Origin of the sequence: Nonomuraea sp. WAC 01424, assembly GCF_003947315.1 — a bacterium.
Taxonomy (GTDB): Bacteria; Actinomycetota; Actinomycetes; order Streptosporangiales; family Streptosporangiaceae; genus Nonomuraea; species Nonomuraea spiralis.
In genome coordinates, this window is record NZ_QHHZ01000009.1 from 278,089 (window position 1) to 335,759 (window position 57,671).

Annotated in this window: 47 protein-coding genes (2 of these 47 only partly in view); 25 read left to right on the top strand and 22 right to left on the bottom strand. The window is 72.9% G+C overall.

Features of this window, described 5'->3' with window-relative positions; all coding sequences use genetic code 11:
- Nucleotides 1-745 carry the beginning of a serine/threonine-protein kinase gene (locus DMB42_RS25665; RefSeq protein WP_125637557.1) on the bottom strand. It extends 959 nt beyond the left edge of the window, so the window shows 745 of its 1,704 coding nt (coding positions 1-745); its start codon is at nt 743-745; the stop codon falls past the left edge of the window.
- Nucleotides 746-881: 136 nt separating this feature from the next.
- Here DMB42_RS25665 and DMB42_RS25670 point away from each other — a divergent pair, with 136 nt between their 5' ends.
- Complete coding sequence (locus tag DMB42_RS25670; RefSeq protein ID WP_125637558.1) at nt 882-1,520, top strand: GNAT family N-acetyltransferase; 639 nt, start codon at nt 882-884, stop codon at nt 1,518-1,520.
- Nucleotides 1,521-1,550: 30 nt separating this feature from the next.
- On the opposite strand, the gene DMB42_RS25675 is transcribed toward DMB42_RS25670, so the two are convergent.
- The 4 genes from DMB42_RS25675 to DMB42_RS25690 are packed head-to-tail and all read right to left on the bottom strand — an operon-like array spanning nt 1,551 to nt 4,914.
- Complete coding sequence (locus DMB42_RS25675) at nt 1,551-2,615, bottom strand: NAD(P)-binding domain-containing protein (protein ID WP_125637559.1); 1,065 nt, start codon at nt 2,613-2,615, stop codon at nt 1,551-1,553.
- A 26-nt stretch (nt 2,616-2,641) separates the two neighbouring features.
- Nucleotides 2,642-3,475, bottom strand: a complete 834-nt coding sequence (locus DMB42_RS25680; protein ID WP_260477933.1) for a phosphotransferase enzyme family protein — start codon at nt 3,473-3,475, stop codon at nt 2,642-2,644.
- A gap of 18 nt (nt 3,476-3,493) precedes the next feature.
- A complete protein-coding gene (locus DMB42_RS25685) occupies nt 3,494-4,144 on the bottom strand; it encodes a hypothetical protein (RefSeq protein WP_125637561.1) in 651 nt (216 codons plus the stop codon).
- Between the two features lie 2 nt (nt 4,145-4,146).
- Nucleotides 4,147-4,914, bottom strand: coding sequence for a DUF4239 domain-containing protein (locus DMB42_RS25690; protein ID WP_125637562.1), 768 nt, complete (start codon nt 4,912-4,914; stop codon nt 4,147-4,149).
- A 664-nt stretch (nt 4,915-5,578) separates the two neighbouring features.
- Between DMB42_RS25690 and DMB42_RS25695 the strand changes: the two genes are divergently transcribed.
- A complete protein-coding gene (locus tag DMB42_RS25695) occupies nt 5,579-5,920 on the top strand; it encodes a hypothetical protein (protein ID WP_260477934.1) in 342 nt (113 codons plus the stop codon).
- Between the two features lie 84 nt (nt 5,921-6,004).
- Here DMB42_RS25695 and DMB42_RS25700 read toward each other — a convergent pair whose 3' ends face one another.
- Nucleotides 6,005-6,556 (bottom strand): Lrp/AsnC family transcriptional regulator, encoded by a 552-nt coding sequence (locus DMB42_RS25700; RefSeq protein ID WP_229823053.1) that lies wholly within the window; start codon nt 6,554-6,556, stop codon nt 6,005-6,007.
- On the opposite strand from DMB42_RS25700, the gene DMB42_RS55160 reads away from it, so the two are divergent.
- The 11 genes from DMB42_RS55160 to tuf all read left to right on the top strand — a co-directional run bounded on the left by DMB42_RS55160 (nt 6,557) and on the right by tuf (nt 17,866).
- Nucleotides 6,557-6,685 carry a hypothetical protein gene (locus DMB42_RS55160; RefSeq protein WP_260477935.1) on the top strand — a complete coding sequence of 43 codons (129 nt, stop codon included), beginning with the start codon at nt 6,557-6,559 and terminating at the stop codon, nt 6,683-6,685.
- A 63-nt stretch (nt 6,686-6,748) separates the two neighbouring features.
- Nucleotides 6,749-8,329 (top strand): ABC transporter substrate-binding protein, encoded by a 1,581-nt coding sequence (locus DMB42_RS25705; RefSeq protein ID WP_125637564.1) that lies wholly within the window; start codon nt 6,749-6,751, stop codon nt 8,327-8,329.
- Nucleotides 8,330-8,341: 12 nt separating this feature from the next.
- On the top strand, nt 8,342-9,457 hold the full coding sequence (locus tag DMB42_RS25710; RefSeq protein WP_260477936.1) for an ABC transporter permease: 1,116 nt from the start codon (nt 8,342-8,344) through the stop codon (nt 9,455-9,457).
- The gene (locus DMB42_RS25715) at nt 9,454-10,314 is read left to right on the top strand and encodes an ABC transporter permease (protein ID WP_125637565.1); all 861 of its coding nucleotides are present in this window, start codon (nt 9,454-9,456) and stop codon (nt 10,312-10,314) included. The genes DMB42_RS25710 and DMB42_RS25715 overlap by 4 nt, the downstream gene beginning before the upstream one ends.
- Complete coding sequence (locus DMB42_RS25720; RefSeq protein ID WP_125637566.1) at nt 10,311-11,093, top strand: ABC transporter ATP-binding protein; 783 nt, start codon at nt 10,311-10,313, stop codon at nt 11,091-11,093. Before DMB42_RS25715 ends, DMB42_RS25720 begins: the two co-directional genes overlap by 4 nt.
- A complete protein-coding gene (locus DMB42_RS25725; RefSeq protein WP_125637567.1) occupies nt 11,093-11,995 on the top strand; it encodes an ABC transporter ATP-binding protein in 903 nt (300 codons plus the stop codon). The genes DMB42_RS25720 and DMB42_RS25725 overlap by 1 nt, the downstream gene beginning before the upstream one ends.
- On the top strand, nt 11,992-12,996 hold the full coding sequence (locus DMB42_RS25730) for a Xaa-Pro peptidase family protein (protein ID WP_260477937.1): 1,005 nt from the start codon (nt 11,992-11,994) through the stop codon (nt 12,994-12,996). The genes DMB42_RS25725 and DMB42_RS25730 overlap by 4 nt, the downstream gene beginning before the upstream one ends.
- 46 nt (nt 12,997-13,042) lie before the next feature.
- On the top strand, nt 13,043-14,620 hold the full coding sequence (locus tag DMB42_RS25735; protein WP_125637568.1) for a Na+/H+ antiporter: 1,578 nt from the start codon (nt 13,043-13,045) through the stop codon (nt 14,618-14,620).
- 80 nt (nt 14,621-14,700) lie between these two features.
- The gene (locus tag DMB42_RS25740) at nt 14,701-15,255 is read left to right on the top strand and encodes an acyclic terpene utilization AtuA family protein (RefSeq protein WP_125637569.1); all 555 of its coding nucleotides are present in this window, start codon (nt 14,701-14,703) and stop codon (nt 15,253-15,255) included.
- Nucleotides 15,256-15,366: 111 nt separating this feature from the next.
- Complete coding sequence (gene menC / locus DMB42_RS25745) at nt 15,367-16,467, top strand: o-succinylbenzoate synthase (protein WP_185844862.1); 1,101 nt, start codon at nt 15,367-15,369, stop codon at nt 16,465-16,467.
- A gap of 232 nt (nt 16,468-16,699) precedes the next feature.
- Nucleotides 16,700-17,866, top strand: a complete 1,167-nt coding sequence (gene tuf, locus DMB42_RS25750; protein ID WP_125637570.1) for an elongation factor Tu — start codon at nt 16,700-16,702, stop codon at nt 17,864-17,866.
- A 59-nt stretch (nt 17,867-17,925) separates the two neighbouring features.
- On the opposite strand, the gene DMB42_RS25755 is transcribed toward tuf, so the two are convergent.
- The 4 genes from DMB42_RS25755 to DMB42_RS25770 form a co-directional block, all read right to left on the bottom strand.
- Nucleotides 17,926-20,742, bottom strand: a complete 2,817-nt coding sequence (locus DMB42_RS25755) for a glycoside hydrolase family 2 TIM barrel-domain containing protein (protein WP_125637571.1) — start codon at nt 20,740-20,742, stop codon at nt 17,926-17,928.
- An 11-nt stretch (nt 20,743-20,753) separates the two neighbouring features.
- Nucleotides 20,754-22,064, bottom strand: coding sequence for a M20 family metallopeptidase (locus DMB42_RS25760; protein WP_260477938.1), 1,311 nt, complete (start codon nt 22,062-22,064; stop codon nt 20,754-20,756).
- Entirely contained in the window at nt 22,061-23,224 is a 1,164-nt protein-coding gene (locus DMB42_RS25765; protein WP_125637572.1) for an amidohydrolase family protein, read from the bottom strand. Before DMB42_RS25765 ends, DMB42_RS25760 begins: the two co-directional genes overlap by 4 nt.
- A 108-nt stretch (nt 23,225-23,332) precedes the next feature.
- Nucleotides 23,333-24,421 carry an esterase family protein gene (locus tag DMB42_RS25770; protein WP_125637573.1) on the bottom strand — a complete coding sequence of 363 codons (1,089 nt, stop codon included), beginning with the start codon at nt 24,419-24,421 and terminating at the stop codon, nt 23,333-23,335.
- Nucleotides 24,422-24,498: 77 nt separating this feature from the next.
- Between DMB42_RS25770 and DMB42_RS25775 the strand changes: the two genes are divergently transcribed.
- Nucleotides 24,499-26,220, top strand: coding sequence for a phosphatidylglycerol lysyltransferase domain-containing protein (locus DMB42_RS25775; protein WP_221762328.1), 1,722 nt, complete (start codon nt 24,499-24,501; stop codon nt 26,218-26,220).
- 16 nt (nt 26,221-26,236) lie between these two features.
- Here the strand turns inward: DMB42_RS25775 and DMB42_RS25780 are convergent, their stop codons facing one another.
- Nucleotides 26,237-26,845: a hypothetical protein gene (locus DMB42_RS25780; protein WP_125637574.1), complete on the bottom strand. Its 609-nt coding sequence runs from the start codon at nt 26,843-26,845 to the stop codon at nt 26,237-26,239.
- Nucleotides 26,846-26,984: 139 nt separating this feature from the next.
- On the opposite strand from DMB42_RS25780, the gene DMB42_RS25785 reads away from it, so the two are divergent.
- From DMB42_RS25785 to hutH, 5 genes are all read left to right on the top strand, one after another.
- Entirely contained in the window at nt 26,985-27,599 is a 615-nt protein-coding gene (locus DMB42_RS25785) for a hypothetical protein (protein ID WP_125637575.1), read from the top strand.
- Nucleotides 27,600-27,732: 133 nt separating this feature from the next.
- Nucleotides 27,733-28,806, top strand: coding sequence for an ABC transporter substrate-binding protein (locus DMB42_RS25790; RefSeq protein WP_125637576.1), 1,074 nt, complete (start codon nt 27,733-27,735; stop codon nt 28,804-28,806).
- Nucleotides 28,799-29,911, top strand: a complete 1,113-nt coding sequence (locus DMB42_RS25795) for an iron ABC transporter permease (protein ID WP_221762329.1) — start codon at nt 28,799-28,801, stop codon at nt 29,909-29,911. The genes DMB42_RS25790 and DMB42_RS25795 overlap by 8 nt, the downstream gene beginning before the upstream one ends.
- A complete protein-coding gene (locus tag DMB42_RS25800) occupies nt 29,901-30,686 on the top strand; it encodes an ABC transporter ATP-binding protein (protein WP_125637577.1) in 786 nt (261 codons plus the stop codon). Before DMB42_RS25795 ends, DMB42_RS25800 begins: the two co-directional genes overlap by 11 nt.
- A gap of 130 nt (nt 30,687-30,816) precedes the next feature.
- Nucleotides 30,817-32,484 (top strand): histidine ammonia-lyase, encoded by a 1,668-nt coding sequence (hutH, locus tag DMB42_RS25805; RefSeq protein ID WP_125637578.1) that lies wholly within the window; start codon nt 30,817-30,819, stop codon nt 32,482-32,484.
- Between the two features lie 39 nt (nt 32,485-32,523).
- On the opposite strand, the gene DMB42_RS25810 is transcribed toward hutH, so the two are convergent.
- Both DMB42_RS25810 and DMB42_RS25815 read right to left on the bottom strand, forming a co-directional pair.
- Entirely contained in the window at nt 32,524-33,417 is an 894-nt protein-coding gene (locus DMB42_RS25810; protein WP_125637579.1) for an MBL fold metallo-hydrolase, read from the bottom strand.
- A gap of 107 nt (nt 33,418-33,524) precedes the next feature.
- A complete protein-coding gene (locus DMB42_RS25815; RefSeq protein ID WP_125637580.1) occupies nt 33,525-34,418 on the bottom strand; it encodes a TNT domain-containing protein in 894 nt (297 codons plus the stop codon).
- 352 nt (nt 34,419-34,770) lie between these two features.
- Here DMB42_RS25815 and DMB42_RS25820 point away from each other — a divergent pair, with 352 nt between their 5' ends.
- Nucleotides 34,771-35,694 (top strand): LysR family transcriptional regulator, encoded by a 924-nt coding sequence (locus DMB42_RS25820; protein ID WP_125637581.1) that lies wholly within the window; start codon nt 34,771-34,773, stop codon nt 35,692-35,694.
- On the opposite strand, the gene DMB42_RS25825 is transcribed toward DMB42_RS25820, so the two are convergent.
- The 3 genes from DMB42_RS25825 to DMB42_RS25835 form a co-directional block, all read right to left on the bottom strand.
- On the bottom strand, nt 35,616-36,722 hold the full coding sequence (locus tag DMB42_RS25825; protein ID WP_125637582.1) for a glycosyltransferase family 4 protein: 1,107 nt from the start codon (nt 36,720-36,722) through the stop codon (nt 35,616-35,618). The two genes, DMB42_RS25820 and DMB42_RS25825, sit on opposite strands and share 79 nt — an antisense overlap.
- A gap of 28 nt (nt 36,723-36,750) precedes the next feature.
- Nucleotides 36,751-38,928 carry a glycogen debranching N-terminal domain-containing protein gene (locus DMB42_RS25830; RefSeq protein WP_125637583.1) on the bottom strand — a complete coding sequence of 726 codons (2,178 nt, stop codon included), beginning with the start codon at nt 38,926-38,928 and terminating at the stop codon, nt 36,751-36,753.
- A gap of 184 nt (nt 38,929-39,112) precedes the next feature.
- Nucleotides 39,113-42,520: a phosphodiester glycosidase family protein gene (locus tag DMB42_RS25835; protein WP_260477939.1), complete on the bottom strand. Its 3,408-nt coding sequence runs from the start codon at nt 42,518-42,520 to the stop codon at nt 39,113-39,115.
- A 105-nt stretch (nt 42,521-42,625) separates the two neighbouring features.
- Here DMB42_RS25835 and DMB42_RS25840 point away from each other — a divergent pair, with 105 nt between their 5' ends.
- Entirely contained in the window at nt 42,626-43,813 is a 1,188-nt protein-coding gene (locus DMB42_RS25840; protein ID WP_260477940.1) for a cytochrome P450, read from the top strand.
- Here the strand turns inward: DMB42_RS25840 and DMB42_RS25845 are convergent.
- Nucleotides 43,773-46,022: a hypothetical protein gene (locus tag DMB42_RS25845; RefSeq protein WP_125637586.1), complete on the bottom strand. Its 2,250-nt coding sequence runs from the start codon at nt 46,020-46,022 to the stop codon at nt 43,773-43,775. The genes DMB42_RS25840 and DMB42_RS25845 overlap by 41 nt on opposite strands.
- Before the next feature lie 39 nt (nt 46,023-46,061).
- On the opposite strand from DMB42_RS25845, the gene pulA reads away from it, so the two are divergent.
- From pulA to DMB42_RS25860, 3 genes are all read left to right on the top strand, one after another.
- Nucleotides 46,062-48,725 carry a pullulanase-type alpha-1,6-glucosidase gene (pulA, locus tag DMB42_RS25850; RefSeq protein WP_125637587.1) on the top strand — a complete coding sequence of 888 codons (2,664 nt, stop codon included), beginning with the start codon at nt 46,062-46,064 and terminating at the stop codon, nt 48,723-48,725.
- Between the two features lie 154 nt (nt 48,726-48,879).
- Complete coding sequence (locus DMB42_RS25855) at nt 48,880-49,560, top strand: hypothetical protein (RefSeq protein ID WP_260477941.1); 681 nt, start codon at nt 48,880-48,882, stop codon at nt 49,558-49,560.
- A 199-nt stretch (nt 49,561-49,759) separates the two neighbouring features.
- Entirely contained in the window at nt 49,760-50,482 is a 723-nt protein-coding gene (locus tag DMB42_RS25860) for a VIT1/CCC1 transporter family protein (RefSeq protein WP_125637588.1), read from the top strand.
- A 48-nt stretch (nt 50,483-50,530) separates the two neighbouring features.
- Here DMB42_RS25860 and DMB42_RS25865 read toward each other — a convergent pair whose 3' ends face one another.
- From DMB42_RS25865 to DMB42_RS25885, 5 genes are all read right to left on the bottom strand, one after another.
- Complete coding sequence (locus DMB42_RS25865) at nt 50,531-50,818, bottom strand: LysE family transporter (RefSeq protein WP_260477942.1); 288 nt, start codon at nt 50,816-50,818, stop codon at nt 50,531-50,533.
- 144 nt (nt 50,819-50,962) lie between these two features.
- Nucleotides 50,963-51,319 carry a spore germination protein GerW family protein gene (locus DMB42_RS25870; protein ID WP_125637589.1) on the bottom strand — a complete coding sequence of 119 codons (357 nt, stop codon included), beginning with the start codon at nt 51,317-51,319 and terminating at the stop codon, nt 50,963-50,965.
- 27 nt (nt 51,320-51,346) lie between these two features.
- Entirely contained in the window at nt 51,347-52,714 is a 1,368-nt protein-coding gene (zwf, locus tag DMB42_RS25875) for a glucose-6-phosphate dehydrogenase (protein WP_125637590.1), read from the bottom strand.
- 1 nt (nt 52,715) lies between these two features.
- Nucleotides 52,716-54,347: a glucose-6-phosphate isomerase gene (gene pgi / locus DMB42_RS25880; protein WP_125637591.1), complete on the bottom strand. Its 1,632-nt coding sequence runs from the start codon at nt 54,345-54,347 to the stop codon at nt 52,716-52,718.
- 136 nt (nt 54,348-54,483) lie between these two features.
- On the bottom strand, nt 54,484-56,190 hold the full coding sequence (locus tag DMB42_RS25885) for an IlvD/Edd family dehydratase (RefSeq protein WP_125637592.1): 1,707 nt from the start codon (nt 56,188-56,190) through the stop codon (nt 54,484-54,486).
- A gap of 63 nt (nt 56,191-56,253) precedes the next feature.
- On the opposite strand from DMB42_RS25885, the gene DMB42_RS25890 reads away from it, so the two are divergent.
- Nucleotides 56,254-57,671: the 5' portion of a phosphoketolase gene (locus tag DMB42_RS25890; RefSeq protein ID WP_260477943.1), read on the top strand. The gene runs 886 nt beyond the window's last position; only the first 1,418 of its 2,304 coding nucleotides appear in the window; it begins with the start codon at nt 56,254-56,256; its stop codon lies off the right edge, out of view.

A 57,671-nucleotide genomic window follows, 5' to 3' on the forward strand; every position in this document is an offset into this window, starting at 1 on the left:
GGAACGCCTCGGCCGAGGCGGGCCGGTGGGCCGGGTCCTTGGCCAGGCCGTGCTCGACCAGCCCGCGCAGCCGCCCGTCCACCTGTTCCAGCGGGGGCGGCATGTGCTGGTGCTGGAAGGCCAGGGCGGCCAGGTTCGCGGCGGTGAAGGGGCGGCGGCCGGTGAGGCATTCGAAGAACACCACGGCGGCGGCGTACACGTCGGAGGCCGGGCCGGCCGGGGCGTCGTCCCACTGCTCGGGAGCCATGTAGGAGGGGGTGCCGGCCAGCGCGCCGGTCTCCCCGAAGCGGGCCGCCACGCCGAAGTCGACCAGCTTGCTGTCGCCGTCCGTGGTGATGATCACGTTCTCGGGCTTGAAGTCGCGGTGGACCACCCCGCGCCGGTGCGCCTCGGCGAGGCCGAGCAGCGCCCCCTTCAGCACGGCGAGCGCCGCCTCGACGCCGGTGCCGCCCTCGTGGGCGATCAGGCGGCGCAGCGTGACGCCGTCGACCAGCTCCATCACGATGGCGGCCGTGCCCCCGGCCTCGACGTAGTCCAGCAGGCGGGCGGTGTGGGGGCTGTCGATCTCGCCGATGACCCCGGCCTCGGCACGGAACCGGGCGACGAACTCGGCGTCCTCGCGCAGAGGCTCGGACAGGTGCTTGATCGCGACCGGTAAGGCGTCGGAGTCGCGTACGGCGAGCATGACCCGCCCGGTCCCTCCGTGACCCAGTTCCCGGATCTCCGTGTAACCGGGAACAGCCATGTCGGGCCCTCCTGACCGGATAAAGATCCTTATGTCAGGACGCTAGCCGAATGTCACACCCCGTGTCGAGCCCCTTCGCCGGAGTAACCGGACCCCTGCCTCAATCGGTATTTTTCCTACTTCCTATAGTAGGTCCGTGGCTCTCACCGATCATCTGCGCGAATGGCTCGGGGCCTGGCCGCCCACGGGAAACCTCGACGTCACAGGCTCGCCCCGACGTACGCAGCCCGGCTGGGACGGACGCGTCCACCCCGCGCTGGGAGTCGGCACACCGGAGGGGGCGGTGTTGTCGGTGCCGCCCGAGCACGTCGCCCGGGTGAGAGCCGTCGAGACGGTCCGGGAGATCCCGGCACTGATCGGATTCGGGGATCGCGGCTGGTTCGAGGCCGTCTACCGCTGGACCACCGAGCCCGCGCCGCTGGCCGACGCCGGGGAGTGGGTGCCCGCGACGGACGACGGCGTACCCGAGTGGCTGCGCGTGTTCGGCGGCGAGGTTCTGGTGGCCGTGGACCCCGAGACCGGCGAGCACCTGGCCGGGGTGGGCATCAAGCGGCACGACCGGTACGGACGGGAGCTGTCGGTGGTGACGGCCCCCGAGGCCAGGGGCCGCGGGCTGGCCAGGCGGCTGGTGGCGCAGGCGGCCCGGCGTGTGCTGGACGAGGGGGCGGTGCCGACGTACATGCACGCGGTCAGCAACACCGCCTCGGCCGCCGTCGCCAAGGCGGCCGGCTTCCCCGACCTCGGCTGGACCGCCTTCGGCGTCGCCGAACACTGACCCCCTCCACGGCCCGAGAGGCCGGGGCGGTCAGGCGGCCGGGACGGCCGGGCGTGGACGCAGGAGGGCGCGGACGTTGCGGGCGGCGGCGCGGGCGGCGCGGTTGGCGCCGACCGTGCTGGCCGAGGGCCCGTAACCGACGAGTTGCAGGCGCGGCTCCTTGAGCACCCGCGTGCCGTCCACCTTGATGCCGCCGCCCGGCTCCCGCAGGCGCAGCGGCGCGAGGTGGTCGAGCGCCGACCGGAACCCGGTGGCCCACACGATCGTGTCCGCCGCGACCCGCCGCCCGTCCGCCCACTCCACGCCGTACGCCGTCAGCCCCCGGAACATCGGCAGCCGCTCCAACGCCCCCTTCTCCATGGCCTGCCGTACGACGAGGCTGTAACCGAGCCCGGTGACGCTGACCACGCTCTGCGGCGGCAACCCGGCCCGCACCCGGGCCTCCACCATGGCCACGGCCTCCCGCCTGGCGTCCTCGCCGAAGTCGTCGTCCCGGAAGACCGGCGGACGGCGGGTCACCCAGGTGGTGGCGGCGGCGACACCCGCCAGCTCCGACAACACGTGCATCGCCGAGGCCCCGCCGCCGACCACGACCACCCGCCGCCCCGCGAACGCCTCCGGCCCGCGATAGCCCGCGTAGTGCAGCTGCTCGCCCAGGAAGTCCGGGGCCCCCGGGTAGTAGGGCCAGTACGGCCGCGTCCAGGTGCCGGTCGCGTTGACCACGGCCCTGGCCGCCCACTCCCCCGCATCGGCGGTCACGACCAGCCGACCGCCGTCGCCCTCCCGTACGGACTCGACCTTGACCGGCCGCAGGACCTCCAGCCCCACCCGCCGCTCGTAACCCCCGTAGTACTCCGGGACGACCTCCGCCGCCGGCCGGTCACCGGCCACCTCCACCCCGTCCGGCGCGCCCGGCAGGTCGAAGATGCCGTGCACCTTGTCCATGGTCAGCGACGGCGACCGGTGCCGCCACGCCCCGCCCGGCCCGCGCGCCGCGTCCAGCACCAGCGGCTCGATCCCGAACCGCCGCAGGAAGTACGCGCTGGACAGCCCCGCCTGCCCGGCCCCGATCACCACAACCTCGGTCGTCTCCACGATCAGGTGAAACCGCCGTCCCGGGCTTACTCTTCCCGTTCCTCCACGGGCGAACCGGTCAGCGCCTCGGCGAACCGGGCGCGGTGGCGCAGGACGTGCTCGCGGTCGACGCCGTACAACACGTCGTCCCCTCGGGCGATGTGCCCGGCGAAGGCGCGGTCGCCCGCCGCCGCCCGTTCGTGCATGTGCCGTACGAGATGTTCCAGGCGGTCGGCGGCGGTGGCGGGCAGCGCCGGCCGGTCGTGCGCGGCGAGGCCGTAGGCGTCGGCGAACAGCCGCAGCCTGCGGGCCTGCTCCCCCACCGGATCGGCCCCTTCGTGCCGGGGATCGCTCAACGGGACGAACCGGTAGGCGGCACAGGCCACGTCCCACAGACGCGGCCCCGGATGGGCGGTGTCGAAGTCGATGAGAGCCACCGGCCGCCCGTCGCGGAACACGCAGTTGTACGGCGCGACGTCCCCGTGGCAGATCACCTCGGCCGGGTCGCGCGGCGGGAAGTACCAGGTGGTCGCGGCCTCGAGGGGGAAGTCCTCGGTGGCGTCATGGTAGGCGCGCAGCAGCCTGGCGACGGCCCCGAGGGTCTCGTCGGTACGGACGTAGGACGGCGGCGGGTCACCGGGCACCTCGCCGGGGACGAAGTCGAGCACCTCCCGCCCCCGGTCGTCGATCCCGTGGCCGACCGGCGCACCCGTGAAACCGCGGGCGGCCAGGTGGCCGGGCAGCGCGTGCACGGCCGGTGTCCAGGGGCCGGTCGGGCGGCGTACGGTGGCGCCGGCCCGGACCACGTGATTGACCCCGCCGCCGATCAGCGGCACCTCGCCATGGCCGGACACACCAGACACCCCGGATACGTCGGACACGCCGGCCATTGTCGCACGTCAGCGAGCCCTGAACGCGACCGCCGTGGTGGAGGCGATCGTGGTCACCAGAACCACCATGATCAGGACGGTGCCGAGCGGATTCTTGCGCCGCGGCGTCGCCTGGATCTGCGCGATCCGTCTGCGTGCCGCGACGGTCGGCGTGGGCGTCGGGGTGGGTGTCGGGGTGACCCGCCGGACGGGCTCCGGCACCGCCCGCACCGGCACCGGAACAGGGGGCCGGGTCGGGGTCGGGCGCGGCACCGGCCGATGCGTCGGACGTGGTGTCGGACGCGGCGTCGGCCGGGGCGTACGGACGCGGCACTCCCCCATCTGCACGGTGCCGCCCGGCCCACCCACGCACAGCGAGTCGGCGCCGATCGACACGTGCGGCACGGGAACGCGGATCCGCGGCGGACGCATGCCCGGCCGCATCGACACCGACACCCGCGGATTCGGCCCATCCCAGATCTGCACGCCGGGCACCGACACCACCGGCCCCGGCTGGCCGTCCCCTCCCGGCACGCCGGGAACCGTGATCTTCGGCTTGGCGATCGGCCGTACGTGCGCGGGTGTGGGAGCGGGAAGCATCCGGTCGGCCACCGCCGGGCCGGCCGCGCCCGCGGCGAGCAGAGCGGCGGCCAGCATCAGCGGCGCGCGCCTGACGCCCACGGTCACATTCCCCCGGCGACGCGGGAGAACTCCTGCAACGCGCCCTGGAACGCCTGCGGCCCGACCGCCAGCGGCCCGGCGAAGGCGTGGGCGATGTCCATGGTCAGATAGGTGCCGAAACCGAGCATCGCGGCCATCGCCAGCAGCGGCAGGATCGCCAGGCCACGCGGACGCGCGCCGGCCAGGTAGGGGAAGACGACGACCAGCAGGCCGGTCAGCACGGTCAGGAACAGCAGCCCGTCGGGCGGGGTCGCGGCGGCGTCCATCGCACGCTGGGAGCGGGCGGTGGCGATCGCGGCGACGTGTTCGAGCACGGCGTCGCGGGCGTCCTTGTCGTCGTCGGTCTTGGCGTCGACGGCGCTCACCCGGCTGCGCATGGCGTCGAGCCGCGCGGCGCCCACGGGGTCCATCCGGCCGTCGGACATCAGCGGCCACTCGTCTCTGACCACGAAGGTGACGTAGTCGCGCAGCGCGGTGCGGACCGTCTGCGGGGCCGTGCCAGGAAGGTCGGCCGCGGCCCAGTAGGCGTCGATCGCCGCCTGGCTCTCGGCCTGGGCGTTCTGCCGGGCGGCGTCGGTGGTGGTCCAGGGCACGATGATCGCGATCGCGAACACCAGCAGGAACAGCGCCGACAACATCGACCCGGCATGACCGGCCGAGACCCCGTCGGGCTCGGCGTCCTCGCTGCCCTTCTTCGTGAGCCGGAACACCAGCGCGGTGAGCGCCACCACGCCCACGGCCGCCACGATCGAGAGCGTGTACGCCAGCATGAAGATCTCCCGAAACTTCTCGAATACTCAGTGTTACATGACTATCACACTACGCAATGCTGGCGTCAGCTACCGGGAAGTAAAGTCCCGAACCTCCCGCGACCACCCACCCCGTTCAGCCGTCACAGAGGGACGACACACTCATTCCCGGCAGCCCAACGGCCCCCGACCAGCGCCACCCATCCCGCATCGGGACACCCCAGCCGACATCGCACGACGAAATCGCATGGCGACACGAACCCGCGCCGCCACAGGCTCTTGGCAACGCGGCCCCTGGACGCTCCCCATGGGGACGCCGTACCGTCCGCTCCGGCCCTCCTGGCGGCGACCCCCTGGGGCCTGACCTTGAGCGGGGCGGCCCAGGACAGCGCAGGGCGCGGAGGCGCAGGGCGCGTACGAAGGATGGGCATCGCGGGTGGCGCGGCTGGGGGTCCGCCGTACCGACCGGGCACGCCGTACCGACCGGGCTGGTGTTTCGGGTTCTTCCTGGAGGGCCGTCGTCGTGCTCGCCCTGAGGGGTTCGGGGTTGGGGGCGGGCGAGAACGTGCTTGTGGTGTGGGCGTGGGTTGTGGGGTGGCTGGACGGATCGTTGATCATGACCGGGCGTTCTGACCAAACGTCCAGCCGGGCGGTGATGATCCGGAAATATGGTGACTATGGGGGCGTGAATCTCAACGGCCGTAAATTCGTGATGGTGAGCTCGACGGCGAGCGCGGTGGACCCCGACAGCCCGACGGAGTTCCAGTACTGGGAGGCCGACGGCGTGGTGTGGGGCAGCTACACGGGCGACACCGTGACCCACGGCCGCTTCGTCGGCATGCGGGACGGCGCCGACGTCGCCATCTCCTACGCGCACGCGCTCAAGGCCGGCGGCAAGGCCGGAGGCCAGAGCAGCAGCCGCGTCGAGCAGGGCGAGGACGGGCTGCTGCGCCTGGTGGAGGAGTTCAGGTTCGACGGCGACGACACGCTGCACGTCAGCGTGTGCACCGAAGTGCCCGCCTCCTGACACAGCGCCCGCGGCCGGCCCGAAGCAAGCCGTCTGCGACAGCCGGTGGCGGCTGTCGCGGCGGCGGTCCGGTCAGGGGGTGTTCTAGCCGTCCTTGCGCAGGGCGGCGCGGCCCTCGGCGGCGCCGACGAAGCGCATCTTGCCGAGTGGTACGTCCCCCTGCGCCTCCTGCGGCATCCGCCGCACGGGACGGGAGGCGTCGCGGTCGGACGGCAACACGTACGGCCGTCTGAGCACTTCGTCCAGGATGAACACCGTCTCGGTCGCCTTGACGGCCGGGATGTTGGCCAGGCGGTCGGTCACCATGCTGTGCACGGCGGCCACGTCGGAGACCCGTACCTGGATCATGGCGTCGTGCTGGCCGGTGGTGATCGCGCAGTACTCGACCTCGGGCATCCGGGCCAGTTCGGCCCTGAACTGCTTCCACATCTGCTGGCGTACGGTCACGAAGATCAGCGCGGTGATGCCGAGCCCGGCCCGCACGTGGTCGATCTCGGCGGTGAAGCGCTTGATCGCGCCGTCGGCGCGCAGCGCCTCGAAGCGCGTGTAGGCGTTCGCGCGGGAGATGCCCACCCGTTCGGCCAGGGCGGCGACCGAGATCCTGCCGTTCTCGCGCAGGATCTCAAGGATCTTCATATGGACGTCGTCCAGCTCAAGGCCGATGCCGATCCGTCCAGGCTGACCGCCGCCGCTGGCACCATTTCTGGAAATTTCACTCATCATTACACCTCGACCATTTATATACGTCTCGCGGACCGCACGTGACCTGGACGTTCTGCCGGACAATCCTCGACATCCTTCTCCCGAACGTCCAATTTGGAGGACCCCATGGCGACCCGCTCGCAGACGGCGGCAGTGCTGCTCGCCGGTGCGCTCGCCCTCGCCGCCTGCGGAAGCGGCGGCACCTCGCAGACCCCGGCGGCCTCCGGTGGCGGTGGGAAGACGCTCGTCATCGACACGTCGTTCGACCTCAAGACGGCCGACCCGGGCCGCACCTACGAGCCCACCGGACTGATCGTCGGCAAGGCCGTCTACGAGACGCTGCTGACCTTCGACGGCGCCGACGTGACCAAGCCGGTCCCGGCGCTGGCCGAGTCCTACGAGCTGAGCGAGGACGGCAAGACGCTGACGCTCAAGCTCAAGAAGGGCCCCACCTTCGCCGACGGTTCGCCGATCACCGCCGACGACGTGGTGTTCTCGCTGAACCGCGTGCGTGACATGAAGGGCACCCCGTCGTTCCTGCTGGACGGCGTCGAGGTGGCCAAGACCGACGACTCGACGATCACGCTGACGTCGAAGGCGCCGAACCCGGCGCTGCCGTACATCCTGCCGAACCCGGCGCTCGGCATCCTGAACAGCAAGGTCGCCAAGGAGCACGGCGCCACGGCCGACGCCCAGGACAAGGCCGAGCAGTACCTGAACTCCTCCTCGGCGGGGTCGGGGCCGTACACGATCGAGGCGTTCAACGTGAGCAGCCAGGTCACGCTCAAGGCGAACCCGAAGTACTACGGCACCAAGCCGGCCTACGACAAGGTCGTGATCCGCAACGTCGAGGCCGCCACGCAGAAGCTCAACGTGCAGCGTGGTGACAGCCAGGTGGCGCTGAACCTGTCCGGTGACCAGGTCACGAACATGCCCTCCACCCTTCAGGTGAAGAAGACCGCCTCGGCGAACGTCATCTTCCTGCTGGCCAACCAGGACTCGGGCGTCAGCAAGACCACGCCGAACGTCAAGTTCGTCGAGGCCGTGCGCAAGGGCGTGGACTACGCGGGCCTGCTGGAGCTGGCCGGTGAGGGCGCGGGCCAGGCGCCGGGTGTGATCCCGTCGCAGCTGCTCGGCGCGTTGCCGCCCGAGCAGGCGGCCAAGCGGGACGTCGAGGGTGCCAAGGCGGCGCTGGCGGCCAGCGGCGTGTCGAACCCGACCGTCAAGCTGGAGTACCCGAGCGAGCTGACCGTCAACGGTCTGTCGTTCCAGCCGCTGGCCGAGCGGATCCAGGCCAACCTCAAGGAGGTCGGCATCACGGTGGATCTCCAGCCCGCGCCGGTGACGACCGCGCTGGACAACTACCGCAACGGCAAGGAGGAGATGGGCCTGTGGTACTGGGGGCCCGACTACCCGGACCCGAGCGACTACCTGGCTTTCGCGCCGGGCAAGACCGTGGGCCTGCGGGCCGGCTGGAAGGAAGGCGCGGCCAAGGAGATCGAGGCCGCCGCTGACAAGGCCGCGACCGCGATCGGCGACGAGGCGCGCAAGGCGGCGTACGCCGACCTGCAGACCAAGCTGAACACGTCGGGGCCGTTCGTGCCGCTGATCCAGCCGAGCCAGAACATCGTGTCGGCCGCGTCGGTGACGGGCGTTGAGTACCACCCGGTGTGGACCGTGGACGTCGCCGACCTCGGCGCGAAGTAAGGAGTCCGGCAGGTGTCCGACAACCCGGGCGCGGCGGGTTCGCCGCCGCGCCCCGGCGCCGGCTCCCCGGTCAAGGAGGCCGCCGCGGGGACTCGGCGGCGGGGCGTGCCTCCGCTGGCGCGTTTCCTCGTCCGGCGTATCCTCATCGCGGTGTTGCTGGCCTGGGGCATCACGCTCGTGACGTTCGTGCTGACGAACCTGGTGCCCGGTGACCCGGTGGCCGCCAACCTGGGCCAGCGGGCGCTGGGTGACCCGGCGATCGTGGCCCAGTGGCGGTCCGAGCACGGCCTGGACAAGCCGCTGTGGCAGCAGTACGCGATCCATCTGCAGGGCTTGGTCCAGGGTGACCTGGGTACCAGTCAGCAGAGTCATCGCCCGGTCAGTCAGGATCTGGCGGAGTTCGTCCCGGCGACGTTGGAGCTGGCGGGGGCGGCGATCCTGATCTCGCTGGTGCTGGGTGTGGCCTTCGGCGTGGTCGCCGCGCTGCGCAGGGACCGGCTGTCCGACCACGCGTTGCGCCTGGTGAGCCTGATCGGCATCTCGGTGCCGACGTTCTGGCTGGCGCTGGTGGCGTTCTACGTGTTCTTCTACCGGCTGCAGATCACGCCGGGCAGCGGCCGGGTGGATGTGGCGCTGGGTTCGGCTCCGGCGGTGACCGGGTTGCAGACGGTCGACGCGCTGCTGGCGGGCCGGTGGGACATCTTCACCTCCGCCGTCGGGCATCTGATCACGCCGGCGCTGGTGCTGGCGTTGTACACGATCGGCCTGCTGACCCGTTTCACGCGTTCGGCGGTGCTGGAGGTGCTGGGGCAGGACTACGTGCGTGCGGCTCGCGCCAAGGGGCTGCCGGGGCGGGTGATCCTGTTCCGGTACGTGTTGCGTTCGGCGTTGGTGCCGATCATCACCGTGGCGGGTCTGGCCTTCGGCAGCCTGCTGTCGGGCACCGTCCTGGTCGAGGCGATCTTCGCCTGGCCGGGTGTCGGCCAGTACGCCTACAAGAGCGCCACCAGCCTCGACCTGCCCGCCGTGATGGGTGTCGGCCTGGTCGTGGGTGTGGTCTATCTGGTCATCAACCTGATCGTGGACGTGTTGTACGGCGTCATCGATCCCCGAGTGAGGCTGCAATGAGAGGCAAGGGGCTGCTGGGCAGGCTGCCCGAGGCGTGGCGGCAGACGCTGGCCGTCGCGGGCGCCGTCCTGGCCGTGGCCTGGGTGGTGATCGCGCTGACCGCGCCGTGGCTGGCGCCGCACGATCCGCTGGCGCAGGACCTGCCGCGGCTGGCGCCTCCGGGGCCCGGCCACTGGTTCGGCACCGATCAGCTCGGGCGGGACATCCTGAGCCGGATCATGTACGGCGCCCGGGTGTCGATCCCGCTGACGTTGTTGCTGGTCGTGCTGTCGGTGCTGGTGGGCGGCCTGCTGGGGGCGTGTGCCGGGTACTTCGGCAGGTGGGTCGGCGAGACGATCATGCGGTTCGCCGACCTGGTGTTCGCGTTCCCGACGGTGATCCTGGCCATGGTGGTGGCCGCGGCGCTGGGTGCGAGCCTGGGCAACGCGGTGCTGGCCGGGCTGGTCGTGGCCTGGCCCGCCTATGCCCGCGTCACGCGCGGGCTGGTGTTGGGGGTGCGGGAGCGGGAGTTCGTGCTGAGCGGGCGGCTGCTGGGCTTTTCGGTGTGGCGTTCGCTGCGGGTGGACGTGCTGCCGAACGTGACCGGCCCGATCCTGGTGCTGGCCACGCTCGACATCGGTACGGCGCTGCTGTTGTTGTCCGGGTTGTCGTTCCTGGGCCTCGGGGCCAAGCCGCCGTCCCCTGAGTGGGGTGCGATGGTGGCCTCCGGTGTGGAGGTCTTCGACAGCTGGTGGGTGGCGACGTTCCCCGGCCTGGCGATCCTGACCGTGGTGCTGGCGTTCAACTTCCTCGGCGACACGCTGCGGGACGCGCTCGACCCGCGGACGGCCCGCGCGATCAAGGAGCGTGCGTTGTGACGCTGGACATCACCGGTCTGAAGGTGTCGATCCGCGGCAAGGAGGTCCTGCGCGGCGTCGATCTGAAGCTGGCCGCGGGGCGGGTGCACGGCCTGGCGGGCGAGAGCGGGTCGGGCAAGACGATGACGGGTCTGGCCGTTCTGGGGCTGCTGCCGCACGGCGCGCGTGTCTCGGGCCGGATCGGGCTCGGTGAGCGGGACCTGCTGACGCTGCCGCCCAAGGAGCTCAACCGGGTTCGCGGCGGCGAGGTCGCCATGGTGTTCCAGGACCCGGCGACCAGCCTGCATCCGATGTTGACGATCGGCCGGCAGCTCACCGAGCACATGCGGCACCACCTGGGCCTGGGCAAGGCCGAGGCGAAGGCGCGGGCGGTCGAGCTGCTGGGCAAGGTGCGCATCCCGGGCGCCGAGGAGGCGTACGGGCGTTTCCCGCACCAGTTCTCCGGCGGTATGCGGCAGCGCATCGCGATCGCGATCGCGTTGGCCTGCTCGCCGAAGGTGCTGATCGCCGACGAGCCGACGACGGCGCTGGACGTGACCGTTCAGGCGGGCGTGCTGCGGCTGCTGCGCGGGCTGTGCGACGAACTGGGCCTGGCGGTGCTGCTGGTCACGCACGACCTGGGCGTGATGTCGGCGGTCGCGGACGAGGTGAGTGTGATGAAGGACGGCCTGGTCGTGGAGACCGGGCCGCGCGGGCGGGTGCTGCGCGAGCCCGAGCACGCCTACACGCGCGCGCTGCTGGACTCGCTGCCTGATTCTGCTTCGGACGTGGAGGGCTGATGCTGGACATCGAGGACCTGGTCGTCGAGCACCGCTCCCCCGGGCGTCCGGTGGTGCGGGCGGTGGCGGGGGCGAGCCTGTCCGTGAGGGCGGGTGAGGTCGTGGGGCTGGTCGGCGAGTCGGGGTGTGGCAAGTCCACCTTGGCGCGCGCGGTCTGCGGTCTGAATCCGGTGACGCACGGGTCGATCGCGTTCGAGGGGCAGCAGGTGACGCCGCTGGGGCTGCGTCGCAGGAAGCTGACCGGCATCCAGATGGTGTTCCAGGATCCGTACGCGTCGCTGAACCCGCGGCGCCGGGTGGGCGATCAGATCGCCGACGGCCTGCGCACCGCGAACGACAGCCGTACCGATCCCGCGGATCTGCTGGAGCGGGTGGGCCTGCCGCGCGCGTTCGCGGGACGGCATCCGCACGAGTTCTCCGGCGGGCAGCGGCAGCGGATCGCGATCGCCAGGGCGCTGGCGGCGCGGCCGCGGCTGCTGATCGGCGACGAGCCGATCTCGGCGCTGGACGCCTCGGCTCAGGCGCAGGTGGCGCGGCTGATGCGTGATCTGGCGGTGGACTCCGGGGCCGGGTTGTTGTTCATCAGTCACGACCTGTCGGTGGTGCGGCTGATCGCCGACCGGATCGCCGTGATGTATCTGGGCAAGATCGTCGAGATCGGTGACACGGCCGAGGTGTGGGCCGATCCGAAGCATCCGTACACGAGGGCGTTGCTGGGGGCCATCCCCAAGCCGGACGGGATGGGCGTGTTGCCGGCCGAGCTGGCCGGGGACGTGCCCGATCCGGCGAATCCGCCGGGCGGGTGCCGGTTCAACCCGCGTTGTCCGCTGGTGATGGAGGTGTGCCGCGAGAGGGAGCCGGACTTCGGGCCGGTCGCCTGCTGGCTGCACGAGCCGGCGTGAGCCGGCGCCACGCCGCGCGGGTGGCGGCCGTGCGGCGGGCGATGGCCGGGGAGGGCATCGACGTGCTGGTGTTGCGGCCGTCGCCGGACTTCCGGTTTCTCAGTGCCTCCCGGGAGGGCCTGGCCGACGCGGACGGGGAGGGTGTGTTCCTCGTGGTGACGGCCGACTCGGTCGTCGAGACCCGGGATCCGGCCGGGCTGGTGCCCGCCTCCGCGCGGCGGGTGGGGGTGGATCCGGAGATGCGGGCGCGCGAGTTGTTCCGGCTGGCGATCGCGGCGGAGCTGGTGCCCGCCTCGGCGGTGCTGGCGCCGTTGCGGCTGCGTAAGGATCCGGCGGAGTTGTCGGCGCTCGGGCGGGCCGGCCTGGCGGCGGAGGAGGTGCTGGCGCAGGCGCGTGAGCTGGCCTGGTTCGGCGCGACCGAGCGGGCGATGGCGCGCCGGTTGCGGCTGCTGGCGCTGGAGTCGGGCTGCGAGGAGGTGATCTCGCTGCGTGTGTCGGCGGGCGAGAACACCGCGCGGCCCGAACACCGGCCGGGCGAGCGCGTGATCAATCCCGGGGACGCGCTGCTGGTGTCGGTGTGCGGTCGTTGGGACGGTTACTGTGCCGAGGCGGGCCGGGTGTTCGCGGTGGCCGAGCCGCCGGAGGACTACGAGGCGATGTACTCGGTGGTGCTGGCCGCCCACCGCGCGGCTCTGGCGGCGTTGCGGCCCTCGGTCCCGTTCGACGAGCTGGTCAGGACGGTGAACGAGGTGATCGACGCCAGCGGGTACGGCCACTACGCCGCTCTGCACGTGGGCCGGGGCGTCGGTCTGGGGCATGACGAGGGGCCGCGGGCGGGCCAGGAGGCGGTGTTCGCGCCGGGGATGGCGGTCTGCCTGGAGCCGGCCATCTACGTGCCCGATCTGTTCGGGGCGCGGGTGGCCGACGTGGTGGCCTGCACGGCGGCCGAACCGGTGTCGCTGGGCACGAGCCCGCACACCCTGCACGTGCTCGACCGGTGAGGTGAGCTGCGCTTACGCTGGGTGACGACGATCACCGGGGGGCGTCGTGGACCAGTTCGTGCTGCTCATGCTGGTGCTGCTGGGCGCGCTGGTCACGGTTCCGCTCGGTGATCGGCTGGGGTTGCCCGCGCCGGTGCTGATGACGTTGCTCGGCATCGTGCTGGCGGTGTTGCCGTTCGTGCCGAACGTGGACATCCCGCCGGGTGTCGTGTTGCCGCTGCTGTTGCCGCCATTGTTGTACGCGGCGGTGCGGCGTACGTCGTGGCGGCAGTTCGCGGCCAACTGGCAGCCGATCTTCCTGCTGGCGGTGGCGCTGGTGTTCGTGACGACGGCGGCCGTGGCGGTCACGGCGCAGGCGCTCGTCCCGGGTCTGCCGCTGGCGGCGGCGGTGGCGCTGGGCGCGCTGGTCGCGCCGCCCGACCCGGTGGCGGCCACGGCGGTGGCCGGGCGGCTGGGCCTGCCCCGGCGCATGGTGTCGTTGCTGGAGGGCGAGGGGCTGTTCAACGACGTGACCGCGATCGTGCTCTACCACGTGGCCGTGGCGGCGGTCGTCACGGGCGCGTTCTCGTGGCCGGGGGCGCTGGGCGAGTTCGTGTTGTCGGCGGTGGTGGCGGTGGCGGCGGGGTTCGCTCTGGGGTGGGCGGCCGGGAAGCTGATGGTGTTGCTCGCCGACGCGACGTTGCAGGTGGGGTTGTCGCTGGTGGTGCCGTTCGTGAGTTATGCGGTGGCCGACGAGCTGGGCGGGTCGGGGGTGCTGGCGGTGTTGACGACCGCGTTCTATCTCAGTGACCGCATGTGGGACGCCGACGACGTGTTCGGCAGGTTCGCCTCCTCCACGTTCTGGCAGGTGGTGGACACGCTGGTGACGGGGATCGCGTTCGGGCTGATCGGGTTGGAGCTGCACACCGTGTTCGGCACGGTGCAGGGGCGGCTCGGCACGGTGTTGTGGTGGAGCGCCGCCGTGGTGGGCGTCGTCGTGGTCGTACGGCTGGTGTGGCTGCTGCCGGCGGCGTGGGTGGCCAAGAAGGGGCGGCGCGAGGACACCGAGGTGCCGATGACCTGGCGCGAGACCGTGGTCATGTGGTGGGCGGGCATGCGTGGCGTGGCGTCGGTGGCGCTGGCGCTGGCCATCCCGTTGCGGATCCATGACGGGCAGCCGTTCCCGCAGCGGCCGGTGATCGTGTTCATCGCGTTCGCGGTCATCCTGGTGACGCTGGTGGTGCAGGGGCTGTCGTTGCCGTGGCTGGTGGCGCGGCTGGGCGTCAAGGCCGACACGGCGGCCGAGCGGGAGCTGGAGAAGCGGCTGGCGATCCGGGCGGCCCACGCGGCCAAGAGGCGGCTGCGGGAGATCGACGAGGCCGAGGACCTGCCGGAGGAGGTGGTCGAGCTGCTGGGCAGGCGCATGGTCGACCTCGGGTTGCGGATCAGCCCGGAGGCCGCCGACGACGAGCGGCGGGAGGCGTTCGAGCAGCGGGTGCGGCGGGCGCGGCTGGTCCGGCGGGTGCAGGAGGAGATGATGTCGGCCGCCCGGCAGGCGGTGCTGGACGCCCGCCGCGACCCGCGTGCCGATCCTCAGGTGGTGTCCCGGGTGCTGCGGGCGCTCGATGCCAGAAGCATGCGCTGACCTGCGTGAATCTGTTGTGTCGGCGGGTGACGGCGGGTGACGGTGTGTGACTGGCCGCCGCAGAGGGTAGTCATTCTCTTATGCTGCGGATCGGCACGCTGGGCTCTGCCCCGTCGGTCGGCGTCGTCGCCTGTGGATGGCGCGAAAGTGGTCCCGAACCTCTCGCCACCGGTATCAAGCTGATCTACACGCTCGGCGGCCCGCTGCCCGAGCTGCCCGGCCTGCGGATCGCGCCGGGCGCGCTCAGGGGGGCCGAGCAGATCGCCTCCGCGCTGCTCCAGGGGCTCGACGTGGTCATCACCGAGCCCGCCTGCCCGGCCGCGCCCGTGGTGGCCGCCGGCATGTGGCACTACGGCTGGACCAGGCGTGACGTGGGCGCCCTGGCCGGGGCCACCGTCGCCGGTCTGGCTCTGGCCACGCAGCCCGGCGTGTGCGTGGCGGAGATCGGCCGTGACGGCAGGAGCTCGATCGACGGCCAGATGTCGGCCGCGTTCGTCCGGGCCCGGCTGGCGGCGGCGTTCTCGGGGGGGCGTTACCGTACGCCGGAGGTCACGGTGCCGCTGGAGGCGGTGCGGCTCAGCGAGGACACGCCGTGCCGGATCCGGATCGCGCCGACGCCGGGCATCGTCGTGTAGGACCTTCCGACGAAGAAGTGCCCGCCTTTGGTGTCTCGGTACGAATCCCGGCGCGGCCGCATGTCGTACGGTCACCAGGGAATACCTGTGCGCCGACCGAGTGGAGAGAGTGTGAAGATCACCGGAGTAGAGCTGCGGCGGATCGCGATGCCGCTGGTGTCGCCGTTCCGCACGTCGTTCGGCACCGAGACCGCCCGTGACGTCCTGCTGGTCAGGGTGGTGACGCCGGACGCCGAGGGGTGGGGCGAGTGCGTGGCCATGTCCGAGCCGCTCTACTCCTCCGAGTACGTCGACGGCGCCGCCGAGGTGATCCGCCGTTTCCTGCTGCCCGCCCTGCCGAAGAACGTCGACGCGTACGGGGTCGGCCGGGCCCTCGAACCCGTCAAGGGTCACCGCATGGCCAAGGCCGCGCTGGAGACCGCCGTGCTGGACGCGCAGCTGAGGGCGGCCGGCGAGTCGTTCGGCCATTTCCTCGGCGCGGCCCGCGACCGGGTACCGTGCGGGGTGTCGGTCGGCATCATGGACTCGGTCCCGCAGCTCCTCGACGCCGTCGCCGGCTACGTCGAGGAGGGGTACGTGCGCATCAAGCTGAAGATCGAGCCCGGCTGGGACGTCGAGCCGGTGCGGGCGGTGCGCGAGCGGTTCGGCGACGACCTGCTGCTCCAGGTGGACGCCAACGCGGCGTACTCGCTGACCGACGCCCGCCGGCTGGCCCGTCTGGACGCGTTCGACCTGCTGCTGATCGAGCAGCCGCTGGCCAACGACGACCTCGTCCAGCACGCCAAGCTGGCCCGCCAGTTGCAGACCCCGATCTGCCTGGACGAGTCCATCGAGTCGGCCGAGCACGCGGCGGCCGCGATCGCGCTGGGCTCGTGCTCGATCATCAACATCAAGCCGGGGCGGATCGGCGGTTACCTGGAGGCGCGGCGCATCCACGACATGTGCCGGGCCAACGGGGTGGCGGTGTGGTGCGGCGGCATGCTGGAGACCGGCCTCGGGCGGGCGGCGAACGTGGCGCTGGCGGCGCTGCCGGGGTTCACGCTGCCGGGGGACACCTCGGGGTCGCGGCGGTACTTCGCGACGGACGTGACCGAGCCGTTCGAACTGGTGGACGGCCATCTGGAGGTGCCGACCGGGCCGGGTCTCGGGGTCGAGCCGATCCCGTCGATCCTGGAGGAGGTCACGACCGCCACGGAGTGGATCCCGCTGTAGGGGTCCGGCCTGGGCGGAATAATCCGTTGCGTGCGGACGCTGAGCGCCGCACCATGTTCTTCATGTTCCTGCACGTTCGCCGCCTCGCACCCGCCGCGCCGGGTGTGTTCGAGCGTGCCTGCGACGGCCTGGAGCGCTGACCTCTTCTCGTAAGTCCTGATGTGACCCGGCGAGGGGAGGTTGCCGACCCCGTACGGGTCACACAAGGTCCCAGGTCTTCGAGGAAGGAATCATGGCCAAGCAGGCCTACGTGCGGAACAAGCCGCACCTCAACATCGGCACGATGGGGCACGTCGACCACGGCAAGACCACGCTGACCGCGGCGATCACGAAGGTGCTCGCCGAGCGGGGGCAGGCGACGTACACGCCGTTCGAGCGGATCGACCGGACCCCGGAGGAGTCCTCCAGGGGCATCACGATCAACATCTCGCACGTCGAGTACGAGACCGACACCCGCCACTACGCCCACGTGGACATGCCGGGCCACGCCGACTACGTGAAGAACATGATCACGGGGGCGGCGCAGCTCGACGGCGCGATCCTCGTCGTGTCCGCGCACGACGGCATCATGCCGCAGACCAGGGAGCACGTGCTGCTGGCCCGTCGGGTCGGGGTCGAGCACCTGGTGGTCGCCGTCAACAAGGCCGACGGCGCCGACCCGGAGCTGACGGACCTGGTGGAGCTGGAGCTGGCCGACCTGCTGGCCGAGCACGGCTACCGCGACGTCCCGATGGTGCGGGTGTCCGGGCTGCGCGCGCTGGAGGGCGACCCGGTCTGGACGGCGTCGGTCGAGGCGCTGCTGCGGGCCGTGGACGAGCACATCCCCGTCCCGGTCCGGTACGTGGACGCGCCGTTCCTCATGCCCGTCGAGAACGTGCTCACGGTCACCGGCCGCGGCACGGTCGTCACCGGGGCCATCGAGCGCGGCACCGTTCGCGTGGGCGACACGGTGGAGGCGGTCGGGCTCGGCGACGGGTTCACGGCGGTCGTGACCGGCGTGGAGACGTTCGGCAAGACGATGGAGCGGGGCGAGGCCGGGGACAACGCCGCCGTCCTGCTGCGCGGCGTGCGCCGCGAGCAGGTACGGCGGGGCATGGTCCTGGCCGCGCCCGGCACCCAGCGCGCCCGTACGTCGTTCACCGCCCGCGTGTACCTCCTGACCCCGCAGGAGGGCGGGCGGCGGCGTCCGGTCGGGCCGGGGTACCGGCCGCAGTTCTACCTGCGGACGACCGACGTGCCCGGCGAGCTGGAGTTGTCCGGGCCCGCCGAGCCGGGTGAGACGGTGGAGGTCACGGTCCGGCTGGGCCGGGCGGTCGCCGTCGAGCCGGGTCTCGGGTTCGCGATCCGCGAGGGCGGGCTGACGGTCGGCGCGGGCACCGTGCTCACGGTGCCCGCCTGACCGGCCTGTCCGGGGCTGAGGCCGGGGTCTTCGGACCCCGGCCTTTCGCCGTCCGGGGCTCAGGCCGGGGTGAAGCGGAGGCGGAGGGTGGCGGGGGCGGGGTGCAGGTCGTACCGGGGCAGGGTGCCGGGGCCGCAGGTGGCGGTGCCGATGCCCTGCTGGGCGAGGTCCAGGTGGAGGTGTACGCGGTCACCGGCCACCAGGTCGGGACGGTGGCGGGCCGCCGCCAGCTCGGCGGTGCTCCACCGGCGCGCCGTCAGGCCGAACACCGGGTCGCCGGCGACCTTGAACCCGGGTGTCCCCGCCGGGCCGCCGAACTCGGCCCACCGCACGTCGGCGCGGTGCCCGTTCTCCTGCGGGTAGACGTAGGGCGTCTGGAGGTCGTCGATCGTGGCGGTCCAGCGGCCCACGCGGGCGGCCATCCCGGTGTCGGGGTAGGCCTCGCCGGGTCCCCGGCCGTACCAGGTGACGTGGGTGATCTCGCCGGGGAGCGTCAGGTGCACGCCCAGGCGCGGGATCGGGCCGGGCCATTCGCCGTCCGGCTCGACGTCCACGGTCAGGTTCAGGGTGTCGTCGGACGTCGCGGTCCAGGTGTAGGCGACGCGCATGCCGAGGTCGGTGGCGGCGGGAGCGACCCTGACGCGTACGGTGAGGCCGTACGCGTCAGGGGTGCCGGTCTCGACGCCGTCCACGCGGTGGGTGAGGTGGCGCAGGCCGAGCCCTCGCCATTGCCGGTCCAGGCCGCCGTAGCGGTCGTTGTCGGTGGGGGCGCGGTAGAGGTCGAGGCGCGGGCCTTCGACGTCCAGCCCGAACAGGCTCAGCAGGCGTCCGGTGCGGGCGTCGAACTCGCCGCCGCCCAGAACGAGCCGCCCGTCGCGGGACTCGGGGGTGGCGGGCAGCCCGGTCGGCTCCCGGGCCGGGGGGTCGGGGGTCTCGAGGGGGGTCTGGGTCCAGGCGAGTTCGTGGCCGGCGGGGGCCCAGGGCTGGTCGGTGGCCAGGACGGCGCGGATGGTCAGCCAGTGTTCCCCCGCCGTTCCCGCTGCCGGGGGCAGGTCGGGCAGTTCGATCTCGCCGCCTGCCGGCGGGACCTCCAGGGGGAACTCCGCGACCGGCGTCCCGTCGGCCTCCACGGCGGCCCGGAAGGCGAGATGGGCCAGGTCGCGGAAGTCGTACCGGTTGAGCACCCGCAGCACGCCGTCCCCGAACTCGAACCGCACCGGCTCGAACACCTTCTTCAGGTCCAGCAGCCCGGGAGAGGGCGTGCGGTCGGGGAACACCAGCCCGTCGATCACGAAGTTCGCGTCGTGCAGGGGCTCGCCGTAGTCGCCGCCGTAGGCGTACTCGTGGCGCGGGTGGGCCAGGCCGTGGTCGATCCACTCCCACACGAACCCGCCGGCCAGCCGGGGGTGGCGTTCGAACAGCTCCTGGTACTCGGCCAGCCCGCCGGGCCCGTTGCCCATGGCGTGGGCGTACTCGCACTGCAGGAACGGCATCGCCCGCCGCCGCGCGTCCAGCGCCGGGTCGTCCAGGGGGTCCTCCTCGCCGCGGCCGATGGCCTCGACCTCGGCGTGGGAGGCGTACATGCGGGAGTAGACGTCGGTGTTCGCGCACGACCAGTCGCCCTCGTAGTGCAGCGGCCTGGACGGGTCGCGCTCGCGCGTCCAGTCGGCCATGACGGCGAGGTTGCGGCCGACGCCCGCCTCGTTGCCGAGCGACCACATGATGACGCTGGGGTGGTTCTTGTCGCGTTCGACCATGCGGCGCATGCGGTCGAGCAGCGCCTCGGCCCAGCGCGGGTCGTCGGTGGGGTTGCGGCGCCAGCCGACCTGGCCGAAGCCGTGCGTCTCCAGGTCGCATTCGTCGACGACCCACAGGCCCAGTTCGTCGCACAGGTCGAGGAAGTCGGGGTGCGGCGGGTAGTGGCTGGTCCTGACGGCGTTGACGTTGTGCCGTTTCATGAGCAGCACGTCCTCGCGCATGGTCTCGTACGGGACCGCGCGGCCGTGCCGGGGGTGGAACTCGTGCCGGTTGACGCCCTTGAGCAGCAGCGGGCGGCCGTTGGCCAGGAGCACGCCGTCCTGGATCGACACGGTGCGGAAGCCGACGCGCAACCGCACGGTCTCGTACGGCATGGTCAGGACGGCCTCGTACAGGCGGGGCGTCTCGGCGGTCCACGGCTCGGCCCGAACGGTGATCTCGACGCCGGGTTCCAGGTCGCGTACGCCGAGCTCGGGGACGCTGAGGCGGCCCTCGGCGGCCTCGAAGCTCAGCCGGCCGTCGTGGGAGGCGTGCACGAACACGTCGGCGGCCGACCGGGTGAGGGTGACGTCCCGGAAGATGCCGGGCAGCCACCACATGTCCTGGTCCTCCAGGTAGCTGGCGGCCGACCACTGGTGCACGCGCACGGCCAGCACGTTGCGTCCCGGCCGCAGCCAGGGGCCGGCGTCGAACTCGACGGGCAGCCGGCTGCCGGTCGAGAAGCCCAGTTCGTGGCCGTTCAGCCAGACCCGGGCGAAGGAGTCGACGCCTTCGAACCGCAGCCTGCCGCCGCTCCAGCCGTCCGGCAGGTCGAAGGCGCGCCGGTAGTCGCCGGTCGGGTTCTCGTCGGGGACGTGCGGCGGGTCCACGGGGAAGGGGTAGGAGACGTTGGTGTAGGCGGGGGCGCCGTGGCCGTGCAGGGGCCAGTGGGCGGGCACCGGCAGCTCGTCCCATGCGGAGTCGTCGAAGCCGGGCCGGGCGAAGTCGTCGGGGATGTCGGCGACGGGCGAGAGGCGGAAGCGCCACAGGCCGTTGAGGTCGAGGGCGGGGGCGTCGGAGCGGAGTGCCGCACGGGGTTCGAGACGGCCCGAACCGGGGGCGAAGGTTTCGAGATCCATCTCCTCCGACACTAGAGGTTCGGGGTGGTCCCGTCAGCGATGCCCGTTCCGGTGGTGCTTGGACTTCCTGCGGCGGTTGTTGGAGGAATGCGAGCGCGCGGGTGGGCGGCCGGGGGGGAGCCGGCCAGCAGGCTCTCGGCGACCGCGTCCACGGCGGTGTCGCCGGGCAGGAAGTCTGTGCTGTGCAGGCCGGCGGCGGTGTCCACGCCGACGAACATCATGAGTGAGGGCGCGACCGAGGCGTAGTGGGAGAAGTCGTCGGCCCCGCAGGAGCGCAGCTCGCCGTCCACCGCCCGTCCCTGCTCCCGCAGCAGGGCGGCGGCGCGTACGGCCAGCCCGGGGTCGTTGACCAGGACGGGCTCGCCGGGCAGGATCGTCACCTCGGCCACGCAGCCGCACGCCCTGGCGACGTCCTCGACCACCTGGGTGAACCGTTCGTGCAGCTCCTGGCGGCGGGCCTCGGACATGGCGCGCAGTGTGCCCCTGGCCACGGCCTCGCCCGGCACGGCGTTGGGCGCGGTGCCGGCGTTCACCGTGCCGAACGTGACGACGGTGGGCGCCATCGGGTCGGCGGCCCGGCTGACGACCTGCTGGGCGGTGACGATGACCTGTGCCATGGCCACCACGGGGTCCCTGGTCAGGTGCGGGTAGGCGGCGTGGCCCTCCACTCCCCTGACGACGACCCTGAACTCGTCGGAGGAGGCGTTGACCGGCCCCGGCACGCAGGCGACCGTGCCCTCCTCCAGCAGGGGCTGCACGTGGGCGCCGACCATCGCGCGCACCTGGTGGCGGTGCAGCGCGCCGGAGCCCACGACGTCGGAGGCGCCCGAGGGGAACCCCTCCTCGCGCGGTTGCAGCACGACCAGCAGGGGCGGGTCGGCGCCGAGCCGGTCTAGGGTCCTGGCCAGGGCGACCACGGCGGCCAGGTGCACGTCGTGGCCGCAGGCGTGCATCGCGCCGCCGGTGGCGGCCCAGGGGACGCGGGTGCGTTCGGCCAGCGGCAGCGCGTCCAGCTCGCCGCGTACGCCGACCGCCGGGCCGGGGCCGCCGACGCGCAGGACCGCGCCGGTGCCGGCCACGTGCTCGGCCGTACCGGCGGGCAGGGCGTCGAGCACCAGCGTCCGCGTGGGGCCCTCCTCGCCCGACACGCAGGGCATGGCGTGCAGCTCGCGGCGCAGCGCCCGCGCGGCGGGCAGCTCCCGCCGCAACGCCTCCCGCAGCAGCACGTGGACGGCGCCCGCCTCGCCGGCAGCCCCGATGACGGCCCCGATGACGGCCCCGTCGACGGGCCGGTCGATCGTACGGCCCCGAAAGTCGTTCACCGCGTGCCCTCCTCGCGTGCGCCGAGTCCGTAGACGCGCCGCGCGTTGTCCGCCCCGACCATGGCCGCCACCCGCATCGCCTGGGCGGCCGACCACTCTCCCTCCACCACGAACCGGCCGAGCACGCGCGCCATCGCGCGCCGCCACAACACCGCGCCCAGGTGGTGCAGCTCGGCCGGCCCCCACCCGTCGGACGAGAACAGGATCTTGGCGAACGGCGCCACCTCCAGGCTCTCGGCCACCAGCGCCACGCCGCGCGCCCCGCTGTAGGTCACGCCGAGCCCCACGTCGAAGAAGACGTTGGGGTAGGCCTGCGCGAGGAACCCCGCGTGCCGCTGGAAGGGGTAGCAGTGCAGCAGCACCAGCGGCACCCCCGACGGCTCGGCGCGTTCGACGAGGCCGCGCAGCAGCAGCGGGTCGGCCCGGCGCAGGTCGAGGTCGGGGTCGCCGAGGCCGGTGTGGAACTGCAGCGGCAACCCCCGTTCGATGCCGGTCCAGATCAGGTGCCGCAGCAGCACCGGGTCGGTCAGCCGGCCGCCGGAGCCGAGCCAGCGCCCGGCCGCCTCGGTGACCTCGGCCCGGCCCGGCGGCTCCGGGTCGAGGTCGAGGCCGTGCCGGTAGGCGGCGACGGTCTTGAGCCCGCGTGCCTGGGCGGTGCGATCCCACAGCGCCTCCGCGAACGCCTGGGCGAACGTGGCCGCCCCGCACCCGCCGGCCGCGACCTGCTCGGCCACCGTCTCCAGGCGTACGATCTCGTCGGCGGGCGAGCCGGTGACCTCCGCCATGCCGGACGGGCCCAGGATCTCATCGCCCCGGTAGCCGGTCTCGACCAGGTAGTGGGCCACGCCCGCGGCGCCCAGCAGGAGCCGGTTGACCTCCTCGGCCCCCAGGCGGGCCCGCCTGGCCAGGTACTCCTCGGGCGGGCAGTGCGGTTCGAGGCCGAGTACGGGCGCGCAGTGGCGCAGGACGGCGTACCCGACCTGGGAGTCGAACTGCGTCATCCATTCCGGCACCGGCCGGTCGGACTCGGTGATCAGCTCTTCGAACGCGCCGCGCGACAGGTCGTGGGCGACGGCGCCGTGGACGTGGTGGTCCACCAGCGGCAGTTCCTCGATGGCCCGGACGAACCCGGCCGGGGCGAGGTCGAGGTCAGTGGACATCGGCGCTCCGGCGGCCGGGCGGGGCGGTGGCGTACGAGTCGGTCACGGAGAGGTCTTCTCCCCCGTGGGGGCGAGGATGAACCACCCGGACCGCGACCGGCTCTCCCGCTAACGGGCCGGGGCGGGCTCGGCGAGCTGCTGGACCAGCCACGGCAACGCCTGCGGCAGCTCCCTGTTCCAGGTGTTGAAGTTGTGGCCGCCGCTGGGCAGGATCAGCGACGAGGCCCGCATCGGCGGCCTGACCGCGTTCAGGAAACGTTCGGTCGGCAGGTAGTCGGCCTCGCCCTTCCTGCTGCTGGTGACGAGCACGGCGACGGGCGGGGCGGGCAGCCTGGCCAGGCGCCACATCAGGTCGTTGCGGTCGGCGAGCGCCTTGTCGCCGTGGAACAGGTCGCCGGTGGTGCCGTCCACGATGGTCTTGTAGTAGCCCGACAGGGAGACCGCGGCGGAGAACGCGTCGGGACGGCTCATCACGATCTTCAGCGCGCAGTAGCCGCCGGTCGAGCCGCCGAGGACGCCCCAGGAGTCGCGGCCGGGCGCCGCCCGGTAGTGCGCGGTCACGGCCTGCCGTACGTCGTCGGCGAAGTACGTCAGCGCCTGCGGCCCGTTCGGCACGTCCACGCACTCGGTGTCGCGCGGCAGCACCACGCTCGGCCGCATCATGACCAGGACGGCCGGGTTGACCTGGTGCAGGGCGATGGCGTGCGCGAGGCGGCCGGGCAGGTCGAGCCGGGTCATGAGGTTGCGCGGGTCGCCGGGGTAGCCGGTGAGGGCGATGATCGCGGGGAAGCGGCGGGTGGGCTCCTTGAAGTAGGCCGAGGGGAGGAACACGTACGCCTCCTCGCTGAGGTGCGTGCGCGCGCCCGGCAGGGTGACCTCCTCTATGCGCCCGCCGGGGACGGCCCGGCTGTCCAGCACCCGCAGCCCGGCGGCGGCCCCGGCGGCGGTGATCTGGGCGGTGCCGGTGTCGGCGCCGAGCAGGTCGTCCCAGGAGCCGTAGAAGCCGAAGTAGTAGTTGACCAGCAGCGCGAGCGCGGCCACGGTGAACGTCTGGCAGGCGGCCAGCAGGCCCACCCGGCCCAGCACCGGCGGCGTGCCCCGCCCGGCCAGCCGCGGCCACAACCACACGGTGGCCGACAGCGCGGCCACGGCGAGCGCGGCGACGGCCACCAGCAGCACGATCGAGGTCAGTCCCATGGACAGCAGACATATCCCGGCGGGCGTAAGCGCGTGGTTAACGAGGAGATTAACCCGGAGGGGCTTCAATCGTTGGTGTGAAGCGTCCATGGATCCTCGCGCTGGCGGGTTACTCCTCGCTGGTCATCGGCCTGCTGGACATCGCCAAGGCCGTCGCGCCGCGGCTGGAGCACACGCGGATGGGGCAGTGGTCGGACCTGCTGCCCGGGACGGTGACGACCGTGGCGCGGGCGACGTCGCTGGTGGTCGGCATCATGCTGGTGATGATCGCGCACGCGCTGCGCCGCGGGAAGGTGCGGGCCTGGCGGGCGGTGGTGGTGCTGCTGCCGGTCAGCGCCGTCATGGGCGTGCTGCACCTGCGCCCGGTGACGGCCGCGATCAGCGTCGTGCTGCTGGCCGTGCTCGTGGCGGGGCGGCGGGAGTTCTCCGCGCTGCCCGACCCGCGCTCGCGCTGGCGGGCGCTGTGGAACCTGCTCGTGCTGGGCGTGATCGACCTGGGGCTCGGCTATCTGATCGTGAGCGCCAGGCCGGGCGCGCTGGTGGGCCGTCCGGGTGTGCTCGACCGGCTGGAGCACGTGGCGCTCGGGCTGGCGGGCATCGAGGGGCCGGTCACGTTCACCTCCGAACGGGTCTCCGACCTGGTCTACTTCTCCCTCGTCGCGCTCGGCGCGCTCACCGCGGTCACGACGCTCTACCTGGCGCTGCGCCCCGAGCGGCCGGTCGCCGAGCTGACCGCCGACGACGAGAGCCGCCTGCGCGCCCTGCTGGACGCGCACGGCGAACGCGACTCGCTCGGCTACTTCGCGCTGCGCAGGGACAAGAGCGTGTTGTTCTCGCCGTCGGGCAAGGCGGCCGTGGCCTACCGTGTCGTCTCCGGCGTGATGCTGGCCAGCGGCGACCCGACCGGCGACCGCGAGGCGTGGCCGGCGGCGATCGCCGCGTTCATGACCGAGGCGCGGCGGCACGCCTGGGTGCCGGCGGTCATCGGGTGCGGCGAGGCGGGCGGCGAGGTGTGGACCCGGGTGGCGGGGATGTCCGCGCTGGAGATCGGCGACGAGGCGATCGTCGAGGTGGCCGACTTCACGCTGGAGGGCCGCGCGATGCGCAACGTGCGCCAGATGGTCAACCGCACCCGCCGCGCCGGGTACGCCTGCCGGGTGCGCCGCGCCCGCGACGTGCCCGAGGAGGAGAAGGAACGGATCCGGCACGCCGCCGGGCTGTGGCGCGGCACCCAGACAGAACGCGGCTACTCGATGGCGCTCGGCCGCTTCGGCGACCCGGCCGACGCCGACTGCGTGGTGGCCACCGCCTCCAGGGACGGCGAGCTCAAGGCCGTGCTGCACTTCGTGCCGTGGGGGGCGCGGGGCGTCTCGCTGGACCTGATGCGCCGCGACCGCGACGCCGACCCCGGGCTCAACGAGTTGCTGATCGCCGAGACGCTGCGGGCCGCGCCGGCGCTGGGGATCACGCAGGTGTCGCTCAACTTCGCGATGTTCCGCGCGGCGCTGGCCCGCGGCGACCGGCTCGGCGCGGGCCCCGTGCTGCGGGCGTGGCGGTCGGTGCTGGTCTTCCTGTCGCACTGGTTCCAGATCGAGTCGCTCTACCGGTTCAACGCCAAGTTCCGCCCGATCTGGGAGCCGCGCTTCGTCGTCTACCCGAACGCGCGCGACCTGCCCAGGATCGGCGTCTCGGCGCTGCAGGCCGAGGCGTTCATCCCCTCGGGCCTGCCCCTGCGCGGGCGGCTGCGGCTGCCCCGCTTACCCCGCCACGGCACCACGCCGGCGCCGCTGGCCCCCTGACGCGCACGGCGGCGGGTCAGGGAGGGGCAGCGGTGCCGGTGCCGGACCACATGGCGTTGAGGCGGCCGACGGTGGCCTGGTAGGCCCGCTCGGCCTCCGGCGTGAGGACGACGTCGGCGCCGGGCCCCGCGGCGGCCAGGCGTTCGCGCAGCACGATGGAGTCGGCGGTGTCGGCCAGGTCGAGCAGGCCGCTGAAGCGGGCGGCGGCCGAGACCAGCTCGGTGGCGGGCAGGTCGGTGCCGACCGCGTCGAGGGCCTGGCGGACCACGCCCTTGCCGACCGCGCCGAGGCCGAGCGCCATGGCGGCCGCCGACAGGGTGGCCACGTCGAGCGGGTCGATGTCGACCAGGCGCAGCGGCATGTGCTCGACCTGGCCGCCGGGGGCGTACAGGCGGCCGGCGAGGCGGCCGGCGGTGGCGCGCCTGCCCTGCGTGGGGCCGATCGCCCGCCACAAGCGGCGCAGCGCGGTCAGCGCGAGGCCGTCGGCGAGCGCGCCGGGCAGCGGCGAGCCGACGGACTCGGCGGCGCGCAGCACCAGCAGCAGCCTCTCCAGCTCGCCCACCGCGCGGGCCAGCTCTTCGCCCAGGTCGGGCACCAGGACCACGCGCGAGCCGAGGCCGGTCATGTGGGACTCCTCACGGAGCCTCGTCGTCGAACGGCGGAGGGGTCAACCGGAGGGTCACACTCGGAGAGTACGCCGCCTGTCAACGCCGCACACCCCACGGGAGGCGGGCGGCCCGGCCGTGTGGGAGGATCTGGCCTCGATGGGTCCGTGGTCGGTGGTGCGCTGGTTGCGTGCGGCGAGCTTCGCCGGCACGTGCGCCGCCCTGGCCGCGCTCGGCCACGTGGCGGGCGGCGGCTGCTTCGACCCGAAGGCGTTGCTGGCCGGCTTCCTGCTGGTCCTGGCCCCGGCCCTGGCGCTGACCGGGCGTGAGCGCACGCTGGCGGCCATCGTGCCCGCGACGGGCGCCTCGCAGGTCGTCCTGCACGTGTTGCTGTCCGTGGGCGGCGACCATCCCGAGCCGCCCCCCGCCGCCGAGCTGGGCCACCTGCACGACGCGGGCGCCCCGGGGCTGGGGATGCTGCTCGTGCACGCGGCGAGCGTGCTGCTGACGTCGGTGTGGCTGCGGTGGGTGGAGTCGGGGTTGTGCGCCCTGGTCCGCGAGCTGGCCGGGTGGGTGCTGCGCCCGCTGCTGGTGTTGTTCCTCGCCGTGGCCGGGTTCGCCGCGCCGCCGCGCGCGCCGGTGGCCGGGCGCGAGGACGTCACGGCCCGCGTACGGCTGTTCCTGCGGCACGTGCTGGTGCTGCGCGGGCCGCCCACGGGTGGACCGGAGCCGCGGTGGCCGGTCCGTACGACGGTCGTGGGCCCGCTCGCCTGAGCGCGCCCGCGGTCCCTCGCGCGCCCGCGACCCCCTCGGTTCCTCCGACGACCAGCCCGGCTCGCCGCCGCGCCCCGCCTCCGCCATGGAGCCGGCGCGGCGTGCCCGCGACTCGACTCAGAGGACATCACCCATGAGATCCACCCGTACCCGCCGAGCCTCGGCGCTCGCGCTCGTGCTGCTGGCCTCGGCCTGCGGCGCGCCCGCGGCGACCGGCGGCCAGACGCCCACCGGCGTCCAGCCCGCCGCCGGCCGGACCGTCTACCCCCTCACCTTCGACAACTGCGGCATGCGGGTCACCTTCCGCCGCCCGCCGCAGCGCGTGCTGATCCTGAACGGCACCAGCGTCGGCGAGGTGGAGAGCTTCCTGATGCTCGGACTGGACAAGACCGTCCTGGCCAACGCCCAGAGCTACGGCGTGTCCGACGACCCGTCCATGACCGGCCGGATCAAGGCGCTGCCGACCGGCGGCCTGACCATGAACAAGAACTTCGACGTGCCCGCCGAGCAGGTGCTCAGGCTCAAGCCGGACCTGGTGGTCTCCACCTGGTCGGGCGGGTTCGACGCGAGCAGGGGCTTCGCGACCCGCGAGCAGCTCGCCGCGGCCGGCATCACCTCGCTGGTCAATCCGGTGAACTGCGCGATGGGCAAGCCGGAGGCGAGCGAGCAGGAGAAACGCGCCTACCGCAACCAGTCGATCAACTCCTCGCTGGAGTTCATCGGCCTGCTCGGGCGGGTGTTCGACGTGCAGCGGCGGGCGTTCGACCTGATCGGACGGCTGCGGGCGCGGGTGGAGTCCGTACGGGCCCGCGTCGCGTCGCTGCCGCCGAAGAAGGTGCTGATCGCCTATCCCGGCATGGCCATGATGAACGCCAACGGCCTGCCCGCGGTGATGACCGGCGGCATCTACGACGACGTGATCAGGGCGGCCGGCGGGGTCAACGCCTTCGCCGGCCAGACCGCCGACATGACCCGCACTCTCAACCGCGAACAGCTCGCGACCGCCCAGGTGGACGTGCTGGTCGTCGGCCTGTTCACGCCCGCGGAGAACGGCGAGGAGGCCGCGGCGAAGCTGTTCGCCGCCTACCCCCACTGGGCTGCGGCCAAGTCCAGGGCCTTCACGGTCGTCTCCGACGGCGTCTACCTCGGGCCGCTCAACGCCTGGGCCGTGGAGAAGATCTCCAAGGCGGTGCATCCCGGTGACTGACACGCTGACGGCCCCGCCGCGCCGCGGCGCGCCCGTCCCGCCGCGGCGGCGGCCGCACGCGGTGTCCGGGCGGGCGACCGGGTTCCTGCTGGCCGGTCTGGGGGTCGCGCTGGTCGCGTCCCTGGTGATCGGGATCTCCGTCGGGTCGGTGAACCTGCCGCTCGGCCAGGTGTGGGGGGTGGTGTGGGCGTACCTGACCGGGCGCGGTGACCAGGCCGACCCGCTGCTCGCGCAGGTCGTGTGGGAGATCCGTACGCCCCGCGCGCTGCTGGCCGCGCTGGCCGGGGCCGCGCTGTCGGTGGCCGGGGTGGCGTTGCAGGCGCTGGTCCGCAACCCGCTGGCCGACCCGTACGTGCTGGGTGTGTCCTCGGCGGCCTCGCTGGGCGCGGTGCTGGTGCCCGCGCTGGGCGGCGGCGCGCTGGCCGGGCTGACCGGCGCGGTGGGCGTCACCGGGGCCGCGTTCGCCGCCGCGCTGCTGTCGGCGCTGGTGGTGTACGCGCTGGCCCAGCGATCGGGGCGGCTGCTGGACTCCTGGCTGGTGCTGACCGGTGTGGCCGTGGGCTACCTGTGCTCGGCGGCCACCACGTTCGTGCAGCTCCAGCTCAACCCGACCGAGTTGCAGGGCATGATGTTCTGGCTGATGGGCAGCGTCGCGGGGGCGTCGTGGGCGGATCTGGGCGTGCCCGCGCTGCTCGTCGTGTGCTGCGTGGCCTGGTTGTGCTCGCAGGCGCGCGCGCTCAACGCGCTGCTGGCCGGTGAGGAGTCGGCCGTCGCGATCGGCGTGCCGGTCGCCGCGCTGCGGATCGGGTTGCTGGCGGCCGGGTCGCTGCTGACGGCCACGGTGGTCAGCGTGGTGGGCGGCATCGGGTTCATCGGGCTGATGGTGCCGCACATGGTCCGGTTCGTGGTCGGGGCCGACCACCGCCGGGTGCTGCCGGTGTCGCTGCTGGCCGGCGCGGTGTTCCTGGTGCTGGTGGACCTGGCGGCGCGGGTGGCCGACCGGCCGAACGAGCTGCCGGTGGGGATCTTCACCACCGGGCTCGGCGTGCCGTTCTTCCTGTGGCTGTTGCGCCGGCGGCGGGCGGGAGGCGGCGATGCGGCTTGACCTCGCGGGCGTCAGCGCGGCGATCGACGCGCGGCCCATCGTCACCGACGTCACCCTGAGCGCCGGGCCGGGCGAGTTCGTGGCGCTCGTCGGGCCCAACGGCAGCGGCAAGTCCACGCTGCTGCGTACCGTCTACCGGTCGCTGCGTCCCACGGGCGGCGTCGTCCGGCTGGACGGCGACGACCTGTGGCGGATGCGGCCCCGGCACGCCGCGCGGCGGCGGGCGGTCCTGCCCCAGCACAACCCGGCCGGGGACGGGTTCTCCGTCGCCGAGGTCGCGGCGGCCGGCCGGCACAGCCACAAGCGGGCCCTGGACCGGGAGAGCGCGGCCGACCGTACGGTGGTCGCCACCGCCCTGGAACGGGTCGGCATGGACTGGGCGGCCGACCGGCTGATGACCACGCTGTCGGGCGGCGAACGGCAGCGCGTGCTGCTGGCCCGCGCGCTGGCCCAGGAGGCGCCGCTGCTGATCCTGGACGAGCCGGGCAACCACCTGGACGTCGGCTCGCAGCTTCTCCTGCTGGACCTGATCCGCTCGCTCGGTCTGACGCTGCTGGCCGCGCTGCACGACTTGGACCAGGCCGCCGCCTACGCCGACCGGATCGTCGTCCTGCGCGAGGGCCGGGTCGCCGGGCAGGGCCCTCCGCTGGAGGTGCTGACGCCGGCCTTCATCGAGGAGGTCTTCGGCGTCCTGGCCCACGTCGGACCGCATCCGATCACCGGCCGGCCGCACGTCGCGGTGGCGTCCAAGGCAGGAGGTAAGCGCCTGCCCTAGGGCCGGTCAGCACTCGTCCCCCGGTGTGGAGCCTTCCCGGCGACACCTGACCGCACGGCTATAAACGGAGCGGAATGGATCTTCGTCGGAAACGGGCCGGGGGGCTGAGTTGATCAGCAAAGTGGGACGAATGGCCGCGGGCGTCGGCCTGGTCGCGGCGGTGTGCGTACCGGAGCGGGCGGTCGCCGTCCGAGCGCCGGCCCCGGCGCCCGCCCCCGCGGCGGCGCCGGTGCTGAACCTGGTGCTGGACGGCGACCGGTTCTCGCTGCGCGACGCCTTCGCGATCCTGGAGGGCCGTCCCGTCGTCGCGCGGGTGTCGGACGCGGCGCGGGCCCGCATGGCCAGGTCGCGGGCGGGGGCGCTGGCGGCGCTGAGCGGCCAGCGCGTGTACGGCTGGAACCAGGCGCTCGGCCCGTTGAAGGACCGCCCGCTCTCGCCCGAGGAGGCCGAGCAGTTCCAGCGCAACGTGCTGCGCTCGCACTCCGCGGGCGTCGGCCCGCCGCTGCCCCACGACGTGGTCAGGCTGGCCCTGGTCCTCAAGGCCAACCAGATGGCCAGGGGGAAGGTCGGCGTACGGCCCGAGGTGCCGCAGCGGCTGCTGTCCATGGTGAACGCCGGGGTCGTGCCGGTGATGCCGCAGATCGGCTCGCTCGGCACCGGCGACCTGCAGCCGCAGGCGGCGGCCGGGCTGGCCGCGCTCGGCGAGGACGCGCCGGTGCACTACCGGGGCGCGGTGGGACCGGCCTCGGAGATGTTGCCGCGCGCGGGCCTGGCCAGGACCTTCACCTTCGAGGCCGGGGAGGCGCTGCCGATCATCAGCGGCAGCACGGTGCTGGCCGCCACGCTGCTGCACGCCGTGCACCGGGCCACGGTGCTCGCCGACCAGGCCGAGGGCGCCTTCGCCCTGTTCATGGAGGCGACCAGGGCCGAGCGCGGCTCGCTGGACGCGCGTACGCACCGGGAGCGCCGCATCCCGGAGGAGGACGCGGTCGCGGCGCGGCTGCGGGCCATGGTGGCGGGCTCGGGCTGGATGACCGAGGAGGGCCGCCGGCGGCTCAACCCGGCCGACTACCACCCGCGCGTGCAGGACGCCGTGTCCGTACGGGCGGCCCCGCACATCATGGCCGGGCTGCGCCAGGTGCTCGCCGCCACCCGCCGGACCCTGCTGCGCGAGGCCAACGCCTCGACCTCCAACCCGCTGATCTTCCGGCGCGAGCGGGGCCCAGGCTACGAGTTCGTGATGGGCGGCAACTGGGACGGCTCGATCATGGGCCACCTCGCCGACAGCCTGAACGCCGAGATCACCGACGTCGGCGTCCTGTCGCAGGAGTTGTCGGGACGCCTGCTGTCGCCCCGCTGGAGCTACGACCTGCCGGCGAACCTGGCCGGCGGGAGCGTCGGCCTGAACTCCGGGATGGTGCAGGTGCAGACGGTGGCCGCCGCGCTGGTCCCGGAGATGCAGGTCAGGGCCCACCCGGCGGGCACGTTGTCACGTCCGGTCAAGGACGGCCAGGAGGACCACAACACGATGGCGATGGCCTCGGTACGCGACCTGCACGAGAACCTCGACCGCCTGGAGACCGTCCTGGCGGTGCAGTACCTGATGGCGGCGCAGGGCATCGACCTCATCGCGGCGAAGATGGCCGGCCTGCCGCTCGGGACGGTGACCCGCGCCCTGCACGCCGAGATCAGGCGGTTCATCACGCCGCTCGGCGAGGACCGCTACCTGACCCCCGACCTGGAGCGGGCGATCTCGCTGGTGCGCGGCGGCGCGCTGAGGCCGTCCGTCGAGCCGTGACCCGACCGGTCAGGCAGGGCGTTCGGAGCATCCGGCAGGTCAGGCGGGGTGCTCCGAGCACAGGCAGCCCACTCCCCTGGCGATCCACTCGCGCCCGGCCCACTCCGGGTGGCGTTCGATCATCAGGGCGGAGACCTCCTCGATGATCGTCTCCTCGCTCATCGCCGAGTCGCGGCGCGCCCACGTCTCGTCCCGCAGCAGTTCGAGGTAGTCGCGGACGTCGGCCAGCAGGCCGGGGCCGCCGATCTCGCCGTGGCCGGGCACGACCACCCGGGGGGCGCGTTCGGCCAGGCCGCGCAGCACCGCCAGCCAGCGGGTGCCGGACACGTCGGCGTCGTGCGGCGGGAACCACGGGAAGATGGCGAACTGCCCGGCCTCGACCAGGTCGCCGGTGAACAGGACGTCCGCGTCTGGCACGCTCACCACCTGGTCGCCCCGGCTGTGCGCGCGCCCGGTGGCCCGCAGCCGCACCACCCGGCCGCCGAGGTCCAGGTCGTGCTCCTGGTCGTAGACGAGGTCGGGGACGGGCTGCGCGACGCCGTCGAGCCGGTGCGCGACGCTCTCCCCGAGCCCCTTGAACATCTCCAGGTAGCCGCCGAACCTGGTCCGCAGATCGTCGGCCTGGGCCCGGTTGACCAGGTACGTCGCCTCGCCGGCGAACTCCCCCGCGCCGAAGGCGTGCTCGGGGTGGAAGTGCGTGGTCGTCAGGTAGAGCCGGCGGCCATGGGCGTGCTCGGCGGCGAAGGCCAGCACCTGCCGGGCGTTGGCCGGGCCCATGCCGGTCTCGACGACCAGGACGGCGTCCCGGCCGCCGATCAGACCGATGTTCGGCACCAGCGGCACGCCCCCGTCGGGGACGACCAGCAGGTCGGGAGCCAGTTCCCGGACGTCCGAGAGGTGGACGGCCGGGTCCGGCAGGGTGGTCTCAGTCATGGTGACTCCTCCGAAGACGGCCTCCAGTCCATCGCGCCGGACGCCGCAGCGTCCAAGTCCGGTTCTGGAGGCCCGATGTCGTTCGGGTATCACCGCAGGTCAGGGCCCTAGGATCGGTCGTACGCGGGCGGGCGGCCGGTCGGGGCCCACCTGCGGGTCACGACGTACGGGCCGGACTCGCCCATGTCCCGGGACTCGGCGGCGCGGGGCTCCGTGGCGGCGCCGGTCTTGACGGGCGCCAGGACCGGCTCGATCTCCTGTAGATATCCGTTCTGCAGCAGCCAGCTCACCGGGACCTCGTCGCTCGTCTGCGGAGCTTCGGGAATGTACCGGCTGACCACGTGATATTGCGTGCCGCCGCCCGACTGCTCGAACGCGGGCGCCGCCGGGCCCACCTCGACGCGGAACGACTTGAGCACCCGGAAGGCGTGATAATTGCACACGTGCTCGGGGTCCTGCGGGTTGGTGTTCAGATTGCGCGGCGGCAGCGCCCGCCGGATGAACAGATCACCCATCGGCGACAGGAACGAGCCCGAGTATCCGCCGAAACGGTCGAGCCGCATGCCGATCTGCAGGAACGTCGTCTTGAGCTGCAGCCGGCCGTTGGGATAATCACCGGAACGGCCGAACCCGGAGTCGGGCGGGAATCGGTAATTGTTGACGGCGTAGTCCCAGTAACGCGAGAGGAAGTGTTGCGGGCTGAGACCGCCCAGCGGCACGTAATCGCGCAGGATGCCCCCGAGGTAGCCGGTCCTGGGCAGGAGCGTCGGCCCCAGGTCCGGATCCCCGGTCAGGTACGGCGGCCCGCAGACCAGACCGCCGGTCTCTTTCTCCCCTTTCTCGGACTCGCCTTTGCCGGGCGGCGGCGTCCGCAGAAAGAGTTCCGGCTGACTGAGCCGGGTGCCCGCCTGTACGGCGATGTCGGCGTGCGCGGGCACGCCACCCGAGGCCACCAGGCAGATGGCGGCGGCCAGGACGGCAATTCGTCGGTGATATCGCATGACATTCCTGTGATCGTGCAAGTGAAAACGAATGAAGGAAGATCACGAGCAATTCGGCGATACCCGGGACGGCGGCAAGTGCGCAATTCATGAGAACGCCACAGCAATGCCCGCGCGCGTACGACCGGGTGTCGAATGCGCTGATCGACAGCTACATTCCCCGTGGTCGCCCACAATGCATCGTCGGCCTTACCAGGGAAGAGCAAAAAGTGCGGCATCAAATACAGCACTTGTTGCCATGCGACGATTTTTCTAAGTATGCTGCACTTCGCATGTCTTGTCGGGACATGCGTACCGAAGCAAGCGCATGGGACGGTGGCGTGCGGGACCGGGCACGGCCTCTGGTGGTGGCATGGATCTGAGGTTGCTCAGGAACTTCGTCGCGGTCGCCGAGGAGCTGCACTTCGGCCGGGCCGCCGAGCGGCTGCACATGACCCAGCCGCCGCTGAGCAGGGCCATCAGGCGGCTGGAGGGCGAGCCCGGCCAGCTGCTGCTGCACCGCTCGCCCGCCGGAGTCTCGCTCACCCCCGCCGGGGCCGCGCTCTACGACGAGGCCCGCGAGCTGCTCGACCGGGCTGACCGGCTGCGCTCCCGGGTGGCCGCCGCGGCGGGCCCGGCCGTGCTCACCGTGGGCACGCTCGCCGACAGCGCCGCCGAGGCCGGCACCGCGCTGGCCGCCGCCTACCGCGAGCGCCACCCCGGCGTGCGGGTCCGGGTCCGCGAGGCCGATCTGGCCGACCCGACCGCCGGGCTGCGGGCGGGGCTGGTCGACGTCGCGCTCACGCGCACCCCGTTCGACGGGACGGGGCTGGTCACGCGGGTGCTGCGCGCCGACCCGGTCGGGGTGGTCCTGCGCGCCGACGACCCGCTGGCCGGGCGCGCGGACCTACGGCCCGACGAGCTCGCCGACCGGCCGTGGTTCCGGCTGCCGGAGGGCGCCGACCCGATCTGGCGGGCCTACTGGAGCGGGCCGCGCGGGCCGCTCCACGACGGCCCGGTGGTGCGTACGGTCCACGAGTGCACGCAGGCCGTCCTGTGGAACGGCACGGTCGGGCTGACCACGCTCGGCCATCCGCTGCCCGAGGGCCTGGTGGCGGTGCCGCTGACGGGCAAGCCGCCGAGCCGGCTGGTCGTCGCCTGGGCCGCCGGCGACCCGGGGCCGCTGGTGCGCTCGTTCGCCCGCCTCGCCGCGGAGATCTACCGCACGGCCCCGCCGGGCGGCGCGGGCTCGTCGGCGAGCCGGACCGGGCGCGGAGCGGCCAGCATACGGCGATAGACCGCCTCGTAGGCCGCCGCCATCGCGCCGAGGCCGAAGTGCCGCTCGACGTGGGCCCGGCACGCGTACGGGTCCAGCCGCCCGGCCGCCTCGATCGCCGCGGGCAGCTCCTCCACCTCCCGCAGCACGAACCCCGTCACGCCGTCCACCACGATCTCCGGCACCGCTCCCCGCCCGATCGCCACGACCGGCGTGCCGCACGCCATCGCCTCGATCACGACCATGCCGAACGGCTCCTCCCACTGGATGGGGAAGACCATGCAGCGGGCGGCGGCCAGCAGCTCGCGTTTGCGCCCGGCGCCGGCCTCGCCCACGTAGGAGGCGTCGGGGCCGAGCCGGGGCCGTACGTGCTCCTCGAAGTAGGCCTGCTCGCACGGCTCGGTGAGCTTGCCGGCCAGCACGATGCGGCGGCCCGCCGCGCGGGCGGCGTCGATGGCCAGGTGCGGGCCCTTGCTGTCGCTGAACCGGCCCAGCCACAGCACCCAGTCCTCCTTGTGCTCCTGGAACGGGAACGTGGCGACGTCGAGCGCGTTGTGCACGGTGGCGATCCAGTTGAGGTCGGGCGTGCTCGCGCGCTGCGCGTCGGAGACCGCGACCAGGCCGATGTGCTCGCCGAGCGCGCGGTACACCTCGCCCAGCTCGCCGGCGGCCGGGCCGTGGCAGGTGACCACGGTCGGCGTCGCCCGGCCGAGTGCCGTGAGCGGCCCGGCCAGCGAGTGGTCGTGCACGATGTCGGCGGGCAGCCCTTCCAGCGCCCGCCATGCCTGGGCGGCGTGCAGCACCTCGGGCAGCGACTCACCGATGCGCTCCGAGGGCGCCTGCGGGTAGGTGGCCAGGAACTTGGCCGGGACCTCCGTACTGCCCGAGCCGATCAGGGTCACCTCGTGGCCGCGGCCCGACAGCCCGATGATCAGGTCGGCGAGCATCTGTTCGATCCCGCCGTAGGCCCGCGGCGGCACCTCCTCCCAGGGCGGAGCGATCATCGCGATGCGCAACGCGCCTTCCCAGTCACTTTCGGGCTCCATCATCCCAGCACCCCCTGTGCGAGTCCGATCGTCACAACGTCGACAGGCCGTTCGTCCTGCGGGCCAGGCCGGGACGGCAGGCGCCGCTGATGGGACAGCGTGGTTCGGTGATCAGCTCCATGCCCTCGGGCAGGCCGGACACCGTGGGCGTGCCGCCGTCGCCCCTGACCGCGATGTCGATCCTGGAGTCCCCCACCGGCATGCCCCTGATCGTCACGTCCCCGAATCCCTCGGGCAGCGCCGGGACCAGCCACATCTTCCCGTACTGCACCCCCGGGTCCAGCCTCAGCAGCGTGCGCAGGAGCTGGATGGGCGCGGCGGCGGCCCACGCCTGCGGCGAGCACGACGTCGGGTACGGCACCGGCTGCCGGTACTCCCCCCGGTCGAACCCGCAGAACAGCTCCGGCAGCCGCCCGCCGAAGGCGTGCGCGGCCTCCAGCAGCCCGACGGCGATGCGCTGGGCCTCCTCGACGTAGCCGTAGCGCATCAGCCCGGTGGCGATGATCGCGCTGTCGTGCGGCCACACCGAGCCGTTGTGGTAGCTCATCGGGTTGTACGCCCCCATCGACGAGGCCAGCGTGCGCACCCCGAACCCGGTGAACATCTCGGGCGAGAGCAGGTGCCCGGCCGCCTGGCGTGCCTTGTCCTCGTCGGCGATGCCGGACCACAGGCAGTGGCCCATGTTGGAGCCGAGTCCGTCGATGGGCCGGCCGCGCCCGTCCAGGCCCATGGCGTAGTAGCCGGGGCCGGGCAGCCAGAAACGTTCGTTGAAGGCGTCCCTGATCGCCTGTGCCCGCTCCACGTAGCGCCGTTCGGCGGCCTGGTCGCCCTCGTGGCAGGCGAAGTGGGCGCGGGCGAGGTAGGCGGCGTAGACGTAGCCCTGCACCTCGGCCAGCGCGATCGGCGGGCGGGCGATGGTGCCGTCGGCGAAGTTGACGCCGTCGAAGGAGTCCTTCCAGCCCTGGTTGACCAGGCCGCGATCGGTCTTGCGCTGGTACCAGACGAGGCCGTCGCGGCTGCCGTACTCCTCGATCCAGGCGAGGGCGGCGTCGGCGTGCGGCAGCAGGTCCTCGACCGCGTCGCAGTGCACGCCCCACCTGCGCACCTCGCCGAGCAGCATGACGAACAGCGGGGTGGCGTCCACCGAGCCGTAGTAGGCCCGTCCCGCGTACGGGGAGGAGTCGTCCTGGGCGCCGAAGCGCAGCTCGTGCATGATCTTGCCGGGCTCCTCCTCGGAGAGCGGGTCGACCTTGACGCCCTGGAGCCGGGCCAGCCTGCGCAGCGTCCCGAGCGCGAGCGTGTGGTCCAGCGGCAACGCCATCCAGGACGTCAGCAGCGAGTCCCGGCCGAGCAGCGTCATGAACCAGGGCGCGCCGGCGGCGATGGCGGGCGGCTCGTCCGGGTGGTCGCGGTCGAACAGGCGCAGGCTGCCCAGGTCCTCGCGGGAGCGGGCCAGGACCTCGACGAGGGCGGCGTTCGTGCTCTCCACGACGGGGGTGCTGGCGGTCCACTCGGCCAGGCGGCGGGCCGGCGCGTCGGGCCGGGCCGGGTGGGCGGCCGGGACCCGGTCCGAGGGCTCCTCGCCCTCGTGGGTCGGCGTCACGAGCAGGCTGGCGCGCCATTCGCCGCGGGCGGGCACCACGATGTTGAAGATGAGCAGCCCGGGCGCGGCGACGACCGGCGTGCCGGGCGACTCGACCATGATCCTGGCGCCGCGGGCCCGGCTCGGCGCGTAGACCACCAGGCCGCTCTCGCCGGTGGTCATCTCCACGTCGTCGGCCGACCGGACCCGCTCGGCCTTGACCTCGAACAGGTCCGCCAGGTCCGCGCCGACCTGCACCGACAGCGCGCAGCCCGCGGCCTCCTCGGACATGTTGCGGAGCACGAGATCCTCGCGCAGCCCGCCGCCGACGTAGCGCTCGCGCACCACGAGCAGGGTGCTCTCCGCCCCTCCTGGACGCGGCCTGGCCTTGCCGAGGAACGTGCCGTGGTACGGCTCGGGGATGATCGCCTGGAGCGGTTCGACGGGGTGGTCGTCCACGCGCAGGATCCAGCGGGACAGCAGGCGGGTGTCGGCGTGGTAGACGCCCTGGGCGCCGCCGGGGACGATGTCGCCGCCGTGCTGGCAGACGCAGAAGGAGCTGCCCTCCACGAGGGTGACCGTGTCGCCCAGCGCGCCGGGCTGTCCCTCGAAGGTCCATGCGTTCACGGACGAACCCCCTAGTCGTTCCCCCGGTCCCTCGCCTGCGAGGGCAGTCCCCGCACGTCAGGAGTGCTATCCGGAGGAAGAATGGGGAATCCCATGGCTGCCAAGATTTTTGGCACTTCGTACCGATATATCCGTACATATGGGCCAGCCGGCCGGGGAGGGATCACCTCCCCGGCCGGGGGCCTCAGGCGGCGGCCTTGGCGGTGAGCGCCACGGTCGCCTGGCGGGTGACGCCGCTGACCGTGACGGCGACCGTCACCTGCCCCGCCCGCAGGGCCGTGATCGTGCCCGTGCCGGGGTCGAGCACGGCCACGTGCCACGGCTTGGCCGTCTGGCGGGTGCCGACGTGCAGGTTGGGCGAGCCCGACCACGTCACCGAGACCGGGTAGGCGGCGGGCACGGCCCGCTCGTCCTGCCGGACGGTCGCCGTGACCGGCGCGGGGGCGCCGACCGCGACGGTCGCGGGCGCGGTCAGGGTCAGCTCGTCCACGTGCGGCCGCACCTGGGTGCCGATCCAGCCGGGCGCGTCGGCGAACCAGTTGCGCCGTACGTGCTCGGCCTCGGCGGGCGTCACGGGGTCCACGCCCCACAACGACCAGCCGGTGAAGCCGCCGTCGTCGGCGGCGGTGGCCGGGTTCTTGCCGGAGTTGCCGTTGATGAAGTACGGCACCGCGTCCACGCGGGAGGCGTTGAACGTGCCCACGTGCGCCCCGATGTAGGCCGCGCCCTTGCCGGTGTCGCGCTGGAAGTCGGCCAGCCAGCCCTCGACCAGCGCGGCCTCCTTCCGCTCGCCGAGCTGGCTGCCCTTGCCCGGCGTGGGGTCGCGCGGCGGCACGTGGAACAGCACGGCGACCGACCCGACGGAGGCGTCCTTGGCCGCCTTGTCGAGCTCGGAGCGGAGCATCGCCACCTGGTCGTAGCCGCCGCCCCGCAGGTTCAGGCGGGAGGTGTCCAGCGTGACGAAGCGGGTGCCCTTGTGGTCGAAGGTGCCGTACGTGTCGCCGAAGACGGCCTTGAAGTTGTCGATCTTGCCGCCCATGACCTCATGGTTGCCGGGGATGTAGTGATATTTCACTTCTCCTCCCAGCTCCTCGTCGAGGATCTTCTTCGCCAGCGCGAAGTCCTCCGGCGACGCCTCGTCCACCAGGTCGCCGTTGATCAGCAGGAAGTCGGGCTTGGCGGCCTTGATCTCCTGGAGCGTGCGGCGGGCGTTCCTGACGATGTCGCTGTCGGGGTTCCTGGCCACGAACTGGGCGTCCGACATGACCGCGAACCGCCAGGGCGCCTTGGCCACGTCCGCCTTGACCACCGGGTCGGCGATCTTGGGCACGGGGGGCGCGGTGATCGACGGCGGCACCTTGGCCACCAGGCCGTCGATCAGGATGTCGTTGGTGTACTTGGCGTCGGCCCTGGTCTCGGCCACGTAGAAGCGCCGGAGCTTGAGCGGGTAGTTGACCCCGGCGGGCACCGGGAACTCGACGTACTGCCAGCCGGTCCACGTCATGTACGGCCCGCGCAGGATCTGCGACTGGCCGAGCGCGTCGTAGAACTCCAGGCTGGGCCACTCCCCCTTGCCGGTGGAGTTGATCCACAACCCGAACGCCTGCGGCTGCCCGTCCACCACGATCTGCTGCGGCGGGCTGGCGTAGGCGGCCCGGGTGGCGGTCGAGGTGGTGAAGTCGTAGGACAGCTTGAGCCCGCCGCCGCTCTGACCGGGCGCGGCCGACAGGGAGCCGGTGGCGCGGGCGGCGGCGAAGGTCCACTTGGCCGCGTCCTCGAAGTCGGCGACCGGCTTGGACTCGAACCCGACGGTCACCGGGACGGCCGTGGTGATCTTGCCGACCTTGGCGGTGATCAGGCCGGAGCCGGTGGCCTGCCGGGCCTTGACGGTGAAGTACCCGTGCTCGGCCGGGGTGACCTCGAACAGGTTCTTGTCGTAGTCGAGCGTCAGGTCGTCCGGCTCGATGGGCGCGGAGTTGCCGTTGGCGTCGTAGCCGACGACGCCGAACGCGGCACTGCCGTCGGCGCCCGAGATGCCGAGCCGGTCGGCCGTCGTACCGAGCCGCTGGAGCGGCTGGAGCACGGTCAGGCCGAGCGTGCCCTTGGCGCCGCCGCGCGAGGCGGTGACGGTGGTCTGGCCGGGCACCAGGGCGTGGAAGCGGCCGTTCCTGATGACGCCGTGCACGGCGGGGTTGGCCCGCCAGGACGGCGTGCCGGCCGCCGGCCCGTACGTCTCGTCGTAGCCGGCGGCGGTCAGCCGCCTGGTCAGGCCGGGGAAGACGCGGTCGGGGCGGCCGCCGGCGACCGGGCCGACGCCGGGCGCCTTGGCCGGGTCGCTCGCGGTCTCCAGCCAGAAGCCCTTCAGCTTGCCGCTGCCCTCGGGCGCGTACAGCGCCAGGCCGTTGGGCACGTGGCGCTCGCCGCCGTCGGAGGGGCTGTTCTCCACCTGCACGGCGGCCGAGCCGGGCTCGCGGGCCAGCATGGTGGAGGAGCCGCCGCCGTCGAGGTTGAGGGCGTTGGCCGCGCCGAGGTCGACCATCATGGCGGCCAGCTCGTTGAGCGTGACGCCACGGCTGTCGGCCTGGCGGCCGTCCACGGTGAGCAGGTACATCTTCCTGCCGTCGGCGGAGAAGCCCACGGCGGTGCGCGGGTGCGCGGCCGGGTCGCTGGAGTTCTGCACGACCCCGTCCTTGACCAGGACGTAGTTGCCGCCGACGGCCGCCTTGACGGTGGAGCCGTCCGACGCCTTCGGCTGGTACTTCACATCGACGCGGTCGCCGGCCTTCAGGGCCGACAGGGCGCTCGCGCCGGCGTCCCGGCCGAGCAGGATCGTGGTCCCGGCGGGGATCGGCCCGGTGCCCGCGGCGGTGCGCACCTCGCTCACCACGCCGTCCACCAGGACGACCTCGGCGACCGAGGAGGCGCCCTCGACGGCGCGGGCCCGGTTGTAGGAGCCCCACAGCGGCGTGAACAGGCCCACGCCGCCGCCCTGCACGATCTGGTTGAACTGGGTGAGCGCGATCGGCGCGCCGCCGGAGGGCGTGGCGGTGCCCTCGAAGTACATCTTGAGCACCCGGCCGAGGCCGTCGCCGGTGACGGCGACCGCGTTGTCGTGCCCGGCGGCCGGCGACTGGACCAGCGTGCCGTCCTGCACGCCGATGCCCTGGGCGGCGCCGGAGTTGTTGATGTCGAAGAAGTCGCCGTTGACCGCCGCCACGGCGTGGGAGCGGCCGGCGGGGCCGGACAGCGGCTCGGTCTTGGTCACCTCGCCGGAGAAGACGTAGTCGGCCTTGGGCCCGCCCTTGGTGCCGCCGAGGTCGGCGGTCACCGCGTCGGCGCGCAGCCAGCCGAGCGCGTCGTAGGTGTCGTACGAGGTCAGCGAGATGCCCGGCGCGACGGGCCGGGTCCTCTTGGCGGTCTCCAGTCGCGGCTGCCCGGCGGTGGCCTGGCTGATCAGCGTGGAGGGCGGCGGGTACGAGGACGCCTTGAGCGCGTCCTCGGCGGGCGGGGTGGGGTCGGCCTGCGCGGGCGCGCTCAAGGCCACCGGCCCTAAGACGAGCGCGGCGGCGGCCAGGAAACGGAGGGTCTGCACGACCGAACTCAATCGTTCGTGGATATAAGTTTCAAGACTTGAGGGTGAACTAAAAGAAAATTTCAGATCTTGTCGCGTCCCCGGCCTGGCCGGACGATGGGACGCGTGGACCGACAGGCGCTCTACCGCGACCCGTACCCGCTCTACGCGCGCGCCCGCGCCGCCCCCGGGCTGACCTTCGTCGAGGAGCTGGACGCCTGGCTCGTGGCCAGGCACGACGACGTCCGCGAGGTGCTGTCCAGGCCCGGCGACTTCTCCTCCAAGGGCGCGCTACGGCCGGACGTGATCCCCGGGCCGCGCGCGTTCGCCGAGCTGGCCGGGGTCCCCGGCGGCGCGCCCGTGGTGCTGAGCACCGACGGCGAGGCCCACCAGCGCTACCGCCGGCCGCTCACCCGGGGCCTGTCGCCCGCCCGGGTGAGCGCCGCGCTGCCGTTCGTCGCCGCCACGGCCGCCGAGCTGGTCGCCGCGTTCGCCAAGGCCGGCGGCGGCGAGTGGATGTCCGCCTACGCCAGGCCGCTGCCGGCCACCGTGATCGGCCACCTGCTCGGCCTGGACCCGGCCGACGTGCCCGCCGCGATCAGGGGCGGCGGCCGGGCCGAGGACCTGCTGTTCACCCCGATGCCCGAGGAGGAGCAGATCGCCGCCGCCCGCGAGGTGGCCGCGCTGCGGCGCCTGCTGGCCGCCCACGCCGACCGCTCCCGCGCCGCCGCGAACCTGACCGGCGAGGTGGTACGCGCCCTCGCGCCCGGCGAGCCGACGGCCGAGCAGCGCGACGAGATCGCCTCCAACGTGGAGAACGTCATGCTGGCCGGGCACCTCACCACGACCGCGCTGCTCGGCTCGGTCGTGCACCGCCTGCTGCGCGACCGGCGCCAGTGGGAGCTGCTGTGCGCGCGCCCGGACGAGCTGATCCCGGCCGCGATCGAGGAGGCCGCCCGGTACGAGTCGCCCGTCCAGGGATTCCGCCGCCGCGTCACCAGGCCGCTCACCCTGGCCGGCACGCCGCTCACGGAGGGCGCGACGGTGTTCGTCTCCTACGCCTCGGCCGGCCGGGACGCCGCCGTGTACGAGCGGCCCGACGACTTCGACATCACCCGGCCGCGCGGCCGTCACCTGGCGTTCGGGCACGGCGTGCACGGCTGCCCCGGCGCGTTCCTGGCCCGCGAGCAGCTTCGGGTGACGCTGGAGCTGCTGGTGGGCGAGCTGCCCGGCCTCCGGCTGGCCCGCCGGGACGTGACCATGGCCGCCACGCTCATCCACCGCGCCCCTGAGGAGCTCCATCTGACCTGGTGAGACGGGTCAGGGTCTCCTCGTAGGCCGGGTCGAGCCAGTAGTCGGAGTGCCAGCGCGCCTCGGGCAGCGGCTCTCCGGGACCGGGCTGGAGCGGGTCCCAGCAGAACCGGTCGACGGTCTGCTCGCCCTCGCCCGCCGGACGGGGGCCGAAGGGATCGACCCGGCGGAAGACCGGACCGCCGATGGGGTCGCTCAGCCGGTAGAGATTGGTCCAGCGGACGGCGTCGCGCATCGCCGACAGGCCGCGGGTGCCGAAGTAGGCGGGGAAGAAGGCGGCGTACAGGCGGCGCAGCGGCGAGCCGTGGGTGAGCAGCCGTACGCGGGGGCGCAGCTCGGGTCTGACCTGGAGCACGAGCGCGGCGGTGAGCACGCTGCCCTGGCTGTGGCCCGACAACACCACCTCCTCGCCGCCGGACCTGGTCAGGGTGTTGATCCGGGCGAGCAGCTCGGGGATGACGCGCTCGGTGTAGCAGGGCGGGGCCAGCGGGTGGATGGCCCGGGGCCAGAACGTCGAGATGTCCCACAGGATGCCGACCGTGCGCCGCAGCCGCGTGTCGCTGTACGTGCGGCGGCCCCGCAGGACCAGGCCGACGACGATCGCCGTCATGGCCCAGCTCCCGACCGAGGCCAGCAGCCCGGCCAGCCCGCCCACCGGGGCGAACAGATGGAACCGGTAGATCACGGTCACCGCGCCGGAACCGGCCGCGCCGATGCCGGTGACCACCGCCAGCACGAGCCCGGCGCGGTCGGTCAGCCCGGCCAGCGCCCACTTCCCGGCCACGTCCCGGTCGTAGGCGCCGTAGTACGGGGTCAGCTTCGGCGTGAGCGCGGCGGCGGCCGACCCGCGGATCAGCCACAACGCGACCGCCACCCCGACGAACCCGGCCACCAGCAGCGGCACCAGCGCGGCCGTCCACCAGACCGGGTCGTCGAGGTAGAGCCGGCGATCGACCGGCCCAGGCTCGGCGACGGAGGCCGGCACGCCGAAGAAGGTGGCGGTCCAGAACATCAGGCCGAGCGCCAGCACGTTCGCGCTGCCGGCCGCCACCATCAGCGTGAACCAGGCGGCCATGCCGTACAGCGCCCGCCGCTCGATCGGGTCGCCCGGCCCGGCCTGCCGGTCCATGCGGGCCAGGACGGTGGTCGCCACCAGGATGAACAGGCCGAGCCCGAGCGTCGTCCCGAACTGGAACGCTCCAAAGCCGAGGCCGGGAAGCTGCCGGCCCGGCAGGGCGGGGGACATCCCGTCCGCGGCCGAGGCGATCGTGGCCACGAAGACCAGCGGCCCGGCCACGCGCAGCACCCGGCAGGCCCGGGTGACCCAGGGCGGCACCGCCTCCACCACGGCCAGCCGCCGGGCGATCGCGGGCAGCACCGCCAGCGCGGCGGCGGCGACCTGGACGGCGACGTTGGCCGCGGTCAGCGCCAGCCCCCGCGCGCTCCCCACGAACGGCCCCGACACGGCCAGCCCGATCGAGCCCAGCGCGAAGGCGACGTGCACGGCCCGCAACCGCCACACGGGCGCGCCGCCGTGCCACAGCCGGGGCTGGGCCAGCAGCGGCCCCGGACGCGACCCGCCGTCGTGCGGCACGCCGGTCTGCTCGTCGCGCTCCCAGGTGCGCCGCGCCAGCCACCACAGCAGCACGACCACCGCGAACGGCGCCAGCGCGGCGACCGCCAGCCGCCGCGACGGCTCGGCCCCCCACAGTTCGCTCATCCAGTGGACCCAGGCGGGCGCGCTCTCGCGGGCGCAGGCCCGGCCGGCCGCGGTGCACTGCCAGCCGATGAGGTCGACGCTCGCCCGGGTGACCGCGCCCACGAGGGTGCCCGTGAGCAGCAGCGCGAACAGGCGTTGCGCCGCCTCCGTCACGTGCCGCAGGCGGGCGCCTCCGGGAGGTCTGGGGAGCATGAAGTAGGACAGGTTGGCCAGGGAGAAGGGCAGCAGGAGCAGCCAGAGCGCGATGGTCCTGCCGCCCGAGGTGAGGCCGCCCCAGGCGTAGGCCTCGCGGTGGCGAGTGCCGGGCACGTCGGCCTGCTCGCCGTCGGGCCGGCCGCCCGGCCACCAGCGCCGGTAGAAGCCGGTGGTGGAGTCCCCGGCGATCTGCCGGGGATGGGGATGGTTGAGGATGCTCGCCGGCGGGGTGCCGGAGACACCGTGCACACGTAGTTCGGTCACGCCTCCGCAGGTGGGGTCCAGGAATCCGTCCATGGGATCAGGATCACGCAAAGTGAATGATTACGCAAAGTAATGGTACGGTCACGTCCGGTCCCGGCCCGCCTGCCCCGCATGGGCCGCGCCCGTACGGGCATGACGATCTACGTGACCGCGATCGGCGACGGCGAGGCGCGGGCCCACTGGATCGACAGGCGAACGGTCATCTGGACGGTGGATCCGTCGCTGACGCACGCGCTGGCCTGCGCCCCCGACGGGGGCATCGGCTGCCGCGACGGCCGCCTGACCGGCGAGACCCGTACCCTCCCGCTCACGCCGGGCACGCCGAGCGCCGGGCAGCGGCGCGCGTGGCCGCACCTGGCCGCCGGCACCGCGCTCACGCTGCGCCCCGAGGACGCCCGGCTGGCGAAGGACGTGCTGCGCGGCCAGGTCGTGGCCGTGGCGCGGGACGCCTCGGGCGCGGTCGCGGCGGCGACGGGCGTGCAGATCCCCGGCGTGCTCGACGACGTCTACGCCGGGGCCGCGGACACCCGGCTCGGGCCGTCCGGACGGCTGCTGCCGCGGCTGGCGCTCTGGGCGCCGACCGCGCGGCGGGTGGAGCTGGTGCTCGGCGGCCGGAGGCACCCGATGCGGCTCGACGAGGAGACCGGCGTGTGGTCGGCCCGCGGCCGGCCCGCCTGGTACGGCAAGGACTACACCTACCTCGTCACCGTCTACTCCCCCGCCGCCGGCCGGGTCGTCACCGGCGAGGTCACCGACCCCTACAGCCTGGCCGCCGCGCCCGATGGGGTGCGCAGCAGGCTGGTGAGCCTGGACGACCCGGCGCTCAAACCGCCCGGCTGGGACCGCCTGGCCAAGCCCGCCCCCGTCCCGCTGGACCGGGCGGTCATCTACGAGCTGCACGTACGCGACTTCTCCGCCTCCGACGCGAGCGTGCCCGAGGAGCTGCGCGGCACGTACGCGGCCTTCTGCCAGGACGGCGAGGGCATGCGCGAGCTGCGCGCGCTGGCCGCGGACGGGCTCACCCACGTGCACCTGCTGCCGGTGTTCGACTTCGCCACGGTCCCCGAGCGCCGGTCCGACAGGACCGAGCCCGGCCTCGACCTGGCCGCCCTGCCGCCCGACTCCGAACGGCAGCAGGAGCGCGTGGCAGCCACCGCGGACCGCGACTCCTTCAACTGGGGTTACGACCCGCTGCACTACACCGTCCCCGAGGGCTCCTACGCGACCGACCCGGACGAGCGGATCAGGGAGTTCCGCGCCATGGTCGCCGCGCTCAACGGGGCCGGGCTGCGCGTGGTCATGGACGTGGTCTACAACCACACCCACTCGGCCGGCGTGCTCGACCCGATCGTGCCCGGCTACTACCACCGCCTGCTGGAGGACGGCTCCCTGGCCACTTCCACCTGCTGCGCCAACACCGCGCCCGAGCACGCCATGATGGGCCGGCTCGTGGTCGACTCGGTGCTCACCTGGGCCAGGCAGTACAAGGTGGACGGTTTCCGCTTCGACCTCATGGGCCACCACCCGAAGGCGAACATCCTGGCCGTACGGGCCGCGCTCGACGCCCTCACCCCCGAGCGCGACGGCGTGGACGGCCGGTCGATCATCCTGTACGGCGAGGGCTGGAGCTTCGGCGAGGTGGCCGGGGACGCCAGGTTCGAGCAGGCCACGCAGGCCAACATGGCCGGCACCGGCATCGGCACGTTCGACGACAGGCTGCGGGACGCGGTGCGCGGCGGCGGCCCGTTCGACGCCGACCCGCGGGTGCAGGGCTTCGGCTCCGGCCTGGCCGGCGCGCCCAACGGCGCCCCCGCCAACGGCACCGAGGAGCAGCAGCGCGAGCGGCTGCGCCATTACGCCGACCTGGTCATGCTCGGCCTGACCGGCAGCCTGCGCGACTACGTGTTGCCCTCGGGTCGCAAGGGCTCGGACGTCGGCCACAACGGCGCCGGCGCGGGCTACGCCGACCGGCCGGCCGACGCGGTCGCCTACGTGGAGGCGCACGACAACGAGACGCTGTTCGACGCGCTGGCCTACAAGCTGCCGGCCCGTACGCCGATGGCCGACCGGGTGCGCATGCAGGTGTTGTCGCTGGCCACGGTGCTGCTGGGGCAGGGGGCGGCGTTCGTGCACGCGGGCGGCGAGCGGCTGCGGTCGAAGTCGCTCGACCGCAACTCCTACGACTCCGGCGACTGGTTCAACCGCCTGCTGTGGGACTGCTCGGCGGGCAACGGGTTCGGCGCGGGCCTGCCGCCGCGGGCCGGCAACGAGGCGGCCTGGCCGTACGCCCGGCCGCTGCTGGCCGATCCGGCGCTGCGTCCCGGCTGCCCGGCGATCAGGGCGGCGCGGGCGGCGTTCGGGGAGCTGCTGCGGATCAGGGCCTCGACGCCGGCGTTCGCGCTCGGGTCGGCGGAGGAGGTACGGCGGCGGTTGTCGTTCCCGGCCGGTGGGGAGGGCGTGATCGTGATGCGCGTGGACACCGCGGGGCTGGACCCGCGCTGGGACGCGGTCGTCGCGGTGCTCAACGCCACCCCCTCCCCCTGTACGCCGCCGGTGGCGGTGCCGCCGGGCCACCGGATCGAGCTCCACCCGGTGCAGGCCGCCTCGGCCGACGAGGTGGTCCGGCGCTCGTCCTTCGACCCGGCGGCCGGCACGGTGACGGTCCCGGCCCGTACGGTCGCGGTTTTCGTCATAAGTAACGAAATTTCCTCAGAAAGCGAATTTCCGGCCCCATAAACCATTAATAGCGATTACGCGATGCCGTGTTCGGCGAGGAATGATCGCATCTCGTGGGGGAATCATTCCCTGTGCAAGATGCCCGATCTCTGGCGTCGACGCGCACGACAGCGCAAACTGGATAGACGGCGATCGCGTGGAGCATGGAGCACCCGTGGACAATCACCTTGATCACATGCCGGTCCTGTCCCGCGGCAGGCATCGTAACCCGAAGCGCGGCGCCTGTTTCATGGAACTGGCGTCCTACCTGGCCGGCGAGCGGTGGAGCGACCATCCGGCCTGCACCCATCCGCTGCTGGCCGCGCTCGCCCGCCTGGTCAACGACAACACCGGCGATGAGAGCCGGGCCGAGCTGGTCGGGCTCGTACCGTCCATCATCGGGCTGGCCGGCGACGACCTGCGGGTCGACGTGCACATCGCGCTGCGCTGCGCGACCACGGCCCTGCCGGTCGCCGCCGCCGAGCGCCAGCTCGCGCTCGCGGTGTCGGTGCTGGCGGCCGAGGAGATGCTGGCCCGGCTCGACGGGGCGCCGTCGGGGCGGATGAGCGAGATGAGCCGCAGGGCGATGGAGCAGGTGCCGCACGCGGCCGAGCAGGCCAGGCGCTTCAGCCGGGCCGCCAAGATCACCGAGAAGGGCTTCCGCCGTTACGCGGCGCCCAACGCGGTGCAGCTCGCCGTCGTCGGCATCGTCCAGGCCTGCGTCAAGGACCCCGACAAGCTGCTGCGCGGGCTGCTGGAGGACGTGATCGCCGACTGCGACGCGCTCATCCGGGGGCCGAGGAGCGCCGAGCCGGCTCCGGTCACGCCGACGCCCGCCAGTCCGGCCCGCGCCTGACCCGCCGACGTCCCCCCGGCGTCCGTACGACGGACGCCGGGGGGACGTCCGTGTTCCCGCCCCTCCGCCCGGCGCTCCCGCGTGCGCGGGTGGTCACGGAGGGGGAAAATCGCTGATCAGGCTAGCCTCTCCTTCGTTGCGGATCATGTCCCGAAGGGCCTAAATTTCGTGACGAATTGTCAGTAAGGGGAGGATTGTCATGACTGTCGAGCTTGCCAGGCCCTTTTCTCCTGAGAAGCATCACCGCCACCGGGACGTCACCGGCGGCTGGTTGCGTCCTGCGGTGTTCGGGGCGATGGACGGGCTGGTCTCGAACGTCGCGCTGATCGCCGGAGTCGTGGGCGCCGCGGGCGCCGGGCGCGGCGCCGTACTCGCGGGGTTCGCGGGCCTGGTCGCGGGGGCGTGCTCGATGGCGGCGGGCGAGTACACCTCGGTACGGTCCCAGACCGAGCTGATGCGGGCCGAGATCGCCGTCGAACGCCGTGAGCTGGCCCGCAACCCCGACGGCGAGCGGGCCGAGCTGGCCGCCCTCTACCGGGCGCGCGGGCTGGACGCCGACCTGGCGCGCCGGGTCGCCGAGGGCCTGTCGGCCGACCCGGAGCAGGCGTTGCGCGTGCACGTGCGCGAGGAACTGGGGGTGGACCCCGACGACCTGCCCTCGCCGTACCTGGCGGCGGGGTCGTCGTTCGTCGCCTTCGCGACGGGGGCGATGGTGCCGCTGGCGCCGTTCCTGTTCGGGGCGTCGGGGTTGTTCCTGGCGCTGGCGCTGAGCGTGGTGGCGCTGTTCGGGTTCGGCGCGGCGGTGGCCGTGATGACGGCGCGGCCGTGGTGGCTGGGCGGCCTGCGCCAGCTCGGCCTGGGCACGGGCGCCGCCGCCGTCACCTTCGGCCTCGGCCACCTGCTCGGCGTCGCCGTCTCCTGACCCCGGCGCCCCGGCCGTGGGCGGCGGTCACGCAGGGCCGCCGGGAGGTCAGGGGCGTCCGGCGGGAGCGGGCAGGCCGAGGTCGAGCCCGCCGCCCCCGCGCAGGGCGGCACGCAGCGCCTTGACCCCCAGGTAGAGCAGGTAGGCGGCGCCGACGACCTTGACCACGGTGAAGGCCATGGCCGAGGCGGCCAGCAGCGCGGCCACGCCGGTGGCGGCGGCCACCACCCAGACCGACACGCCCACGGCGATGCCGACCGCGGCGGCCATGCCATGACCGCGGCCGGACAGCGCCGAACGGCGGACCACGACCGCGAAGTCAGGGCCGGGCGACATCGCGCCGAGCATCACCACACCGCCGAAACCCGCGAACTGCGCCAGAGAGTCATCATGGGGATCACCTTACGAGCCCCCGGCCGCCGGGGATCGAGCTGTCCACGTTCAGGACACCTGCCCGCAGATCCGCCGGGGACGGGTGTGTCACTTCCTGCGGCGCCACTTCTTGAAGATGGTCCGGATCGTCAGCACCAGCACGACGCCGACGATCTGGCCGCCGAGCACGATCCGGTTGACGTCCACGGCCGGACGCCACTGCACGTCGCCGTCCTTGACCACGAACACCCCGGCGGGGGTGGCGCTGTAGCCGAAGCCGCCACCGCCGCCGCTGCCGAGCTCCTCCCCCTTCTCGTCCCGGCCCTGCCCGTGGCCGCCACCGCCGCCGTGGGCGACCCGGGCGACGGGGATGACCAGGACGTCACCGTGGCGGATCGGCTCGCCGAAGACCCGCTTGACGGTGACGACGTCCTTCGACTGCTCCAACAGCTCCTTGATGTCCATGTCACCATCGTTCCCCCGGATCGCCCGCTAGTCGAACGTGGTGGAGATCTCGTGCCAGCCGCCCGGCGCGATCTTCTCCGCCGGCTCCGGCCCCCAGGTGCCCTTCTCGTACGGGAGCGGCCGGTCGGGCAGGTCGAGCAGCCGTCCGACGATCCGCCACGACTCCTCCACCAGGTCGAACCTGGCGAAACGCCGCGGGTCGCCGGTGACGGCGTCGGTCAGGATCCGTTCGTAGGCGGCCTCCATCGGGCCGAGCACCTTGGTGAAGTCGACGCTCACCGGCACCGGGATGGTCCGCTGCCGGCCCGGCTCCTTGGCCAGCACGTCGAAGGTCACCCCGGCGTCGGGCTGCAACCGGAACCTGATGAGGTTGGGCCCCGGCGGCGCGTCGCCGCCCCGGAACATCGTCACCGGCGGCCTGCGCAGCTCGGCGACGATCTCCAGGTCGGTGGTGGGCAGCGCCTTGCCCGAACGGATGCACCAGGGCACGCCCGCCCACCGCCAGCTGTCGATGTAGAGCCGCATGGCGACGAACGTCTCGGTGGTGGAGCCGGGCCGTACGCCGGAGGTGTCGAGGTAGCCGTCGTACTGGCCGCGTACGACGTGGGCCGGGTCGATGGCCTGGACCGCGCGCAGCACCCGCCACTTCTCGTCGAGCTGGGCGCGGGCGTCCATGGACGGCGGCGGGTCCATCGCCAGGATGGCCAGCAGTTGCAGCAGGTGGTTCTGGACCACGTCACGGACCGTGCCGTTGGCGTCGTAGAAGGCGCCCCGGTCGGAGACGTCGAAGTCCTCGGCCATGGTGATCTGCACGCTGCGCACGTAGTTGCGGTTCCACAGGGGTTCGAGCAGCATGTTGGCGAACCGGAACACCATGAGGTCCTCGACCGGCTCCTTGCCCAGGAAGTGGTCGACCCGCCGCAGGTGGTCCTCGTCGAAGTACTTCAGCAGCTCGTCGTTGAGCTTGCGGGCCGAGTCGAGGTCGTGTCCGAACGGCTTCTCCACCACGAGGCTGGCGTCGTGGTTGAGCCCCGCGCCGGCCAGCCCCTCGGCGACGACGGAGAACAACACGGGCGGCACCGCCAGGTAGTGGACGAGGAAGCCCTTGCCCTCGGTCTCCTCCCGCAGCCTGGCGAAGGTGGCCGGGTCGCGGTAGTCCCCCGCCACCAGCCGCAGGTTGCCCGCCAGCTTCTCGAACGCCGCGTCCTGGACGCCGCCGCAGGCCTCGCGGGCGTGCTCGCGCAGCGCGTCGAGGTCCATGTCGGTCTTGGCGACGCCGATGATCGGCAGGTCGAGCCGACCGTCGGCGGTCAGGTGGTAGAGCGCGGGGAGCAGCATCTTGCGCGCGAGGTCGCCGGTGATGCCGAACAGGACCAGCGCGCCGGCCCGCCCCACGTCAGACCTGCCTTCCGCGCAGCTCGCGGTACCTGCGCACGAGCTGTTCGGTCGAGGAGTCGGGGAAGGTCTGCGGCGGCTCCTCGGAGGTGAGCGCGGGCGCCACGTCGAGGGCCATCTTCTTGCCCAGCTCGACGCCCCACTGGTCGAAGGAGTCGACGCCCCAGATCGTGCCCTCGACGAACACGATGTGCTCGTACAGCGCGACGAGCTGCCCCAGCGTGGACGGCGTGAGCTTGGTCACCAGGATCGTCGAGGTCGGCCGGTTGCCCGGCATCACCTTGTGGGGCACGATCTCCGGCGGCGTGCCCTCGACCGCGATCTCCTCGGCGGTCTTGCCGAACGCCAGCGCGGAGGTCTGGGCGAGCAGGTTGGCGGTGAGCTGGTCGTGCATGCCCTCGCGGTCCTCGAACGGCTCGGCGAAGCCGATGAAGTCGGCGGGGACGAGCCGGGTGCCCTGGTGCAGGAGCTGGTAGAAGGCGTGCTGGCCGTTGGTGCCCGGCTCGCCCCAGAAGATCTCACCCGTCGGGACGGTCACCGGGGAGCCGTCGGCGCGTACCGACTTGCCGTTGGACTCCATGGTGAGCTGCTGGAGGTAGGCCGGGAAGCGGTGCAGCCGCTGGCTGTAGGGCAGCACGGCGCGGGTCTCGGCGCCGAAGAAGTCGGTGTACCAGATGCCGAGCAGGGCCATCAGGACCGGCATGTTGGCGTCGAAGGGCGCGGTGCGGAAGTGCTGGTCCATGGCGTGGAAGCCGGCCAGCATCTCGCGGAACCGCTCGGGCCCGACCGCGATCATCAGGGACAGGCCGATGGCGCCGTCGTAGGAGTAGCGGCCGCCCACCCAGTCCCAGAAGCCGAACATGTTGTCGGTGTCGATGCCGAACTCGGCGACCTTCTCGGCGTTGGTGGAGACGGCCACGAAGTGCTTGGAGACGGCCTCCTCGCCCAGCGCCTCGACCAGCCATCGGCGGGCGACCCTGGCGTTGGTCAGCGTCTCCAGCGTGGTGAAGGTCTTGGACGCGACCACGAACAGCGTCGTGGCGGGGTCGAGGCCGCGCAGGTTGCCGAGGATGTCGGCGGGGTCGATGTTGGAGACGAACCTGGCCTCGATGCCGGCGTCCACGTAGTCGCGCAGCGCCTCGTACGCCATGGCCGGGCCGAGGTCGGAGCCGCCGATGCCGATGTTGACGACGGTCCTGATCGGCTGCCCGGTGGCGCCCTTCCACTCCTTGGACCTGACACGGTCGGAGAAGGCGCTCATCTTGTCGAGCACGGCGTGCACGTCGGCCACGACGTCCTGGCCGTCCACGACGAGCTCGGCGTTCTCCCGCATGCGCAGCGCGACGTGCAGGACGGCGCGGTCCTCGCTCACGTTGATGTGCTCGCCGCCGAACATCGCGCCGACGCGCTCGCGCAGGCCCGCCCGCTCGGCCAGGGCCACCAGCAGGTCGATCGTCTCCTGGGTGGCGCGGTGCTTGGCGTAGTCGAGGTAGAGGTCCCCGGCGCTCACCGTCATCCGCCCGGCCCTGCCCGGGTCCTCCGCGAACAGCTCACGAAGCTGCTTTCCCGCCAGCTCCTCGTGATGCTTGCCCAGAGCCGCCCACTCCTGGCTCTGGCTGATGTCGCCGTTCACCGCTTCCTCCTCATGTCTCGTCAAACCTGATCACATCGTCCCGCACTCGCGGGAGATCCGCTGAGCCGGGCTCCCGTCAGGGAACCCCGTACCCCACGGGGCAGATTCCGCGCACGGCGGCCGGCACTCTTTGCCTTCAGTGGGACTCGCGGCCGACCGCGTCGCCGGAGGAGCCTGTCAGGAAGTCGAGATCGGCTCCCAGGTGGGCCTGGGTGACGTGGTCGACGTACAGGCGCTCCCACCCGCGGGACGGGCGGGCGTGGCCGGTCGTGACCGGCTTCCTGGCGGCCAGCTCGGCCTCGGGGACGTCCACGTCGAGCCTCCTGGCGGCCACGTCGAGCACGATCGGGTCGCCGGTGCGCACCCTGGCCAGCGGCCCGCCGGCCGCCGCCTCGGGCGAGGCGTGCAGGACGACCGTGCCGTACGCGGTGCCGCTCATCCGGGCGTCGCTGACCCGCACCATGTCGCGTACGCCCTTGGCCAGCAGCCTGCGCGGCAGCGGCAGGTTGCCGACCTCCGGCATGCCCGGGTAGCCCCTGGGCCCGCAACCGCGCAGCACCAGCACCGACGTCTCGTCCACGTCGAGGTCGGGCGAGTCGAGCCGGGCGTGGACGTCCTCGACGCCGTCGAAGACGACCGCCCGGCCCCGGTGCCGCAGCAGTTCCGGCGAGGCGGCCGCGGGCTTGATCACGGCGCCGTCGGGCGCGAGGTTGCCGCGCAGCACGGCGATGCCCGCGTCGGGCAGCAGCGGATCGGCGCGCCGCCTGATCACGTTGCCGTCCCAGATCTCGGCGCCGGCCAGGTGCTCGACCAGGGGACGGCCGGTGACGGTGATGGCCGCGGGGTCGAGCAGGTCCTCCACCTCGCGCAGCACGGCGGCCAGGCCGCCCGCCCGGAACAGGTCGTCCATCAGGTGCCGTCCGGCCGGTTGCAGGTCGGCCAGCAGCGGCACGCCGGACCCGGTGCGGTCGAAGTCGTCGAGGCTCAGCTCGACGCCGAGCCGCCCGGCGACCGCCAGCAGGTGGACGACCGCGTTGGTGGAGCCGCCGATCGCGGCCAGCGTGACGATGGCGTTGAGGAAGGAGCCCCTGGTCATCACGTGGCTGGGCCGGCGGCCGGCCCGTACCAGCTCGACGGCGAGCCGGCCGCTGTCGTGCGCGCGTTCCAGCAGGCGGCTGTCGGGGGCGGGGGTGCCGGCCGTGCCGGGCAGCGTCATGCCGAGCGCCTCGGCCATGCACGCCATGGTCGAGGCGGTGCCCATCGTGTTGCAGTGGCCGCGGCTGCGGATCATCGACGACTCCGAGCCCAGGAACGCCTCGCGCGAGAGCGTGCCCGCGCGCACCTCCTCGCTGAGCCGCCACACGTCGGTGCCGCAGCCGAGCGGGACGCCGCGGAAGTGGCCGGTCAGCATGGGCCCGCCGGGCACCACGATCGCGGGCAGGTCGACCGAGGCGGCCGCCATGAGCAGCGCGGGGACGGTCTTGTCGCAGCCGCCCAGCAGCACCACGCCGTCGATCGGGTTGGCCCGCAGCAGCTCCTCGGCGGCCATGGCGGCCAGGTTGCGCCACAACATCGCGGTCGGGCGCACGTTCGTCTCGCCCAGGGAGACGACGGGCAGGTTGAGCGGGACGCCGCCCGCCTCCCACACGCCGTTCATGACGCCGCGCGCGACCTCGTCGAGGTGGGCGTTGCAGGGCGCGAGGTCGGAGGCGCTGTTGGCGATCGCGATGTGCGGCCGGTCCCCGTCGAACGCCTCGCGCGGCAGGCCGCGGCGCATCCAGGCGCGGTGGATGTAGGAGTTCCGGTCGTCACCGGAGTACCAGAGCGAGCTGCGCAGCGCCATGTGACCGCACATTAGCGGCAGTCCGGGGGATTCAGCATCGCCTGTAGAGGAATGGGCAAGTGCATGGACCACATAGACGCGTACTGGCGGGCGGCCAACTATCTGTCCGTCGGGCAGATCTACCTGCTGGACAATCCGCTGCTGGCCGAGCCGCTGCGGCCCGAGCACATCAAGCCGCGCCTGCTGGGCCACTGGGGCACCACCCCGGGACTGAACTTCTGCTTCGCCCACCTCAACCGGGTGATCTCCGAACGGGCCCAGGACATGATCTACATCGTCGGCCCGGGTCACGGAGGGCCGGCCGCGGTGGCGCACGCCTGGCTGGAGGGCTCCTACAGCGAGCGTTATCCGGACGTCTCGCAGGACGTCGCGGGCATGCGGCGGTTGTTCCGCCAGTTCTCCTTCCCCGGCGGCATCCCCAGCCACGTCGCTCCCGAGACACCCGGGTCCATCCACGAGGGCGGCGAGCTGGGCTACTCCCTCGCGCACGCCTACGGCGCCGCGTTCGACAACCCCGGCCTGGTGGTGGCCTGCGTCATCGGCGACGGCGAGGCCGAGACGGGCCCGCTGGCCGCGAGCTGGCACTCCAACAAGTTCCTCGACCCCCGGCACGACGGCGTCGTGCTCCCCATCCTGCACCTGAACGGTTACAAGATCGCCAACCCGACCGTGCTGGCCCGCATCCCCGAGCAGGAGCTGCTCAAGCTGCTGGAGGGGTACGGCCACCGCCCGCACCTGGTCGGCCCCTCGCACGAGGAGATGGCCGCCACCCTCGACACCGTCTTCGACGAGATCGCCGAGTACAAGGACGGCCAGGACCGGCGGCTGCCGATGATCGTCCTGCGGACGCCGAAGGGCTGGACCGGGCCGCGCGAGGTGGACGGCAAGCCGGTCGAGGGCACCTGGCGGGCCCACCAGGTGCCGCTGTCCGGCGTCCGGGAGAACCCGGCCCACCTGGCGATGCTGGAGGAGTGGATGCGTTCGTACCGGCCTGAGGAGTTGTTCGGCTCCGACGGCAGGCCGGTCGAGGACGTCCTGCGTACGGTGCCGCGCGGCCCGCTCCGGATGAGCGCCAACCCGCACGCCAACGGCGGCGAGCTGCTGGCGCCGCTGCGGCTGCCGGACTTCCGCAGGCACGCGGTGGAGGTCAAGTCCCCCGCCGTGCAGTCGAACGAGCCGACGCGGGTGCTCGGCGGGTTCCTGCGCGACGTGATCACGGGCAACCCGCGCAACTTCCGGCTGCTCGGACCCGACGAGACGGCCTCCAACCGGCTGTCGGACGTGTTCGAGGTCACCGACCGCGCGTGGGGGGCCGAGATCCTGCCCACGGACGAGAACCTGGCGCCGGGCGGCCGGGTGATGGAGGTGCTGAGCGAGCACCTGTGCCAGGGCTGGCTGGAGGGCTACCTGCTGACCGGCCGCCACGGGCTGTTCAACTGCTACGAGGCGTTCATCCACATCGTGGACGCGATGTTCAACCA

Coding starts and splice junctions, on each gene's coding strand:
- DMB42_RS25690 (WP_125637562.1), bottom strand. CDS start 4,914: ATGCTGGCGTACACGCTCTCGATCGTGGCGGCCGTGGGCGTGGTGGCG.
- DMB42_RS25700 (WP_229823053.1), bottom strand. CDS start 6,556: ATGAAGATCCTTGAGATCCTGCGCGAGAACGGCAGGATCTCGGTCGCC.
- DMB42_RS55160 (WP_260477935.1), top strand. CDS start 6,557: ATGGACGTCGTCCAGCTCAAGGCCGATGCCGATCCGTCCAGGCTGACC.
- DMB42_RS25705 (WP_125637564.1), top strand. CDS start 6,749: ATGGCGACCCGCTCGCAGACGGCGGCAGTGCTGCTCGCCGGTGCGCTC.
- DMB42_RS25715 (WP_125637565.1), top strand. CDS start 9,454: ATGAGAGGCAAGGGGCTGCTGGGCAGGCTGCCCGAGGCGTGGCGGCAG.
- DMB42_RS25725 (WP_125637567.1), top strand. CDS start 11,093: ATGCTGGACATCGAGGACCTGGTCGTCGAGCACCGCTCCCCCGGGCGT.
- DMB42_RS25740 (WP_125637569.1), top strand. CDS start 14,701: ATGCTGCGGATCGGCACGCTGGGCTCTGCCCCGTCGGTCGGCGTCGTC.
- tuf (WP_125637570.1), top strand. CDS start 16,700: ATGGCCAAGCAGGCCTACGTGCGGAACAAGCCGCACCTCAACATCGGC.
- DMB42_RS25755 (WP_125637571.1), bottom strand. CDS start 20,742: ATGGATCTCGAAACCTTCGCCCCCGGTTCGGGCCGTCTCGAACCCCGT.
- DMB42_RS25765 (WP_125637572.1), bottom strand. CDS start 23,224: ATGTCCACTGACCTCGACCTCGCCCCGGCCGGGTTCGTCCGGGCCATC.
- DMB42_RS25770 (WP_125637573.1), bottom strand. CDS start 24,421: ATGGGACTGACCTCGATCGTGCTGCTGGTGGCCGTCGCCGCGCTCGCC.
- DMB42_RS25780 (WP_125637574.1), bottom strand. CDS start 26,845: ATGACCGGCCTCGGCTCGCGCGTGGTCCTGGTGCCCGACCTGGGCGAA.
- DMB42_RS25785 (WP_125637575.1), top strand. CDS start 26,985: ATGGGTCCGTGGTCGGTGGTGCGCTGGTTGCGTGCGGCGAGCTTCGCC.
- DMB42_RS25790 (WP_125637576.1), top strand. CDS start 27,733: ATGAGATCCACCCGTACCCGCCGAGCCTCGGCGCTCGCGCTCGTGCTG.
- DMB42_RS25800 (WP_125637577.1), top strand. CDS start 29,901: ATGCGGCTTGACCTCGCGGGCGTCAGCGCGGCGATCGACGCGCGGCCC.
- hutH (WP_125637578.1), top strand. CDS start 30,817: ATGGCCGCGGGCGTCGGCCTGGTCGCGGCGGTGTGCGTACCGGAGCGG.
- DMB42_RS25810 (WP_125637579.1), bottom strand. CDS start 33,417: ATGACTGAGACCACCCTGCCGGACCCGGCCGTCCACCTCTCGGACGTC.
- DMB42_RS25815 (WP_125637580.1), bottom strand. CDS start 34,418: ATGCGATATCACCGACGAATTGCCGTCCTGGCCGCCGCCATCTGCCTG.
- DMB42_RS25820 (WP_125637581.1), top strand. CDS start 34,771: ATGGATCTGAGGTTGCTCAGGAACTTCGTCGCGGTCGCCGAGGAGCTG.
- DMB42_RS25825 (WP_125637582.1), bottom strand. CDS start 36,722: ATGATGGAGCCCGAAAGTGACTGGGAAGGCGCGTTGCGCATCGCGATG.
- DMB42_RS25845 (WP_125637586.1), bottom strand. CDS start 46,022: ATGGACGGATTCCTGGACCCCACCTGCGGAGGCGTGACCGAACTACGT.
- pulA (WP_125637587.1), top strand. CDS start 46,062: ATGGTACGGTCACGTCCGGTCCCGGCCCGCCTGCCCCGCATGGGCCGC.
- DMB42_RS25860 (WP_125637588.1), top strand. CDS start 49,760: ATGACTGTCGAGCTTGCCAGGCCCTTTTCTCCTGAGAAGCATCACCGC.
- DMB42_RS25865 (WP_260477942.1), bottom strand. CDS start 50,818: ATGTCGCCCGGCCCTGACTTCGCGGTCGTGGTCCGCCGTTCGGCGCTG.
- DMB42_RS25870 (WP_125637589.1), bottom strand. CDS start 51,319: ATGGACATCAAGGAGCTGTTGGAGCAGTCGAAGGACGTCGTCACCGTC.
- DMB42_RS25885 (WP_125637592.1), bottom strand. CDS start 56,190: ATGGCGCTGCGCAGCTCGCTCTGGTACTCCGGTGACGACCGGAACTCC.